The organism is Lactococcus muris (genome assembly GCF_042849115.1).
In the GTDB taxonomy this organism is placed as follows: Bacteria; Bacillota; Bacilli; order Lactobacillales; family Streptococcaceae; genus Lactococcus; species Lactococcus muris.
In genome coordinates, this window is the sequence record NZ_BAAFQO010000017.1 from 1 (window position 1) to 41940 (window position 41940).

The 41940-nt window shown below is 40.1% G+C and carries 35 protein-coding genes; 15 read left to right on the forward strand and 20 right to left on the reverse strand.

The window, feature by feature from the left end:
• The 8 genes from ACGHCK_RS09590 to parE form a co-directional block, all read right to left on the reverse strand.
• A partial coding sequence (locus ACGHCK_RS09590) for an IS30 family transposase (RefSeq protein ID WP_394304441.1) occupies positions 1–598 on the reverse strand: 598 nt, incomplete at its 3' end.
• Between the two features lie 367 nt (positions 599–965).
• Complete coding sequence (locus ACGHCK_RS09595) at positions 966–1697, reverse strand: class A sortase (RefSeq protein WP_251422295.1); 732 nt, start codon at positions 1695–1697, stop codon at positions 966–968.
• Positions 1698–1709: 12 nt separating this feature from the next.
• The gene (locus ACGHCK_RS09600) at positions 1710–2780 is read right to left on the reverse strand and encodes an FAD:protein FMN transferase (RefSeq protein WP_271328331.1); all 1071 of its coding nucleotides are present in this window, start codon (positions 2778–2780) and stop codon (positions 1710–1712) included.
• 1 nt (position 2781) lies between these two features.
• Entirely contained in the window at positions 2782–5253 is a 2472-nt protein-coding gene (gene gyrA / locus ACGHCK_RS09605) for a DNA gyrase subunit A (protein ID WP_271328332.1), read from the reverse strand.
• 311 nt (positions 5254–5564) lie between these two features.
• Complete coding sequence (gene parC / locus ACGHCK_RS09610; protein WP_251422284.1) at positions 5565–8048, reverse strand: DNA topoisomerase IV subunit A; 2484 nt, start codon at positions 8046–8048, stop codon at positions 5565–5567.
• Between the two features lie 48 nt (positions 8049–8096).
• Positions 8097–8558, reverse strand: a complete 462-nt coding sequence (locus ACGHCK_RS09615; RefSeq protein ID WP_251422281.1) for a GNAT family N-acetyltransferase — start codon at positions 8556–8558, stop codon at positions 8097–8099.
• Positions 8559–8562: 4 nt separating this feature from the next.
• Positions 8563–9387, reverse strand: coding sequence for a 3'-5' exonuclease (locus ACGHCK_RS09620; RefSeq protein ID WP_251422278.1), 825 nt, complete (start codon positions 9385–9387; stop codon positions 8563–8565).
• 42 nt (positions 9388–9429) lie between these two features.
• Positions 9430–11367 (reverse strand): DNA topoisomerase IV subunit B, encoded by a 1938-nt coding sequence (gene parE, locus ACGHCK_RS09625; protein WP_251422275.1) that lies wholly within the window; start codon positions 11365–11367, stop codon positions 9430–9432.
• 220 nt (positions 11368–11587) lie between these two features.
• On the opposite strand from parE, the gene plsY reads away from it, so the two are divergent.
• From plsY to nrdF, 5 genes are all read left to right on the forward strand, one after another.
• On the forward strand, positions 11588–12226 hold the full coding sequence (gene plsY / locus ACGHCK_RS09630; protein WP_202231343.1) for a glycerol-3-phosphate 1-O-acyltransferase PlsY: 639 nt from the start codon (positions 11588–11590) through the stop codon (positions 12224–12226).
• 120 nt (positions 12227–12346) lie between these two features.
• Positions 12347–12565, forward strand: a complete 219-nt coding sequence (gene nrdH / locus ACGHCK_RS09635; RefSeq protein WP_202231342.1) for a glutaredoxin-like protein NrdH — start codon at positions 12347–12349, stop codon at positions 12563–12565.
• Positions 12562–12978, forward strand: coding sequence for a class Ib ribonucleoside-diphosphate reductase assembly flavoprotein NrdI (gene nrdI / locus ACGHCK_RS09640; protein WP_251422268.1), 417 nt, complete (start codon positions 12562–12564; stop codon positions 12976–12978). Before nrdH ends, nrdI begins: the two co-directional genes overlap by 4 nt.
• Before the next feature lie 56 nt (positions 12979–13034).
• Positions 13035–15203 (forward strand): class 1b ribonucleoside-diphosphate reductase subunit alpha, encoded by a 2169-nt coding sequence (gene nrdE / locus ACGHCK_RS09645; protein WP_251422265.1) that lies wholly within the window; start codon positions 13035–13037, stop codon positions 15201–15203.
• 14 nt (positions 15204–15217) lie between these two features.
• The gene (nrdF, locus tag ACGHCK_RS09650; protein ID WP_271328333.1) at positions 15218–16204 is read left to right on the forward strand and encodes a class 1b ribonucleoside-diphosphate reductase subunit beta; all 987 of its coding nucleotides are present in this window, start codon (positions 15218–15220) and stop codon (positions 16202–16204) included.
• A 129-nt stretch (positions 16205–16333) separates the two neighbouring features.
• Here the strand turns inward: nrdF and ACGHCK_RS09655 are convergent, their stop codons facing one another.
• From ACGHCK_RS09655 to queG, 5 genes are all read right to left on the reverse strand, one after another.
• A complete protein-coding gene (locus tag ACGHCK_RS09655) occupies positions 16334–18013 on the reverse strand; it encodes a hypothetical protein (protein ID WP_394304543.1) in 1680 nt (559 codons plus the stop codon).
• 256 nt (positions 18014–18269) lie between these two features.
• Positions 18270–19205, reverse strand: a complete 936-nt coding sequence (gene ftsX / locus ACGHCK_RS09660) for a permease-like cell division protein FtsX (protein ID WP_251422260.1) — start codon at positions 19203–19205, stop codon at positions 18270–18272.
• Entirely contained in the window at positions 19198–19890 is a 693-nt protein-coding gene (gene ftsE, locus ACGHCK_RS09665) for a cell division ATP-binding protein FtsE (RefSeq protein ID WP_251422258.1), read from the reverse strand. Before ftsE ends, ftsX begins: the two co-directional genes overlap by 8 nt.
• A 205-nt stretch (positions 19891–20095) precedes the next feature.
• Positions 20096–21193: a peptide chain release factor 2 gene (gene prfB / locus ACGHCK_RS09670; RefSeq protein ID WP_202230988.1), complete on the reverse strand. Its 1098-nt coding sequence runs from the start codon at positions 21191–21193 to the stop codon at positions 20096–20098.
• A gap of 208 nt (positions 21194–21401) precedes the next feature.
• On the reverse strand, positions 21402–22460 hold the full coding sequence (queG, locus tag ACGHCK_RS09675; protein ID WP_251422255.1) for a tRNA epoxyqueuosine(34) reductase QueG: 1059 nt from the start codon (positions 22458–22460) through the stop codon (positions 21402–21404).
• Positions 22461–22563: 103 nt separating this feature from the next.
• On the opposite strand from queG, the gene ACGHCK_RS09680 reads away from it, so the two are divergent.
• The 4 genes from ACGHCK_RS09680 (at position 22564) to ACGHCK_RS09695 (ending at position 28005) form a co-directional block, all read left to right on the forward strand.
• Positions 22564–24189, forward strand: a complete 1626-nt coding sequence (locus ACGHCK_RS09680) for an Rqc2 family fibronectin-binding protein (RefSeq protein WP_251422252.1) — start codon at positions 22564–22566, stop codon at positions 24187–24189.
• Between the two features lie 279 nt (positions 24190–24468).
• Entirely contained in the window at positions 24469–25998 is a 1530-nt protein-coding gene (locus ACGHCK_RS09685) for an ABC transporter ATP-binding protein (protein WP_271328273.1), read from the forward strand.
• Positions 25982–27052 carry an ABC transporter permease gene (locus ACGHCK_RS09690; RefSeq protein ID WP_202230984.1) on the forward strand — a complete coding sequence of 357 codons (1071 nt, stop codon included), beginning with the start codon at positions 25982–25984 and terminating at the stop codon, positions 27050–27052. Before ACGHCK_RS09685 ends, ACGHCK_RS09690 begins: the two co-directional genes overlap by 17 nt.
• On the forward strand, positions 27052–28005 hold the full coding sequence (locus ACGHCK_RS09695) for an ABC transporter permease (protein WP_202230983.1): 954 nt from the start codon (positions 27052–27054) through the stop codon (positions 28003–28005). The genes ACGHCK_RS09690 and ACGHCK_RS09695 overlap by 1 nt, the downstream gene beginning before the upstream one ends.
• Positions 28006–28516: 511 nt before the next feature.
• Here the strand turns inward: ACGHCK_RS09695 and ACGHCK_RS09700 are convergent.
• The 7 genes from ACGHCK_RS09700 to ACGHCK_RS09730 all read right to left on the reverse strand — a co-directional run bounded on the left by ACGHCK_RS09700 (position 28517) and on the right by ACGHCK_RS09730 (position 36808).
• Positions 28517–29545 (reverse strand): Rgg family transcriptional regulator, encoded by a 1029-nt coding sequence (locus ACGHCK_RS09700; RefSeq protein ID WP_271328272.1) that lies wholly within the window; start codon positions 29543–29545, stop codon positions 28517–28519.
• A gap of 116 nt (positions 29546–29661) precedes the next feature.
• A complete protein-coding gene (locus tag ACGHCK_RS09705; RefSeq protein WP_202230991.1) occupies positions 29662–30645 on the reverse strand; it encodes an L-lactate dehydrogenase in 984 nt (327 codons plus the stop codon).
• Between the two features lie 256 nt (positions 30646–30901).
• Positions 30902–32410, reverse strand: a complete 1509-nt coding sequence (gene pyk / locus ACGHCK_RS09710; RefSeq protein ID WP_202230981.1) for a pyruvate kinase — start codon at positions 32408–32410, stop codon at positions 30902–30904.
• Positions 32411–32517: 107 nt separating this feature from the next.
• The gene (gene pfkA / locus ACGHCK_RS09715; RefSeq protein WP_202230980.1) at positions 32518–33546 is read right to left on the reverse strand and encodes a 6-phosphofructokinase; all 1029 of its coding nucleotides are present in this window, start codon (positions 33544–33546) and stop codon (positions 32518–32520) included.
• Positions 33547–33800: 254 nt separating this feature from the next.
• Positions 33801–34952, reverse strand: a complete 1152-nt coding sequence (gene nagA, locus ACGHCK_RS09720; protein ID WP_251422243.1) for an N-acetylglucosamine-6-phosphate deacetylase — start codon at positions 34950–34952, stop codon at positions 33801–33803.
• A gap of 101 nt (positions 34953–35053) precedes the next feature.
• Positions 35054–36220: a toxic anion resistance protein gene (locus ACGHCK_RS09725; RefSeq protein ID WP_202230978.1), complete on the reverse strand. Its 1167-nt coding sequence runs from the start codon at positions 36218–36220 to the stop codon at positions 35054–35056.
• A gap of 9 nt (positions 36221–36229) precedes the next feature.
• Positions 36230–36808, reverse strand: a complete 579-nt coding sequence (locus ACGHCK_RS09730) for a 5-bromo-4-chloroindolyl phosphate hydrolysis family protein (RefSeq protein ID WP_338147170.1) — start codon at positions 36806–36808, stop codon at positions 36230–36232.
• A gap of 313 nt (positions 36809–37121) precedes the next feature.
• Here ACGHCK_RS09730 and ACGHCK_RS09735 point away from each other — a divergent pair, with 313 nt between their 5' ends.
• From ACGHCK_RS09735 to rsmG, 6 genes are all read left to right on the forward strand, one after another.
• The gene (locus ACGHCK_RS09735; RefSeq protein ID WP_202230976.1) at positions 37122–38141 is read left to right on the forward strand and encodes an NAD(P)H-dependent glycerol-3-phosphate dehydrogenase; all 1020 of its coding nucleotides are present in this window, start codon (positions 37122–37124) and stop codon (positions 38139–38141) included.
• A gap of 25 nt (positions 38142–38166) precedes the next feature.
• On the forward strand, positions 38167–39093 hold the full coding sequence (gene galU / locus ACGHCK_RS09740) for a UTP--glucose-1-phosphate uridylyltransferase GalU (RefSeq protein WP_271328271.1): 927 nt from the start codon (positions 38167–38169) through the stop codon (positions 39091–39093).
• A 97-nt stretch (positions 39094–39190) separates the two neighbouring features.
• Positions 39191–39586 (forward strand): NusG domain II-containing protein, encoded by a 396-nt coding sequence (locus tag ACGHCK_RS09745; RefSeq protein ID WP_251422234.1) that lies wholly within the window; start codon positions 39191–39193, stop codon positions 39584–39586.
• Complete coding sequence (locus ACGHCK_RS09750; RefSeq protein ID WP_251422232.1) at positions 39583–40113, forward strand: Gx transporter family protein; 531 nt, start codon at positions 39583–39585, stop codon at positions 40111–40113. The genes ACGHCK_RS09745 and ACGHCK_RS09750 overlap by 4 nt, the downstream gene beginning before the upstream one ends.
• Positions 40104–41063 (forward strand): polyprenyl synthetase family protein, encoded by a 960-nt coding sequence (locus ACGHCK_RS09755; RefSeq protein WP_251422229.1) that lies wholly within the window; start codon positions 40104–40106, stop codon positions 41061–41063. The genes ACGHCK_RS09750 and ACGHCK_RS09755 overlap by 10 nt, the downstream gene beginning before the upstream one ends.
• Positions 41063–41776, forward strand: a complete 714-nt coding sequence (rsmG, locus tag ACGHCK_RS09760) for a 16S rRNA (guanine(527)-N(7))-methyltransferase RsmG (protein WP_251422226.1) — start codon at positions 41063–41065, stop codon at positions 41774–41776. Before ACGHCK_RS09755 ends, rsmG begins: the two co-directional genes overlap by 1 nt.
• Positions 41777–41940 lie beyond the last annotated feature (164 nt).

Sequence of the window (41940 nt, forward strand, 5' to 3'; positions counted from 1 at the left end):
TGAGCGTAACCAAGCATGAACCACCAGTCTTTCCAGCTACAGTATCGGCTTCCCAATGTCCAATCTCCAGACGTTGATTGGCACTTTCTGGACGTTCATGAATGGTATGGGAGATAGGGATTTTCCCCCTCTTTTCTTGATGTCCTTTCGTGTGCCTAGTTTTCCCTTTATGACGCAGTGAACGAATTAACCCACGATTACCATGACTTAATTTTTCAAGCTCAAATAGGCCATTATAGATTGCCCTATAGAGGGTTGTATAACTGACCTGTACTTCCGAATCTTCATGCTTTAATCGTGCAGAGATTTGTTCAGGAGACCATTGTAAATCAACGAATAAGTGTCTCACTTTCTCCCAATATTGACGATTGGTGAAGATTGCTTTTCTTCCACAATGACTTTTTCTGCTCTGGTATTTGCTTTGGGCAACCGTTGGAGAGTAGTCCTGATTAACACTATTTCTTTTAAGCTCCCTTGAAATTGTGGAGACACTCCGATTTAAGCGTCTAGCGATTTCACGCACAGAAACCTTTTGTGATGACCACAAAAATATACTTTCTCGTTCAAATATTGTAAGATGAGTATAGGGACTATTCATATTTCCTCCAGCTTAATAATGTTCTCGACAAACTTATTATACTGGATTTATGAATAGTCTTTTTTCTGTTGCACTTAAATTATAAATTCAAGATCAAAAAATGAGAACCAAGTAGGACTTTAACCGAGTTCAGCTAAAACACAAGGTTGAAAAATGCTGAGCCTCGTGTATAAGAAATGATAAAAATTCCGCCAAGCGGAATATTCTTAACGACTCTTTTGAACAAATTATAGTAAAAATGACTGACACAATTGTGTTCAGTCATTTTTTATCTTTATCAAACGGAGAAAACTTTCTGCCTCAGAAAAAATTCTTATACAGTGACTAAGCATTTTTTCATTTTTGAGACTCCTGTCTCCTCTTTTTATTATAAGATTTGGTTGTAGCTCCGTTCAAAAGCAGAACTCATATCGGCTGTTGCATCGTCAAAGGCTACTTTTTTCTCAAAAGTACCATGTACAATAATTCGATTTATAGCTCCGGGGTCTGCGCAGGTCACCAAAGTAATCTCCGTTTTTCCCGGTCTATCATCAATGACTTCTGAATGTTCAGGTGAGACAACGAATACCTCAGTAATCCGGTATTGGTAGATATTATTCTTATCTGTAACATAGATTACCATACCTTTCTTGGCCCGCTCTAAAGGGGTAAAAAGAAGATTGGTATTGCTCGTAAAACCTGTAACATTATGACTCGCCAGAGCATAATTGCCCTGTCCCATCACTTGGTCTTCTTTCATTGTTCCTGCTCCAAAAGCCAAATTTGCATTGGCTAAGCCTTTGAAAATAGGAAGGTTAATCCCAACCTCAGGAATAGCAATTCCTCCAATCACCGGCATCGCTTGACGATTCATCTGGTCGCGCAAAACCTGCTCAAAACTAATAGATTCTACGCTGTCAAAGTCAAAGGTTGCCTCTGCTTCTTTATTTTCTTTAATCGTTTCTCGTGTCACGTTATTAATCTGATAGTGGCTCGAATTTAAACCGATGAGCCAATTTCGAATAGGTTTATTAAAAACAAGAACTAAACCTACAAGAAAAAGGATCACAATAAGAAAATTGATAAATATCTTTTTCCCACTTTTCTTCTTTTTCGTCATTTACTCTTCCTTCTATTTTAAGTCATCTATCTTGCCCATTTTATAGTTATCATTGGTTAATTCAAATTGATCTTTGAGGCCCTCTGTGATATAAACTTTACTGTCCTTGTCCACAAATACAGCTTGTACATTCTCCAAAGTTTGAACATATTCATAACCTTTTTTGGTGCCAAGAGCATAAATCATCGTAGACAGTCCATCGCCATTACTGGCATCCTCTCCTGAAATCAAAAGGGTGATGCTGGCAATGTCATTATCAAATGGAAAGCCCGTTTTGGGATTTAGAATATGTGAATAACGATGACCTCCGACTTCTAAATAGCGCTCATAAATTCCCGAAGTGTTCACATGTTGATCCCTTGCTTTTAAAATACCCAGCTGTGATTTTTCAGAATCGTTCGGATCTTTGATAGCTATTGTCCAAGGATCACCACCATTGCGCGGGGATTGCCCAATCACATAGATAGAGCTTGATCCTAAGTCGACAATACCTGTCGTTACTCCGTTATTTTTGAGGTACTCAACCATCTTCATCGCAGTATAGCCTTTGGCAATGGAACCTAAATCAAGCTTCGCGCCTTTCTGACTTAAATAAACAGTACTCTTTTGCTCATCAAATTCAAGAAATTGATGGTTAATCAGTGGTAAAACGGCATTTATCTCTGCTTGTTCAGGCTTACGTGCATCAGGAAAGCCAATATTCCAAAGTTTGCTTAGGGGACCAATCGTAATGTCATAACCCATGTTTTTAGCAGAATAGTTATAACCCAGTTTGATCAGCTCATAAATATCCGAATTTACTTTTACTGGTTGGAGACCTGCCTTATCATTAATCTCAGCAATGACTGACCCTGCCTTATCTACAGAAATCCAATCGTCGTATTTTTCAGCAATCTTTAGAGCTTCTTCAACCGATTTTTCCTTACCCTTATCATAGACAGTAACTTGGATATAAGTTCCCATCGTTGTGGCATCCTTTTTTATCGGCTGCTCTAAAAGATTACGCGCATCCGTATTTGAACTACAAGCTGCCAGTAAAAAGATACTGACAGCTGTCGTCAAGAATATAAATAGTTTTTTCATTTTATTCTTCAGTATTTGGAACTGTATCTGCTTCACTTACTTCTTCGTCTTCTTGTTCAGGTTCAACAAGGGCAAAGGTCATAATTTGTGCTTCATCATCTAAACGCATGATTTTCACTCCTTGAGCTGCACGACCTGTTTGTGAAATATTGTCCACACTTGTACGAATCACTACACCTGTGTCGGTGATAACCATGATATCTTCTTTACCATCAATAGCAGTCAAGCCAGCAAGCTTTCCTGTACGTTCGGTAATATTCATGACTTTAATCCCTTTACCGCCACGTCCTTTCGTTGGGTATTCACTCGCAATTGTCCGTTTACCTAAACCTTTTTCAGAAATAACCAAAACTTCCTGTTCATCATGAACAGTCGCTGTACCAACGACAAAGTCGCCTTCACGCAGGCTGACACCTTTCACACCGGTAGCAGAACGTCCCATATCACGGACAACTGTCTCCTCAAAGCGGACTGAGAACCCATTGTGTGTTCCGATGATAATATTTTCCTCACCCGATGTGAGAAGGACATTAATCAATTCATCGCCTTCACGAAGATTAAGTGCTTTCAGCCCATTCGTACGAATATTCGCAAATTGCTTTGTATTGGTACGTTTAACTAAGCCGTTACGTGTCGTAAAGAACAGATATCTTTCCTCATCTGACTTCACCACATTGATAACAGTCTGAATCTTTTCTCCTTCGTCAAGTTTCAAAAGATTGACAATAGGTAAGCCTTTCGCTGTACGGCCATATTCAGGAATTTCATAGCCCTTCATACGATAAACACGCCCTAAGTTTGTAAAGAAGAGCAAGTTATCATGTGTACTTGTGGAGACCAGATGTTGTACAAAGTCATCATCAGTCATATTCATCCCCTGTACACCACGTCCACCACGTTTTTGCGCCCGGAACTCGTCATTGCTGAGACGTTTGATGTATCCCTTGTTGGAAAGAGTAATCAAGACATCTTCTTCTTCGATAAGGTCTTCATCTTCCAGATTCAACACTTCGCCGACTAAGAGCTCTGTACGGCGCTCATCAGCAAACTTACGCTTAATTTCACCCAGCTCTTCACGAATAATAGCTTTTACACGTTCTGGTTTTGCTAGGATATCTGCCAAATCAGCAATCAAGGCAATAAGCTCTTGATACTCACTTTCAATCTTGTCACGTTCCAAACCTGTCAAACGGCGCAAACGCATATCCAAGATAGCTTGCGATTGCTTATCTGACAATTGGAATTCGTCCATCATCGCTTTTTGAGCAATCGCATCCGTTGCAGATTCGCGGATAATTGTAATCATACGATCAATATTATCCAAGGCAATACGCAAACCTTCTAAGATATGCGCACGGGCCTCTGCACGGGCTTTATCAAAGCGCGTACGACGTTCCACAACTTCGATTTGGTGCTCAATGTAGTCGGTCAAGATTTGTTTCAATGACAGAATCTTTGGCGTCCCTTTTTCGATGGCCAACATATTAAAGCCAAAGGATGTTTGTAACTGTGTAAGTTTGAACAAGTTGTTCAAAATCACGTGAGCAGATGCATCACGACGGACTTCAACAACTAGGCGCACACCTTCACGGCTTGACTCGTCACGGCAGGCTGTAATACCTTCTATGCGTTTTTCTTGTGCCAAACGCACAATATGCTCATGCACTTTTGACTTATTGACCATATAAGGGAACTCAGTGACTACGATACGTTCCTTACCACCAGGTAATTCTTCGATTTCTGTTTTCGCACGAAGTGTAATTGAGCCTTTACCTGTCTCATAAGCACGGCGAATGCCGGATTTGCCCATAACCAGCGCTCCTGTAGGAAAGTCTGGTCCAGGTAACACTTCCATCAAATCACGGGTTGTCGCCTCTGGATTTTCCATCAGTAAGTCAACCGCATCAATTGTTTCGCCTAAGTTATGAGGGGGGATATTTGTCGCCATACCGACGGCAATCCCCGTTGTTCCGTTAACCAAGAGGTTAGGGAAGCGCGCAGGAAGAACTTCTGGCTCACGTTCCGTTCCGTCATAGTTATCAATAAAGTCAACAGTATTTTTGTTGATGTCTCGGAGCATTTCCAAGGCAATTTTGGACATCCGTGCTTCGGTATAACGTTGTGCGGCAGCACCGTCTCCATCCATGGAGCCAAAGTTCCCATGTCCGTCAACCAGCATATGGCGGTAACTCCACCACTGAGCCATACGCACCATTGCCTCATAAATCGAGCTGTCTCCATGTGGGTGATATTTACCCATGACATCCCCGGTAATACGGGCAGATTTTTTATGTGGCTTATCAGGCGTTGTACCAAGCTCGTTCATTCCGTAAAGAATGCGGCGATGAACCGGCTTCAAACCATCGCGTACATCAGGTAGGGCACGAGCCACAATAACTGACATTGCATAGTCACGAAAACTGGTTTTCATCTCCTCAGCAAGATTGACATTTATGATATTTTTATCTTCCATGTTCTCCTCTTTCAATGTATAAACACTGTCTCTATTATACCATAAATTCTCACTGTTCACCCTTGTTTTTAAATCCCTTGTTCACCTCAACAAGAGGAAATTCCTCTTGTATAAGTCCCACACTTTAGCGACTTATTCCTTGTAAAAAAGCATTTCTTATCATCAAAGGAGGCTGAAAAACTTTAGATAATTTTTCTTAAATACAATGGCTTATGTCAGAAAAACAAAATTACGTCTACATGTTGTATAAAAAAGCCGAGAAAAATGAATTTCCCGGCTTTTTTAGCATCCCCTATCATCAAGGACTGCTTTTATTTTATTTTCGCTTCAATAACGCGCGTGATATCTTCAGATAGTGGATGACCATTACTTGCACGTTCTGATAGACTTAAGTCTGTTAATTCTATATCATAAACTTTACCTATATCTGAGGTAACCTCCAAGACTTGGAGCTCATCACTATCTAAAGTTTCGGTTTCTGTGATACTAAAGAGGTCGACTGTTTCTGGAAGTGGCGCTTTATTCGTATTCACAACACTTCCAGCTGCAAATACAGTGTGTTGATTTGCCTTAAGCGGACGTAAAACTTGAAGTCCTCTGTTTGCACGGCTGGTTTCTGGGATCTCGTCCGACTTCACACGTTTAATAAATCCACGCTGTGTCAAAAGATACCAGCTGTCTGTCTGAACAAAAAAGGCCGCTTTTATCATATCCCCCGCTTTGAGGTTCATAGCTTTAACTCCCGCAGCTTTTGCACCAACTACTGGAACTTCGGAAATATTGAAGCGCAGTGCATAGCCATTTTCCGAAATCAACATCACATCCACATCACCCTGTGTAATAGGTTCAACCGTAACAATTCTATCTTTTTCACCTTTCAGTTTGCCATAAACTATTGACTTCGAACGATAAGTCCGCCAAGGTCTAAATGAAGCCAGCTCAATTTGTTTTATTTGTCCAGCAGCTGTCACTACCATATAGTTCAATTTTTCATCAAAATTATCTAAAACCTGCGCAAAGAGAATCTCTTCATTGGTTGCAAAGTTATTCAGTGTTTGCGACAGATGTTCGCCAATATCCTTCCAGCGTACATCTACTAGTTCATGCACTGGACGATAAATCAGATTCCCCAAACTTGTGAAGAGAAGCAAATGCTGCGTTGTACGTGCCCCTTCCTTGACGAAAATCAGCGCATCATCCTCACGTTTTCCTACTTCTTCAACATTTGACGATGCAAAACTACGCGGTGAGGTACGTTTAACATAACCGCCACGTGTTACAGAAACAACGGTTTCTTCTTCGGCAATCAACTGCTGTGCCTCAATCTCAATCGTTTCTACTGTATCTTGCAGTTCAGAGCGTCTTTCCTTTCCGAACTTCTTTTTCACCTCACGCAACTCACGCTTCATCAAGTTGAATAACGTACGCTCATCGTTGATAATGGCACGCAGTTCTAAAATTTTACTTTCTAGCTCTGACTGTTCATTTTCCAAAGTCACAATATCTGTATTGGTCAAACGATAAAGTTGCAAAGTTACTATCGCTTCTGCCTGTTCTTCACTGAAATCATAGCTCACTTTCAGGTTTTCCTTAGCATCTGATTTATTTTCAGAAGCACGGATTAAAGCAACGACTTCATCCAAGATAGAAACCATGCGGATCAAACCTTCTACCAGATGCAAACGTTTTTCAGCCTTACTCAAGTCAAATTTTGAACGTTTAACGATAACATCCTGACGATGGGCAATGTAAGAGCGCAAAACAGGGAGAACACCGACTTGACGTGGCGTCATGTTATCAATTGCAACCATATTAAAATTATAATTGATTTGCAAGTCTGTGTTTTTATAGAGGTAGTTAAGCACCAGCTGACTGTTGGCTTCTTTTTTAAGCTCGATTGCAATACGTAAACCTTCACGGTCGGACTCGTCACGCACTTCGGAAATACCAGGTACTTTGGCATTTACTCGCACATCATCAATACGTTTGACTAATGTCGCCTTGTTAATCTCATAAGGAATTTCAGTAACAACAAGTTGTTCACGTCCGCCTTTAAGTTTCTCCACGTCCACCTTTGAACGTACAACGATGCGTCCCTTACCTGTTTCATAAGCTTTCTTGATTTCACTACGGCCTTGGATGATAGCCCCTGTAGGAAAGTCTGGTCCGGGCATAAGAGTCATGATTTTCTCAACATCAGCTTTAGGATGATCAATCATGTAGATTGTCGCATCAATAACTTCTGCAAGATTATGTGGCGGAATATCTGTCGCATACCCCGCGGAAATACCTGTTGAGCCATTCACCAATAAGTTAGGAAAACTTGCGGGCAGTACAGTTGGCTCTTTTTCCGTGTCGTCAAAGTTCCACGCATGAGCAACGGTATCTTTCTCAATATCTTTTAACAAATACGAAGAAATTTCTGATAAACGTGCTTCTGTATAACGCATAGCAGCCGGTGGATCACCGTCCATCGACCCATTATTCCCGTGCATTTCAATCAAGGGCTCCAGCATTTTCCAATCTTGTGACAAGCGAATCATCGCATCATAAATTGAGCTGTCACCATGTGGGTGAAAGTTACCCATGACATTACCGACAGACTTGGCAGACTTACGATAAGCTTTATCAAAAGTATTGCCATCCTTATTCATCGAATACAGGATACGACGTTGAACAGGTTTTAAACCGTCGCGAATATCAGGCAGGGCACGTTCCTGAATAATGTATTTTGAATAGCGCCCAAAGCGCTCGCCCATAATATCCTCTAAAGGTAGAGTTTGTATATTAGACATAAATCCTCCGACATTTATCTCATCTATCTAAATTTTCGAAATGCTTTTTTAAGAGGGGAAATCTTTTAAATCCAAGATCATCTCAACATGTTTAATGCCGTCTTCTAAAAATGGTTCAGAGTCTTCAATAAACCCGAAGGAAGCATAAAATTTCCGGAGATAGTACTGTGCTTCAATACGCACTGCTGGTTCTCGCCAAGCATGAGCAAGAAAATCAAGTGCCTGTTCCAGCATTTTCCGAGCAGTTCCCTTGCCACGCTGACTTTCCCTAACCAGAACACGACCGATGGAAGCTTCAGAATAAGAAAGACCAGCTGGTAAAATTCGACAATAAGCCTGAATTTCTCCTGATATATCTTCTAACCACAGGTGTAAAGCTTTTTGATCTTTCCCATCAATATCTTGATAAGCACATTCTTGCTCAAGAACAAAAACCTCCGAACGTGCTTCTAAAATTTTATAAAGTTCTGATCTTGTGAGTTCCTCAAAATTTTTAATTTTCCAGCCCATACGTTTATTCCTCTTTGCTTATTTCATTTATAAAGTTTGCCTTCTGCATCTCTTTTAAAAAATCAGAATGGATGGTTACTTTCTCGTTGTTGTAGAGTGTAACGGTTAGACTATACCCCGTAGAATAAGCCGCTGTAACTGCCAAACCGGTCACTTCAAACTTTTGCCAGTTTCGCGCCTTATCTCTACGGTAATACACCAGCTCTTTAGTGATGGGCAAGCTTAACTTTCGCCGCACTTCTTCCGTTACTGCTGTGTCAGCCCCACCAAACAAATCCATTTGTAAACTTTCAGTCGATATAGCTTGCGGTTGAGGCGGACGTGACAAGTTCTGCAAGTATTGGTACAGCTTTGCCGTTATAAGACAGTCATTAAGTGCATCGTGGCTACGTAAATCGATGCCCAAAACATCCTTAAAGGTTTCTAGCTTGTAGTTGGGCATCTGTACCAATTTTTTTGCTTCTGAAAGCGTATCATAAACTTGAAAATGTGGTGCATTTTCTATCTCACAATCTACAATAGCTTGATAAAGGAAGCTGACATCGAAAGGCGCATTGTGGGCAACCATAAGACTATCCCTAGAAAAAGCAAGAAAATCTGGCAAAACCTCTGAAAGAACCGGTTGTTCTACCAAGGCTGCTGGCCAAATTCCGGTCAATTTTGAAATTTTAGTTGGAAGATAAGAACGTGTGGGCTTAATCAACTGATTAAATCGACCGACTTCTTGGTGCATATCATCGTACTTCACAGCACCAATCTGGATAATTTCATTTTTTTGAGGGCTGAAACCTGTCGTTTCAAAATCAAACACAACATAATGCTGTCCCATTTCATTTCCTCCCTAACTTAGACTTAGAGCCGTTTGCTTAGCTTAAAAGACCGTGTTTTCTTCGAGTGTAAACTTCACATTGTTTTCAATCCACTTACGACGTGGTTCAACCTTATCTCCCATTAAGACAGAAACACGTTTTTCTGCCTGAGCCGCATCATCTATGGTTACTTGAATCAATGTACGCGTTTCTGGGTTCATGGTTGTTTCCCAAAGCTGCTCTGCATTCATCTCACCCAGACCTTTATAGCGTTGAAGAGTAGCTCCCTTGCCAAAATCTTGACGAAGTTTTTCTAACTCTGCATCCGTCCAAGCATAGGCAATCTTTTCTTTTTTGCCCTTTCCTTGACTCATTTTATAAAGAGGTGGTAAGGCAATATAAACGTGACCATTTTCGAGAAGGGGCTTCATATAACGATAGAAAAAGGTAAGAAGTAAAGTCTGAATATGAGCACCGTCTGTATCTGCATCGGTCATAATAATCACTTTATCATAGTTCCGATCTTCAAGGGTAAAGTCTGCACCAACACCAGCACCGATGGTATAAATCATTGTGTTGATTTCCTCATTTTTGAGGATGTCCTGCATTTTAGCTTTTTCCGTATTGATGACTTTCCCACGCAAAGGAAGAATCGCTTGGAATTTACGGTCTCGTCCTTGTTTTGCTGAGCCTCCAGCAGAGTCTCCTTCGACAAGGTACAATTCATTTTTATTAGGATTTTTCGTTTGTGCTGGCGTTAGTTTTCCTGAAAGAAGGCCTTTATCTTTTTTACTTTTCTTTCCTGTTCTTGACTCTTCCCGTGCTTTACGCGCAGCTTCACGCGCCTCGCGTGCTTTAATTGCTTTTCGAATTAATTTCTGTGCCAGCTCACCATTTTCCAAAAGGTAAAAGGTCAGTTTTTCAGAAACGAGCGCATCAACTGCTGGACGGGCTAAAGGAGAACCTAGTTTGTCCTTGGTTTGTCCTTCAAACTGCAGATATTCTTCTGGAACAAGGATAGATAAGACCCCTGTCAAGCCTTCACGATAGTCAGAACCTTCCAAGTTCTTATCCTTATCTTTAAGCAGTCCTGTCTTTCTTGCATACTCATTCATGACCTTAGTTAAGGCTGTCTTTAGTCCTGCCTCATGTGTCCCTCCATCTTTTGTACGCACGTTATTTACAAAAGAAAGAATGTTTTCAGAGTAGCCGTCGTTATATTGTAAAGCTACTTCCACTTGAAATGCATCCTGATCCCCTGAAAAATAAAGGACAGGTGTTAAAGTATCCTTGTCTTCATTGAGATAACTTACGAAGTCCTGAACACCATTTTCGTAGTGAAATTCATCCTTAACCTCTTCATTTCCACGATTGTCTGTAAGTGAAAGCGTAACGTCTTTAAGTAGAAATGCGGATTCATTCAAACGTTCGAATATTGTTTGATATTTAAATTCAATTGTTGAAAAAATTGTTGCATCAGGCATGAAAGTAACTTTTGTACCTGTTTTGGACTTAGGGGCCTTTCCAACTTTTTCCAAGGTCGTTACAGGATGTCCGCCATTTTCAAAACGCTGACGATAAACGCTACCATCGCGGGTAATTTCTACTTCAAGCCAGCTTGACAAGGCGTTTACAACTGATGACCCTACACCATGTAGGCCTCCAGATGTTTTATAACCGCCTTGCCCAAACTTTCCACCAGCATGAAGTACTGTGAAAATAACTTCGACAGTTGGCTTTCCCGTAACGTGTGTCCCCACTGGCATACCCCGCCCTTCATCTTCTACTGTTACGGAACCGTCTTTATTTAAAGTTACAGCAATTTTTGTCCCAAAACCAGAAAGTGCTTCATCGACTGCATTATCAACAATTTCCCAAATCAAGTGATGCAATCCAGTCGAGTCCGTTGAGCCAATATACATCCCAGGACGCTTTCTTACAGCATCAAGACCCTCTAAAACCTGAATCGCACTGTCATCATAATTATTTATATCTATCATTCATTATTCTCCATTTAAGCCAACTTTAACTGGCAGAAATATTCATCTTTCCTATTCTACATTCTTAAGGAGCCTTTGTCAAAGGTCTTTATCATTTGAAGGATCGTTTTTCATTCCTCCACTTCTACAAAAAGAAAAGGTTTTTCTTCATAAAATATCAAAATTCATCAACTTTTATGTTATAATTGTGGAGCTATTATAAACATAAAAGAAAGATGATATGACTACAATAATTTTATGCCTCCTCGCTTATCTTATAGGAGCAATTCCTACCGGGCTTTGGATTGGGAAAGTTTTCTATAAAAAAGACCTGCACGAACACGGGTCTGGAAATACGGGTACAACAAACACTTTCCGCATACTGGGGAAAAAAGCAGGTATCATCGTTTTTATCTTTGACTTGCTTAAAGGAACTTTAGCAACACTTTTACCTCTTATATTTCATGTCCATGGTGTTTCTCCCCTCATTTTTGGATTACTTGCCGTTGTAGGGCACACCGTTTCCATCTTTGACAAGTTTAAAGGCGGGAAAGCTGTTGCCACTTCTGCTGGTGTTGTTTTGGGCTTTAACCCTTTTTTCCTCCTATATTTAGCTGTGATTTTCTTCTTGGTTCTCTATCTCTTTAGCATGATTAGCTTGTCTTCCATTGCAGGAGCCATAGCTGCTCTGCTTGGCGTCCTTATTTTCCCCCACTTTCACTTTATCCTCCCAAACTATGATCCCCTCTTCTCACTGATTATTATGGTTTTAGCTTTAATTATCATCATCCGTCATAAAAGCAATATCCAAAGAATAAAAAACAAGGAAGAATCTCTGGTTCCGTTTGGCCTTAACCTCAGCAAACAACACAATATATAGTATTTTACATAATTCGCACACACAATATCTAGTATCGATAACTTGACTAGGTATTTTTTTTATACTAAAATAAACACATAAACAAAGAAATTTTTTTAGAAAAAATTGGAGAAATAAATTATGGTTACTGTCTACTCAAAAAACAATTGTATGCAATGCAAAATGGTAAAAAAATGGCTCACTGAGCACACTGTTAATTTTGAAGAAATCAACATTGATGAAAAACCAGAATTTGTTCAAACGGTTCTCGATATGGGCTACCGTGCAGCTCCTGTTATCGTCAAGGGAGAGGTTTCTTTCTCTGGCTTTAATCCTAGTGAATTGGCAAAATTGGCATGAAATTAGTATATTTTAGCATAACCGGTCAAACGCGCCGCTTTGCAAACAAAACCCGTCTAGAACATGAGGAGATTTTACCTCAAAATCCGGAATTTGAAGTAAATGAAGACTTCCTATTAGTCGTACCTAGCTATGCAGACGAAACACCTGGTGCTGAAAGAAGTATGGACATCATGGATCCTGTCTTTGAATTCATGGCCTACGCCGATAATGCCCAGCACTGCAAGGGAATTGTTGGTACCGGAAACCGTAACTTTGCTTTCCTCTACATCTTTACTGCAAAACAGTTGTCTGCCCAATTCAAAATTCCTATCGTCTACGATTTTGAGTTTAATGGCACACCGGCAGATGTTGCTGCTGTTGAAGAAATCGCTGCCCGGCTCGATTCTGGCGCAGCTATCAGTCTTAAATAGTTAGACTGTACAAAAAATAAATTATTAATATGCGGTCTTAAGACCCGGAGAAATATATGTCACTTAAAAATCTTGAAGATGTTACGTACTTTACGCTTAACAATCAAATCAATATACCTGTTAATGGCTCTATTCCTTTAGCAAAAGACAAGGAAGCTATCTCTGCTTTCTTCAAGGAAAACGTCAAACCAAACAGTTTCAAAAAAGATACTTACGCTGAAAAAATTGCGGCGCTTCTAGAAGAAGACTATCTGGAAGAAGACTTTATTAACAAGTATGAGATGAGCTTCATCGAACAACTTCACCAAGAATTGGTAGATTTTGGTTTTCGTTTTGATAGTTTTATGGCTGCCTATAAGTTCTACAATCAATATGCCATGAAGAACAATGAAGGCACGCTTTATCTCGAAGACTTTGAAGATCGTGTCCTGATGAACGCCCTCTATATGGCAGACGGAGATAAAAAGTTAGCACGTAATCTGGCATTTGCCATGCTTAACCGTCGCTATCAACCAGCTACGCCAACCTTCCTCAATGCAGGGCGTAAGCGCCGTGGTGAATTCGTCAGCTGTTTCCTTTTACAACTGACTGATGATATGAACTCGATTGGTCGTACCATCAACTCTGCCCTCCAACTTTCAAAAAATGGGGGTGGTGTTGGTCTTAATCTGAGCAACCTGCGTGGTGCTGGAGCTCCTATCAAGGGGTATGACGGTGTTGCAGCTGGTGTAGTTCCAGTTATGAAGCTTTTTGAAGATAGCTTCTCTTATGCTAACCAGCTTGGGCAACGTCAAGGCGCTGGTGTTGTTTATCTTTCGGTCTTCCACCCAGATATTATGGAATTTCTCTCTACAAAGAAAGAAAATGCGGATGAAAAGATCCGTGTGAAAACTTTGTCTCTCGGTGTAACCGTTCCAGATAAGTTCTACGAATTAGCCGCTAAAGGCGAAGACATGTATCTTTTTGAACCTTACTTCGTAGAAAAAGAATACGGTATGCCTTTTGCACATGTTGATATCACGGCTGAATACGACAACATGCTTGCTAATGATAATATTCGTAAAGTCAAAATCAGTGCACGCGAGCTAGAACAAGAGCTTTCTAAACTGCAACAAGAGTCAGGCTACCCTTACATCGTCAACATTGACACAGTAAACAAAGCAAACCCTGTAGACGGCGTTATCTCGATGAGTAATCTTTGTTCTGAAATTCTTCAAGTTCAAACTCCTTCTGTCTTGAATGATGACCAGACTTACGCAAAACTTGGTACTGACGTTGCTTGTAACTTAGGGTCAACAAATGTCATGAACATGATGACTTCTGGTGCAGACTTTGGCAGCTCGATCGAGTCAATGGTCCGCGCCCTAACTTTTATCTCGGAAACATCAAATCTTAACGCTGTACCTACAGTCCGTAAAGGTAATGATGAGATGCGTGCTATCGGTCTTGGCGCTATGGGGCTTCACTCCTTCCTTGCGAAAAATCATATTCACTATGACAGCAAGGCAGCTGTGGAGTTCACAAGTGTCTATTTCATGCTGCTGAACTACTATACCTTAGTCGCTTCAAACGTTCTTGCAATGGAACGTCAAGAAAGCTTCAAAGATTTTGAAAAATCTGCCTATGCAGACGGCTCTTACTTTGATAAATACCTTGAACACGATTACTTTGCAGCCGTATCGGAGGACATCCAAGCGCTCTTTGCTGATATCCCCGTACCTGGTCCTGCTGAATGGGCAGCCTTGAAAGAAAAGGTTATGCAAAATGGCCTTTATAATTCTTACCGAATGGCTGTTGCACCAAATGGTTCTATCTCTTACATCAATGATTGCTCTTCTTCTATTCACCCTATCGTCAATCGCATTGAAGAACGTCAAGAAAAGAAAGTCGGTAAGATTTACTACCCTGCGGCTGGCCTTTCAACAGATACCATTCCTTACTACAAATCAGCCTATGATACAGACATGCGTGCCGTGATTGATGTTTACGCTGCTGCAACTGAACATGTTGACCAAGGACTGTCTATGACCCTCTTCATGCGTTCAACCTTGCCGGAAGGTCTTTACGAGTGGAAAATTACGAACAACAAAATGACAACACGTGATTTGAGTATCTTGCGTAACTATGCCTACAACAAAGGAATCAAAACAATCTATTACGTCCGTACATTTACTGACGATGAAGCCGAAGTTGGCGCAAATCAATGTGAAAGCTGTGTTGTTTAAAAAAAGGAAGTACTATGTCTGAACAAAATAACCAAAAAGTCCCTACTTACTATGCAGCCATCAACTGGAATGCAATCGAGGACTCTATTGATAAATATACTTGGGAAAAACTGACCAGCCAGTTTTGGTTGGACACACGTGTCCCTGTTTCTAACGACCTTGATGATTGGCGCAAGCTACCGCAGGTTGAACGTGATACCTTTGCCAAAGCCTTCGCTGGATTGACTCTCTTGGATACTTTACAGTCTGTTGATGGAGCTGAGGTGCTTAAGCATGATGCACGCACCCCTCAAGAAATCGCGTGTTTCAACAATATTCAGTTTATGGAGTCCGTACATGCCAAGTCATACTCCACAATCTTCAGTACTTTAAATACAAAGTCAGAGATTGAAGAACTCTTTGACTGGGTCGATACGAATGTCTATATGCAAAAGAAAGCCAAAATTATCAATGACATCTACCAAAACGGCAGTGCGCTTCAAAAAAAGGTGGCCAGCGTTTTCCTTGAAACCTGCCTCTTCTACTCTGGTTTCTTTACGCCCCTTTGGTATCTGGGCAATAACAAGATGATTAACTCTGCAGAAATCATCAAACTCATCATTCGTGATGAAAGTGTCCACGGGACATACATTGGCTACAAGTTTCAACTGGGCTTCAACGAGCTGCCAGAAGAAGAACAAAGCGAACTTCGCGACTGGATGTATAACTTGCTTTACGAACTTTATGAAAACGAAGAAGCTTATACATACCTGCTCTATGATGAGATTGGTTGGACAGACGAAGTCTTGAAGTTCCTCCGTTACAATGCCAATAAAGCACTGATGAACTTAGGCCAAGACCCCCTCTTCCCAGATACAGCAGCTGATGTCAACTCTGTTGTGATGAACGGTATCTCTACATCTTCATCAAACCATGACTTCTTCAGTCAAGTCGGAAACTCTTACTTATTAGGCGAAGTTGAGCCTATGTCGGATGAGGACTACACCATTGGTATGAAGTAAAGGAAAAAAGTCAGAGACAAAGATAGAACATGTACTCACTCTGGTCTAAATACAAAAATAAAAACGCTCAACCTTGCTATTCACACGCAAGTTAAGCGTTTTTTTCGTTTATGGAACTTTTTTGCTTCCCTAGTTGGATTGATTGACGATAAGGGCAGGGCGGACACCTCTAGCTACTGTTGAGTAGTTCATGCTACCACTGCCATGTAAGCCGCCACCATACGGATTAGATTCACTTTCAGCAAACACACGCCAAGCACCGTTACCGCCAGCAGCTCCAGGAGTCCGAGTCCACCAACCATTATTTTCGCCAGCATTTCCTGCTACCCGTTCCGCACGACTCGGGAAAGCGCGTCCTGGTCCGGATAAACGAACCACATCTGCTAGAGAAAGTGCAAAGGCACGCGGGCTACCGCCTGAATTAACTTCCGTAATATCTGCTGCTGCATCAGGGAACTCCCCGAGATTGACAGGTAGCCATCGCCAATTTCCAGGAGCATAACCCCCGCCTGGTCTCCAATGTAATTCTCCCTCCGCAAGATTTCCTGTATTAAAAGCATCTGATACAGGCTGAACCATAGCTTGAACTGTTGGATTAAGAGCTCCATACCAGTCGTTAAGCGCATTATTTTGACCGTTAAAGGTTGTATTTGGAATCATCTCATTCCGAATAATCATATGGTTATTCCCCATATTTTCAAGGTAGAGATACTGCTCATTAGCCATGGTGAAGATAGTCCCCGGTGCCATGATACTAAAGTTGATTTGGTCGGGTTGGACATTATCATCTGGTCCCGGGTTCCCCCAGTTGTTATCGATAGAACCGTTCTGTACGGCTGTCAGGAAGTCTGACAAGTCACCATGATGTGTATAGTTTGGATCTGCAGTCAAGAAGTCATTGATACGGTCAGGACTGATCAATTGCCCGTCCACATGGATACCGTAGTAATATTCTCCCGGGATATTGTCTGCCGCTGCGGTCATCTGTGCTGCATCCAAGAGGTAAGAAGTGGTCTCTCCTGCTTGAAGTTGGTTCGCCCAGTAAGCCCAGCCTGTTTGGTGGTCAATCACCCAGAAGTTCCCGACTTTCAGGTTATTAGGCAAGGCTGCCCACTGGCTCATGGTCATCGGGGCACGGTCTTGTTGCAGGTTTTGGGCTGCATCATGGGTGACTTCTTCTCCCGGCCAAACTGGTCCGCTGTTGTCAAAGCTGTCGCCAGAGGACCAGTAGGCATCTGTACCGTCTCCGGGGTGTGTGGCGCCATCTGTGACACCGTCTGTGGCTGTACTTGTGATCCAGTCACGGGCATGTCCTGCGGCTGCTGTCATCAGGTCTTGGTTGTCTCGGTTGAAGGTAGGCATGAACCATGGGGCATCTTGACCTGAGCGGCTCCAACCAAAGGTCAGGTTGGCGTAGGTGTTGAAGGCGGCCGAGTCGCCTACACGGGTGTTGAGATTGGTCTCTGAGGGACGCATGACGGTCCAAGTGTTCACTTGGTCACGGATGGTACCGTTCACTATAGGGGTGAAGTCTGTATCTCCTACTGAGCGTTTCTCCATGAACTCGGAGAGGCGGATACGGGCCATGAGGGGCACATTGCCATAGTTCTCCACGAAGACGTCCTTGTTTTCCGTGTCACGGTTGTAGTAGTCGTGGACACGGCCTCCGGGGATATTTTCTCGGATGCGGTCATTGATGGCCCGCTGGTTGAAGGCTTGGAAGGCGAAGGTGCCGCCTACCAAGAGCAATAAGAGGGACAGGAGCGCGAGGTTGCGCAGCCGCCGCTGGTTTTTCTTTTCTGGTGTCATAAACTCCTCCTTTGACGTAACGTGTGGTTTAGATTTTCATTACAATAGAATTTCTAATGTTACGTTTACTTTCTGAGTCTATAGTATAAAAAAAAAAAGGTCAAATGAAATGAGTGTTTGATGAGAAAAAAAGGGGGGGCTTACCGACTCAAAAAAATCCGTCAGCTCTACTCCCTCTGACGGCAACAGGTAAAAAATGAAAAAAGCTTAAGCAGATTCTTACCACCACTGCTTAAGCTCTATTTTTTTATTATATTTAAACTTTTAAGAAACGACGCATCGAAGTGACTGCTCCAAGTGAGCCAATCAAGATTCCGATGAGGAAAAGCAAACCAATCATCATTGGGACAAAACTTTGTGCAGGCAAGAGGTATAAACTCTGTGACTTCAAGCTTGGCGTAAAGCTTGAAAACGCAAGATTATAAAGCCAAGCAATTAAAGCACTCGGAAGAATTGCTCCAAGCAGTCCAACCCAAGCTCCTTCAAGGAAGAAAGGCCAACGGATATAACCGTTGCGTGCCCCAACCAGTCGCATGATTTGGATTTCACGCTGGCGTGACATGATGGTGATACGAATTGTATTTGAAATGAGGAAAACGGCAACCAAAATGAGAAGTGCTGCAGCTGCCCCGCCCCAAATCTTAACATTATTTCCTAAAGCAAGGATACGTTCTGTATTGGCACCACCATAGTTAGCAGATTGGATACCTTCTATCTTTTCAATAGACTGAGCAACTTTTTCTACATCCTGTGGGTTATCCGCTTCGACAATATAGGCATCGTAGAGAGGATTAGCATCGCCCTGGAAAAGAGACCACGCATTCCCCAATGTTTCTGTCAATTGCTTAAGCTGCTCATCCTTACTTGAAAACTCAACTGAACGGATGGCTGGAATTTTTTCAATTTCTGAATAAATTTTTCGATAGTTGGGGTTATCGATTTTTTTATTAGCATTCTTGGGATCTTCTATTTGCTTGTCCATATCATGAACGTTCAATTCCATATATGCAACAACACGAACATTTTTTTCAATATCGCTTGATAACTTCGCTGTATTTAAAATAACGGATAAGAAAATTCCTACCAATGTCAAAGTAATCATGACAGAAGAAACTGCTGCCACAGTCATCCAGCCATTACGGCGAAGATTTTTCAGCGATTCTAACAAATGTTTAAAGAAATTTCTAATCATCGTAACCGTAATCTCCTTCCGCTTGGTCTCGAACGATACGACCATTTTCAATAGCAACAACACGGTGACGTAATGTATTTACAATTTGACTGTTGTGTGTTGCCATCAAAATAGTCGTCCCTTGCAGGTTAATCTTTTCCAACAAGTTCATGATTTCCCATGAGTTTTCCGGATCCAAGTTTCCTGTAGGCTCATCAGCAATTAAAAGCTTTGGTGCATTGGCAATAGAACGCGCAATGGCAACACGCTGTTGCTCACCACCTGAAAGCTCATCAGGGAATGAACGCAACTTGTGCTTAAGACCAACAAGATCTAAAACTTCATTGACACGCTTTTTGATTTCGCGTGGACGTTTACCAACAACTTCCATCGCATAAGCGATATTTTCATATACTGTTTTCTTAGGTAAAAGCTTGTAGTCTTGGAAGACAACGCCAACAGAACGACGCAATAAAGGAACATCACGACGTTTAAGTTTCATCAAGTCAAATTTAGCAACAATACCTGTTCCTTTGTCAATTTTTAGCTCATGATAAAGTAGCTTGATAAAGGTCGACTTACCAGCTCCAGACGGACCAACAATATAAACAAACTCTCCTGCTTCTATATCAAGAGAAATGTTACGTAATGCTGTCGTTCCGTTAGAGTACTTTTTTGATACATTATTTAATTTAATAATATTCATTATCTTTAGTCTCCATTGAATTGTTTTGCAACTTCTTTTCTATGTCATTCTAAACAGATAGAACTAAGAAAATCCTTTTATAAGGAGTTTACGACTCCAAAAAAGCAAAGGTCTTCTCATTATACCAGATAAAAAGATTTTTAGGTATAAATTACATTACTGATTTTCCGAAAAGTTACAAAAAACTTTCTAAAACATTACTCATCTACATTTTCCAACGCAGATAGGCGTGGATAAATCCATCCAAATCACCATCCATTACCTTGTCAATTTGTCCGGTTTCATGTTCTGTTCTGGTATCTTTAACTAACTGGTAGGGCATAAAAACATAGGAGCGAATCTGACTTCCCCATGAAATATCTGCTTGATCTCCACGGAGTTCATCAACTTCCGCTTGTTTCTTGTCCATTTCTAGCTGATAAAGTTTAGACTTCAGCATAGCCATAGCTTTATCACGGTTTCCATACTGTGTCCGATCCATAGTAGAGGCAACAACGATTCCTGTAGGAATGTGTGTTAGACGTACTCCTGTAGAAACTTTATTGACATTCTGGCCACCTGCACCGCCTGAGCGGAAGGTGTCCATCTTGATATCCGCATCACGCACATCTACTTCGACTGTATCATCAAGCTCTGGCATAACATCTACAGACGTGAACGAAGTATGACGACGATTTTGTGAATCGAAAGGAGATATACGCACTAGACGATGTACCCCTTTTTCACCACGTAAAAAGCCGTAAGCATTGCGGCCCTCAAATTTTAATGTAGCTGATTTTAAACCAGCTACATCACCGTCTTGATAATCCAAAATTTCAACTTTGAAGCCATGAGCAGCGCCCCAGCGTTCATACATACGCATAAGCATACTGCCCCAGTCTTGAGACTCTGTTCCCCCTGACCCTGGATGAATTTCCAAAATTGCATTCATATGGTCATAGGGTTGATTGAGCATGATTTCTAATTCATAAGTTTCAATCTTCTTGTCCAGTTTTTCGATATTTTCTTCAAGTTCAGCCTGCATATCTTCATCAGTTTCTTCTTGAAGCATCTCCAACAAGACCTCGCTGTCTTCATGCAGTCTTGCAATAGACATGAAGTTTTCGTACTTAGCCTTAAGTGCATTAGATTCATCAATAACTTTTTGAGCTGCATCATTATCATCCCAAAAGTCTGGCTCTGCCATATCATTATCAAGCAAAGCAATTTCTTCTTCTAGACGATCTAGGTCAAGCGAACTACGAAAGTCCTCGACTTTCTGCCCATAAGACTCTAGCTTGTTTCTCATTTCAGATAGTTCCATAAGCTCCATTTTATCATATTTGTCCCAAAAAAGACAGTAGACCAAATGCTGCTCACGGAATATTCACAGAACATGAGAGACTCGCCTAAGTTTCAACAATGTTCAAAAGAATAAAAGCGTTGAACAATATTATCGTTTGATTGTTTCGCTTAGCCTCCTTTTTGCCATACTGACAAAAATTTTATTGGCTGTGAAAATGACGTTAATGCTACTCTCTTTCCCTTCGTCTGATTCTGTGCTTATTTTCTAGTTTTTCAATAGCCCATTCTGCTGCATCAACCATATAATCTCGAACATCATTTTCCGCAATATCGTGTAATTTAGGCAAAGCTGTGCGATCATTAGCATTAGCCAGTGCATAAATGGCATTACGTTGAATTGGATTTTTTCCTCGCCAGCTTCCAGCCATATTTCCAAATTTATCTGTGAAGGCCTTGTTGGACAAGTCCAAGAGTGGGAGTAACTCAGGGTTTGTCAATTCGGGATCCGGTTCCATTTCTGGATGAAAATGACTATTTATCCCCTTATTATAGGGACATACAACTTGACATATATCGCAACCATAGATGACGGTTTTAATTTTTTCACGAAACTCCTCTGGCATTGCTCCACGCGTTTGAGTCTGATAAGACAAACAGCGCTGTGCATTAAGTCTCCCATCTCCTAATAGAGCACTTGTTGGGCAAAAATCCACACAGCGCGTGCAAGAACCGCACCCGTAGTCTACAGGCTGGTCCGCCTCAATCTCTAAGTTTGTCACTAACTCCCCTAAAAACAGCCAGGAACCATATTCCTTGCTCACGAGTAGGCCATTTTTTCCGATAAATCCAAGACCAGCACGCGCAGCTACTGCCACATCAATTAGAGCCCCTGTATCGACCATTGCTTTATAATTAAAAGAGCCCGCCAACTGCTCTATTCCTTCAGCTAAAGCTTTTAATTTTTTCTGTAAGACATGGTGATAATCTTCACCCCAGCTGCCTCGTGAAAAGGAGCCACGACGAAAGCCCGTCTTTTTCGGCTTACTCTCAGCTTTATTGGGATAGGCTATACCAATCGATATAATCGTTTTTGCATCTTCCAAAGACAACTTAGGTTGCAGACGTTCATCAAGATTTTTATGTTCAAATCCTGATGTATGGCCCGCTTCCTTTTGTTCAATCAAAGACGCACGAAGATACTCAAAATCATCCGCTTTGCTAAAGCCAATTTTCTGAATATTAAGTTCTGCCGCAAGTTTCTGGATTTCTTCTTTTAAACTTTTCATCGCTTCACCCTTTCTTTATACTCATCTTAACATAATTTCTAACAGCAGTTTCAATAATTATGTTAAAATAAGCCTTAGATTATTAAGAAACATGGAGTAAGATATGGCTTTCGACGGTATTTTTTTACATCATATGACAGCTGAAATTTCCGAAATCCTCAAAGGAGGACGGATCCAAAAAATCAATCAGCCATTTGAACAAGAACTTCTTTTAACTATACGTTCAGGACGAGTTTCACATAAACTATTACTTTCAGCACATCCAACCTTTGGACGCATTCAAATCACAAAGACCGAATTTCAAAATCCACAAAATCCCAATAATTTTGTCATGATTTTGCGTAAATATCTTTCTGGAGCCTTTATTGAAAATATAGAGCAAGTAGGCAATGATCGTCAACTGATTTTTCATATCTCAACCAAAGATGAGATTGGTGATTCTATGCAGATTGCACTGGTTGCCGAAATTATGGGGAAACACAGCAACATTATTCTCATGGATAAAAGCAGCAATAAAATCATCGAAACCATTAAACACGTGGGCTTTTCACAAAACCAGTACCGAACGCTCCTTCCCGGTTCAACTTACATTGCACCACCTGCAACAGACAAAATAGATCCTTTCCACGCATCAGATGAAAAGATTTTTGAAGCACTGCAAACACACAAGCTTCAAAGCACTTTCCAAGGTATCGGTCGTGATAGTCTTCAAGCCTTGGAAGGATTGACACTTCCTGAGTTTAAGGAAAAACTCTATACAGTTTTTCCGTCTATTTATCCCAATGATAAGTTTTCCGCTATCAAATTAAACGAAAACTATCAAACCTTTTCCAGTTTGTCTGAGATGCTTGATGTGTACTATGCGGATAAAGCTGGACGTGATCGTGTAAAGCAGGTTGCAAGCGAAGTCATAAAAAAAGTTCAAAATGAACTCAAAAAAAATCGTGACAAACTAAAGAAGCAAGAAGCTGAACTACGTGCAACTGAAAATGCCGAAATTTTTCGCCAAAAAGGCGAACTATTGACAACATTTCTGCATCAAGTCCCTAACGATAAACCTAAGGTAACACTTGATAATTACTATACAAATAAGCCCATTACAATTAGCCTCAATCTCGCACTCACTCCCTCACAAAATGCACAGCGCTACTTTCACCGCTATCAAAAACTAAAACAGGCCGTGAAATTCTTAGATGAGCAAATCAAAAACACCAAACAAACTATTGCTTATCTCGAATCTGTTGAAGCTAACCTCACCCATGCTGATGTGGTTGAAATTACAGATATTCGTGAGGAGTTAATCCAGACAGGATTCATTAAAGCCAGACATCGCAACAATAAAAAGCAAAAAATGCTTCCACCAGAAAAGTATCAGGCAGAGGACGGTACGATTATTTTGGTAGGAAAGAACAATCTCCAAAATGAACAAGTCAGTTTCAAGCTCAGCCGTAAAGGAGATCTTTGGTTCCACGTTAAAGATATTCCTGGCTCGCATGTGTTAATCACTGGCAATCCTAACCCTTCTGACGAAACCATTACTTTCGCCGGAGAACTCGCCGCATATTTCTCCAAAGCGCGTTATTCTAACCTCGTCCAGGTTGATATGATTGATGTTAAGAAACTCCATAAGCCAACAGGAACTCCTCCTGGTTTTGTGACTTACACAGGGCAAAAAACCATTCGTGTCACTCCAGATGAAGCGCGAGTCAAAAAGGCAAGAATAAAGTAAAAGTTCATAAATATTTTTGTGAATTTTTCTTTACCTTTCCAATATTTTTGTATGTTTGTAAAAATTGTCAAAATTCCTTTGAAATACGGAAATTTTTGACATCTTGCGAAGGCATTTTATACTTTGATACAGAAAGTTCTTTATAAAAGCCCTTTTATTTGTTATAATAAAATGTAATTATTTTGTCTGAAGTGTAGTTATATTGGGGCTTTCAGTAAGTTTCTCTTTTTAATTTTAACTTTAGTCATTATGCCATAAAATTTTTTAGAAGGAGCCGCCATGGCCAACGAAAATGTTATCCAAATGATTAACGTTACCAAAAAGTTTGGTGACTTTGTCGCAAATGACAAGATCAACTTGGAGCTGAAAAAAGGTAAAATTCATGCTTTGCTCGGCGAAAATGGTGCCGGTAAATCAACTTTGATGAACATGCTCTCTGGTCTTCTGGAACCTACAGAAGGTGAGATTCATGTTAACGGCAAACTTGAGCAAATAGACTCCCCGACAAAAGCTTCACAGCTTGGTATCGGTATGGTGCATCAACACTTTATGCTGATTGATGCCTTTACCGTTACTGAAAACATCATGCTGGGAAGTGAAGTAACAAAAGGTTTAAGCCTTGACCTAAAAACAGCTCGAAACAAGATTGTTGAATTGTCTAAACGTTATGGACTTGCTGTCGAACCAGATGCGCTTGTTCGCGATATATCTGTCGGACAACAGCAACGCGTAGAGATACTGAAAACACTTTATCGTGGCGCAGATATCTTAATTTTTGATGAGCCCACAGCCGTGTTGACCCCATCTGAAATCACTGAACTCATGTCTATCATGCGTAACTTGGTTAAGGAAGGTAAGTCTATTATCCTTATCACACACAAGCTTGATGAGATTCGTGCTGTAGCAGACCGTATTACCGTTATTCGTCGTGGTGTTTCTATTGAAACTGTTGAGCTTGGTGACAAGTCAAACAAAGAACTTGCTGAAATGATGGTAGGCCGTTCTGTTTCGTTCAAAACAGAGAAAGAAGCTGCAAATCCCCAGGATATCGTGCTTTCCATAGACAACATCTCCGTTAAAGAAAAACGTGGCTCTTTTGCTGTTAAGGGCCTTTCTCTAGATGTACGTGCTGGTGAAATCGTCGGACTTGCAGGTATTGACGGAAATGGTCAAACCGAATTAGTCAAAGCAATCACAGGTTTAATGAAAATTGACTCTGGTTCTGTTAAACTCAAAGGAAAAGATATCACAACGCATAAGCCACGTAAAATTATCGAAGATTCTGTTGGACATGTTCCCGAAGACCGTCATCGTGATGGTGCTATCCTTGAAATGACTGTTGCAGAAAACATTGCTCTTCAAACTTACTATAAAGCCCCATTAAGTAAATACGGTTTCCTCGACTACAACAAAATCAACGCCAAGGCCCGTGAACTCATGGAAGAATTTGACGTTCGTGGTGCTAGCGAGCTCATTCCTTTCAAATCACTCTCAGGAGGAAACCAGCAAAAAGCTGTTATTGCGCGTGAAATTGACCGTAATCCTGATTTACTCATTGTCGCTCAACCAACGCGTGGACTTGATGTTGGTGCCATCGAATACATCCACAAGCGCTTGATTCAAGCACGTGATGAAGGTAAAGCAGTTCTCGTTGTTTCTTTTGAACTCGATGAAATCCTTAACGTTTCTGACCGTATTGCTGTAATTCATGACGGACAAATCCAAGGGATTGTAAATCCTGAAACCACAAGCAAACAAGAGCTAGGAATTCTTATGGTCGGAGGTAATATTAATGAACAGCAAAACTAAAAAAATTCTTGTGCCTGTCATTGCCGTTCTTTCGGGTTTTGCGATTGGTGCAATCATCATGCTCCTCTTCGGATTTAATCCCATTTATGGTTACGAAGATTTAATTATCGGTGCCTTTGGTACGCCACGTGCTATTGGTGAAACACTTCAAACAATGGGACCTTTAATCCTTTGTGCCTTAGGTTTTTCAGTAGGTATGAAGGCTGGGCTCTTCAACATTGGTATGTCCGGCCAAGCTCTCGCTGGTTGGATTATGTCCATGTGGTTCGCTTTAAGCTTCCCTGATATCCCAAAACCGATAATGCTTCCTTTAGTAATCATTATCGGAATGTTCTTTGGTGCGCTCATGGGTGCTATTCCTGGTATCTTGCGCGCTTTTCTCGGGACGTCAGAAGTTATCACTACAATCATGCTTAACTATGTCATCCTCTTCATGTCAACATTCTTGATTCATGATGTCTTTAGTTCAAAGATTATGATGCCAAACTCAAGTGACCAAACACAATTAATCAGTTCAAATGCTTCCTTCCGTACAGCCTGGCTGTCTGATTTAACTAATAATTCTACCTTGAACATTGGGCTCTTCATTGCCCTAATCGTTCTGATTATTATGGCTATTGTCCTTTCAAAAACAACACTTGGTTTCGAAATCAAGGCAGTGGGATTAAACCCAGATGCTTCTGAATATGCAGGAATTTCAGCCAAACGTACCATCATCATGTCTATGATAGTAGCTGGTGCTCTCTCAGGTCTTGGTGGTGTCGTTTACGGTTTCGGATATATGCAAAACTTCGTGACTCAGTCAGTAACACTTGATATTGGTTTCAACGGTATGGCTGTTGCCCTCTTGGGCGAAACAAACCCAGTAGGAATCCTGTTTGCTGCTTTCTTATTCTCAATGCTTCAAACAGGTTCAGGTAACATGAGTAATATTGATAATATTCCACCACAAATTGTACAAATCGTGACAGCTACAATCATCTTCTTTATCGCCGTTAAATTTATTATCGAAAAGGTTCTCCCAAATGTTAAGAAGAAAGGAGAAAAAGCATAATGAATATTGTGGATACACTACAAATTATAGTTGCAAATATGCTCATTTACTCAACACCCTTAATTTTCACAAGTATTGGTGGCGTTTTCTCCGAACGTGGCGGTATTGTCAACGTCGGGTTAGAAGGAATTATGACAATGGGGGCATTCAGTTCTGTTGTCTTTAACCTCGCTCTCAGTGAAAGCTTCGGCGATCTCACACCTTGGTTGGGTATTCTCTTTGGAGCATTTGTTGGTGGTATTTTCTCTCTCATCCATGCTGTTGCGACGATTAACTTCCGTGCCGATCATATCGTGTCTGGTACTGTCCTTAACTTGATGGCACCTGCACTTGGCGTTTTCTTGATTCAAACCTTCTACCACGCAGGTCAAGTCAACATCAGCAACCAAATCGGTTACTGGAATTTCCCCCTCCTATCGAAAATTCCAGTGATTGGACAAATATTTTTCTCACAAACTTCACTACCAGGTTTCATTGCAATTCTTGTTGCCTTTCTTTCTTGGTATATTCTCTTTAAAACAAAATTCGGTCTCCGCCTTCGCTCTGTAGGTGAAAATCCCCAAGCAGCAGATACCTTAGGTATTAATGTCTACCTTATGCGTTACTCTGGCGTAATCATCTCTGGTATCCTCGGTGGTATCGGTGGGGCTATCTACGCACAGTCTATCTCAGGAAACTTCTCTGTAGCGACTATTGCTGGGCAAGGCTTTATCTCATTAGCAGCGATGATTTTTGGTAAGTGGAATCCTATTGGAGCAATGCTTGCCTCTCTTCTCTTCGGCCTCTCAACATCACTGGCTGTAGTAGGTGGACAAATCCCTGTTATTAAAGAAATACCTTCTGCTTTCCTTCAGATGGCGCCATACGTTGTAACTATCATCGTTCTTGCTGCCTTCCTTGGAAAAGCTGTTGCCCCTAAAGCTGATGGTGTCAACTATATCAAAACAAAATAAGACAAAAAAGCATTTCAAGTCTGAAATGCTTTTTTTGTATTCTTGTAAGACTACGGAGTTTTCTACAGCCTCTTCATTTATCTCATCATTCTGGATGGTTACTTATTTATTTTTGAAATAAGTTTTTTGAGGAAATAAACAAGTGTGATGATTAAAACAAGTGTTACTATAAAGATAATGCTGACTAGGATCAATTATTATAAACCACTATTCTATTCGAATTATCTAGCCTTACTCGGACCCATCCTGTCCAAGAAACTATATGAAGAGGTTCTATTGATACCCTTTCTGCATAGCCATTGACACTACAAAATGGTAAAAAGGCTGAACATAAGGCTAGTATACCACTTAACTCTATGATTATTTTTTTCATAAATACCTTTCTTTTTATGTTCTTCTATATTTTACAACTCAACCTCCTTTATAAATTAATATTTTCTGTAAAAAAATCCCTTACAAATGTATTATACCCTAAGATTTAGGCGAAAAATTAAATTATGCCAAATATGTCCTATTTTATCAATTTTTCATAATTTTCCTGATACCACTCTTTCATAAGTCCATTTTGCTTAAGGGACATGTCACAGACCTCCTGCATTATCAGTTTGTATTTTTCTTCTCCTGTTTCTCTATAGCTATATAAACTTTCTACAAAATGATAGGTCGTCTTAGTTAGCTCATCCGACTCCTGTAAAAACTCCTTGGAAAAATCTAAAAAATATCTTGCTGCTATAGATTTTTTTCTTTTTATTCGAGACAGTGCAATTTTCAGTCCAGCTAGTGCTAATCGTCGTTGACAAAAAAAGCGATCCTCAAAGAAATATTTTAAACTTAGAATATCTGTACATATCAGTTTTAGATTACTTGAACTCAAGAGATATGCGGTATGCTGAAAAACAAAGAGTTCGTAATTTGTCCATAAATCTACTGTCATGAAGAAACCCTCCAGTTCCCTAATCTCCTCACAAGAAATCTCCTCTAAAAGCACTTTGACACTCAGGGATAAAAGCAAAAATCTCCTACATTCTTTCGTTTCAAGATAAAATTTTTGGAGAACAGCCTTATCTCCCTTATAATATGCACAATCAATTTCTTGAAGCAAAGCGCCAAAAGGCTCTTCTGCTCCCTTATTGAGCAAAAAACTATAATCTTGTAGACTAATATCCATCTCTTGCAACATGGCATATATCATGTCAAACCCCAACATGATTATACTTGCCTCAAATAGTTTAATCTGATGGCTTGTCACTGGAATATCTGAAAAATCTTGGAGGGAAAAGCCTCTTTGCTCTCTTAATCTCTTGAATACTTTTCCATACCTTGGATATATTTTTTTATCAAGTGTTGCATGATAAAAATCATCTAAACTAAAATCTAACCTCTGCAATAATGCTTCCAACTTAGATATGGGAAAATCAGTTTCTCCTTTTTCATACCTTGTCAAAGTCCTCCGAGGTACAATATCTTCCATTTCCTTTAAGGATACCTTTCTCGCTTTTCTTATTCTCTGGAAAATTTCTCCATAATTCATAGCAGTCATTTATCTTATATTTCTATCTCTTTCCATACATTTTTACTTTCCTATACTTTAATACGCAAAAAATTGATAAAAATAACAAAAAAACACCCAAATACTGAGCATTTTTTCGATAAATACTAATTTTTAGCAGCTGATGCAAATTCTTCTTTAGAGAAAGCTTCGTCCAAAATTTCTTTAAGCTGTTTAGCTGAAGCTTGCATTTTTTGCAATTCAGCGTCGTTCAATGGGATGTTTACTGGGCGAACGATACCTTTATCACCAACGATAGCTGGTTGACCAATGTAAAGATCTTCAACGCCTTCATATTGCCCCTCTTGGAAAGTTGAGAGTGGCAATACAGCATTTTCATTGTCAAGGATAGCTTTAGTGATACGTGCTAAAGCTACAGCGATACCATAGAAAGTTGCACCTTTTTTCTCAATGATAGAGTAGGCAGCATCTCGAACTGATTCGAAAAGTTCAACCAGTTCTTCTTCTTTGACTCCTCGACTGTCTTTAAGGAATTCTTCAAGATTAACACCAGCAACGTTAGCATGTGACCATACAGCAAACTCTGAATCTCCGTGCTCACCCATGATATAAGCATGAACTGAACGAGCATCAATATCAAGTTTTTCTGCCAAGGCTTGGCGGAAACGCGCAGAGTCAAGTGATGTTCCTGAACCAATGACGCGTTCTTTAGGGAAACCAGAGAATTTCCATGTTGCATAAGTCAAAATATCAACAGGGTTAGCAGCAACAAGGAAGATACCATCAAAGCCAGAAGCCACAATCTCAGTAACCACTTGTTTAGTGATACGCAAGTTTTTCTCAACGAGATCTAAACGCGTTTCACCTGGTTTTTGTGGAGCACCAGAAGTCAACACAACCAAGTCAGCATCATGGGCATCTGAATAATCCGCAGAGTAGATTTTTTTAGGAGAAGTAAACGCAAGTGCGTGTGAAAGGTCTTCTGCATCACCTTGTGTTTTTTCTTTGAAAATATCTACGATACCCAATTCTTGCGCAATTCCTTGGTTTACAAGTGAAAAAGCATAGCTTGAACCTACGGCACCATCACCAACGAGGATAACTTTTTTATGTTGTTTAGTCATAATAATTTCATTCCTTTCCTGAATGCAATAATAATGTTTACTGTACTATTATAGCATTTTTTCACAATCCTGTCACATTAGAAAGTGATATATATCACATTGTAACGCTTACATTTTAATTATCGTAAATAGCTGAAGTTTTTGGCTGCAAAATAAAGTATATTTTTGTTTTTCTATGGGCAGCAGCATCTTTTTATTATCTTTTTATTATATGAAAAAACGCCTTTTACAGGCGATTAATCTTAGAATAAACTCTTAAAAATTATTTGATTGTACGGATACGCATGGTATTTGTACGGCCTGAACCAACCGGTACACCAGCAACAATAACGATATTATCACCTGACTCTACTAGACCAGAAGCCAGTGCAGCTCTCTCAGCTACTTCAAACATATCATCTGTTGAATCTGGTTTATCCATAAGCATTGGGATAACACCCCAGTTGATCATAAGTCCACGCTCGACTTTTTCGTCAAAGGTGATTGCCAAAATGTCGGCCTCTGGACGATATTTAGAAATCAAACGTGCAGTAGCACCTGACTCAGTCAAAGCAACAATAAGTTTCACTTCCATTGATTCTGCAGCATTTTTAACTGCTGAAGCAACAACCTCTGTTACTGAATCTTTATCACAGTTTTCTGGGTGAAGGCGTCCGTATTCTTTCAACAATGTTTGAGCATTTTTGTTAACTGTAGCCATTGTACGAACTGATTCACGTGGATATTTACCATTAGCAGATTCACCTGAAAGCATCGTTGCATCTGTACCGTCAATAACTGCGTTAAAGACGTCAGAGATTTCAGAACGTGTAGCACGTGGTTTTTCAGTCATAGATTCAAGCATGTTTGTCGCTGTAACAACGACTTTACCTGCTTGGTTCACTTTACGGATGATTTCTTTTTGGAACACAGGAACCATTTCGAATGGTACTTCAATACCCATATCACCACGAGCAATCATGATACCATCAGCTGCATCTATGATTTCATCAAGGTTATCAATACCTTGCTGATTTTCAATCTTAGCCAAAAGTTGAACGTGTGTATTTCCAGTTTCTTCAAGGATGGCACGTACTTCGTTAACGTCTTTAGCAGTACGCACAAAGGAAATAGCGATAAAGTTCAAACCGTTTGGTTGTGAAAGACCAAAACGAATATCGTCATTATCACGTTCTGCAAGTGCTGGGAACGGAATTGTAGTGTTAGGGATATTCACACCTTTTTGTTTACCAATCGCACCATCATTTTGTGCTACAACATCAAATTCACGTGCTTCAACGTCTTTAGCAGCTACTGTAAGTCCCAATTTTCCATCGTCGATAAGGATTGTTTGACCTACCTCAACATCGTCAAAGATGTCGAGTCCGCCAGCAACATTCAAAGCAATATTATCACGTGTTGATTTCAAACCTTGTTTTGTAGAAACACGGAATTTATCACCAGTAACATATTTGTATTCATCTGCACCATCTTCGAATACTTCAGTACGCATTTCAGGCCCTTTTGTATCAAGCAGGAATCCAACTTTACGACCAGCAATTTCTTCTGCACGAAGCACAGTTGCCATACGTGCTGCTTGTTCAGCGTGGTCACCGTGTGAGAAGTTGAAACGGAAAACATCCGCACCTTCATTGATTAAATCCGCAATTGTTTGTGCTGATGTTTCAACATCAAGCTCTTCTGCCCAGTATCCTTTTTCTCCGAATTTTTTACCGCCACGAGTTTCTACCGCAGGTCCAAGTGTTGAGACAATTTTTACACGTTTGTTCATTTTGAGTCATTCTCCTATTTTATAAATATACTCCTTACCTAGTAAAATGTGAGTACCTTATGGTTTAGATAACCCGAAAATATCTAGATAAGATGATAAATAATAACTTAATTAAATTTGATGTCAAGGTTGTTTAAATCAGCGTTTAAACGATAGAGCTCCAATCCAGCTTTATGTGGATTGTTAACAACGATTTTACCTTCTTCTGTCAGACTGAAAAGTGCACCTTCTTCTGCAGTACCAAGGATTGGACTTTCGACAAGTTTTTCATTACGAATGCCGACAGCAACCCCACCGATGCCGTCACGAAGTAGTTCAACCGCACGCGCACCCATACGTGATGCGAGGACGCGATCTCGCGGTGTGGGTGAACCACCACGTTGAATGTGACCAAGCACAGAGACACGAAGATCAGAGTCATCGCCAGCAGCTTTGAGTTTCATGGCAAATTCTTCACCCGACATAACGCCTTCGGCAACAACGATGATATGGTGATTTTTTCCTTTTGCATAACCTGACTTGATGTTACGAACAATGCTTTCAAATTTGAATTCTTTTTCAGGGATTGCAATATCATCAGCCCCTGCCGCTATACCAGACCAAAGGGCGATATCTCCAGCATTACGCCCCATAACTTCAACGACAAAAGTACGGTGATGAGATGATGACGTATCACGAATTTTGTCAATGGCATCGACAACTGTTGACACAGCCGTATCAAACCCAATAGTAAAGTCTGTACCCACGATGTCGTTATCAATAGTACCAGGAAGTCCTACTGCAGGAAAGCCATGTTCAGTTAAACGCATAGCACCATGATAAGAACCGTCACCACCAATAACAACGACACCTTCAATGCCATGTTTCTTGAGTTGTTCAATACCCGCAAGCTGCCCTTCAAGTTGAGCAAACTCTGGGAAACGCGCTGAATACAAGAAAGTACCACCACGTCCAACTTTATCACCAACACTTGCTGATGTCAGTGGGAAAATATCGCCTGCTACCATCCCTGCATAGCCGTGGTTGATACCGTAAACTTCGATATCTTCAGAAATCGCTTTACGAACAACAGCACGAATGGCTGCGTTCATACCTGGTGCATCACCACCAGAAGTCAAAACTGCAATGCGTTTCATTAAAGTTTTTTCCTCCATCATATCTGATACTTAATTTGCAAAAGCAAATTTAAAGTTCAATTTTTGTTTCATGTTTATTATATCACGATATGAAAAAAAAATCTCTTTAAAACGCTATGATAGCGTTTTTATTTACACTTTCCTAAATGTAATGGTTTTCAATTCACAAAAAACACCTACTGTTCAAAAGTCTATTTTCTAGACCATTGAGTAGAAAAAAGTTGCCCTTATGGACAACTTTTTCTTCTGTAATATTAAGCTTGATAACGTTTCACACCATCAAGGTAAGTTGCAACAAGTTCAAGATGTTCATCAAGAACGATAAAGTCTGCATCCAAGCCTTCTTTGATTTGACCACATAGGTTATCAATTTTTACAGACTTCGCAGCGTTTAAGGAAGCCATTTTAATCGCTTCAGCTGGTGTCGCAATTTGCCAGTCTGCAACATTTTTTACTGCATCTTTGAGAAGCAGGATGGAGCCTGCAAGATTACCGCCTTCTTTCAAACGTGCAGCCCCATCTTTAACAATAACTGGAAACTCACCAAGGTAGTATTCTCCATCACTCAGCCCTGCTGCACGCATTGAATCAGTAATCAGTACGACATGATCCGTGCCTTTTTCACGCATCAAAATTTGACAAGCTTCTGGACGCACATGGAAACCATCGCAAATAAGTTCTGCATAGGTATTGGATAAGTTGAATACCGCACCAACCATACCCGGCTCACGATGATTGAGCCCTCGCATACCATTAAAGGCATGAACCCACATCGTTGCACCAGCTTGGACTGCTGCCACTGCATCAGCGTAAGTTGCATTGGAGTGACCAAGTGCGACAGTGAAACCATGTCCCACTGCCTCTTTAACAAATGCAGTGGAGCCTTCACGTTCTGGTGCAATGCCAATCTTAATCGGAAGTCCTTTTGCTGCTGCATCATATTGTGCAAGTTCGTCATATGAAGGATCACGCATATATTTAGGATTTTGGGCGCCCTTAAATTCCTCGGTAAAGTATGGGCCTTCAAAGAAAAGACCACGAATTTTAGCACCTACTGCCTTGTCGGCATTTGACCCGATTTCCTCTGCAATTTCCAACAATTCTTCATGACTAGCAGTTACAGCAGTTGGGAAAAAGCTTGTAACACCTGCAGCAAGCAGGCCCTCGCTCATAGTTTTGATGATGCCCTCAATCTTACGATCATTAGTATCTGCTCCCCCAAAACCATGAATATGTGTATCCACCAGTCCTGGAGCAATGACTTGTCCTGAACAATCTAAAATTTCTGCCCCTGCTGGCGCCTCCGCTGTCCATTGTCCAAATTTACCATTATTGATTGATAAGAAACCGCCTGTCTTCACTTCATAAGGATAGAAAAATTTGTCTGCTTTAATATAATAGGTCATAACTTGCTCCTCCGCTGCCCTGTATTCACCAATATTCTAACATTCAACAATAAAAAAGTCAAGAATTGGTATATATCAATACTCGACTTTTTTATTGTTCTTTATTTAGATAATTCTAGCAGTTTTTGCTTAATCTCATCTTCCATCTTGATTAGCTCTTGCTCAGACTGCTGACGTTTTTGGCGTCCGTCAGACTGTATACGCATTGTTTCTTGAATCGTGTCAATGAGATTTTGCTGTGTTACTTTCAACGTTTCAACATCAATAAGACCACGTTCATTTTCTTCTGCTGCTTCGATAGTTGAAGACTTAAGCATTTCAGAGTTCTTGCGAAGAAGATCATTTGTTGTTTCAGAGACGATACGTTGACTAGCCAAAGCATCCTTTTGCTTCAGCAAAGTCAAGGCAATAGCAACCTGATTTTTCCAAAGTGGAATAGCAGTATTGATTGACGTTTGAATTTTCTCCGCAAGCTCTTGATTCGTATTTTGAATCAAGCGGATTTGCGGTGCTTGTTGAATCGTCAATTGGCGAGCTAAGCGTAAATCATGTGCACGCTTATCCAATCGATTTTTATAAGCTTCAAGATCACTGACCTTTTGAACGGCGAGAGCACCATCATCACCTGTTCCCTGCGCTTCTCGTCGTGCTGCTGGAAGAATCTCCTGTTCAAGCTCTTCAATTTTGAGTTCAGCACCAGCAATGTACACATTAAGTGCCTTAAAGTAATTTAGGTTTTCATCATAAAGCTTGTCAAGCATTTCATTGTCTTGCAACAAACCCTGTTGCTCATTATTTAGCTTTGCTGAAATTTTGTCAATGCCGGCACCGATTTTTTGATATTTTTGCGTTACTTCAAAAATTGACTTTTTAACCTTGCCAAACATTCTCTGGAAAACACTTTTATTTTCAGCGACAAGTTCATTTGGATTAGCTTGCTGTAAATTATACATTAAGTCAGTCAAAGAACCACCGACTTCCCCCAAATCTTGTGCTTGAACTTTGTCTAAAACACTTTGTGAAAAAGCCGAAATTTTATCTTGAGCATTTGCACCATAAGCAATTACTGACTGTGAGCTGTTCTCATCCAACTGCTTTGCTAGCTCTCTAGCCTTGGCTAGTTCCTCTGGGCTCAATGCATCTATTGCACGTAGAGAGGCTCTTTGGTGCATATCTACCAACTCTGTCTTTTGACTTTCCGACAGAGCCTCTGCTTCTTTTACAACCTTATCATCATTAATTAATTCATCTAAAATAGGGTTTTCCATTGTTACTCCTTAATCAAACTTTACTTCATGTTTAATGACATTCACATCATCCATCAAAATATCATGGTAATTTTTGGAAATATTGGCTGATAATGTCTTAATCAAAAGCAATGTTTCATCCATATCACGCTTTATTTCTTGAGATTTTACAGATTGTTTTTGCATCTCAATATACTTCTCGGTTAATTTTACCATATTTGGCAAGTCTTTATAGAGAAATTCATTCTGTTTCGTTAACTGTGTAGGATTCTGAACAATATATTTGAACAGGAGTTTACTTGCTTCAATACCACCTGTTACTGAATCAACGACTTCTAACTCATCACTTCTCTTAGTGTTTGCTTCCCATTTTTCAATATTCTCTTTGGCATCAGCTAAAGTATCGCGAAAGATTTCGATGTCACTTTCAGAAAGTCCTGCTTCTTGGTAGCGTTGGATATTTTCTTTACGTGCTGGCTTTTTCGGTGGCTTATCCTTTTTTATGCTTTTCCTTCTTAGCAAGCTTATAAGCCAAAGTGCTACTAGTAGAACTAGAATTGCCCATATAAACCCAGACATTCCATTCATCATAATCCCTGTCATATGCATTTTTAGCCTCCGTTCTTGTTTCCTGTTATAACAAGCTTTCTTTTCTTATTTCATCAGCCAAATGGCTATACTTTAATTTTATCATATTCTGAGAAAAACTTTTCAGACTTTCGTATGATTTCAAACAAAGGATAAGCTTAGTTTGAGAAATTTTAATCAAGTACATGCCCTTTTTTACCGGGCTAATATGTGATGAGTTCTAATTCTGCTTTTAAAAGGCTTTCATGTCTTCAGTGAATTTTAATACATATTGTGGTAAAATGAGAGTGTCTTGGGCTATGAGTAGCCACGATAAACTAGTAAAGGAAAAAGTATGAATCCACAAAAAATTGCCGTGCTTGGTCCTGGATCATGGGGAACTGCTCTTTCACAAGTTCTTAATGACAATGGGCATGAAGTTCGTATTTGGGGAAATAATGTTGACCAAATTACTGAAATTAATGAAAAGCATACCAACGAACGTTACTTCAAGGGAATCACTTTGAATCAGAATATTTCAGCCTACACAGACCTTGAGGCTGCCCTGTCCGATGTTGATGCTCTTCTCTTTGTTGTTCCAACAAAAGTAACCCGTTTGGTTGCTCAGCAAGTCGCCCAAGTCCTCAAACATAAAGTGACAGTCATGCATGCCTCTAAAGGGCTCGAACAAGGAACTCACAAACGTATTTCTTCAATACTTGAAGAAGAAATTCCAGAAGAATACCGAAGTGAGATTGTTGTGGTTTCTGGTCCGTCACATGCCGAAGAAACAATTCGACGTGACATTACTTTAATCTCCGCGGCTTCAAACAATTTAACAGCGGCTAAGTATGCGCAAGAGATTTTTTCTAATGATTATTTCCGACTTTACACCAACACTGATGTTATTGGTGTAGAAACTGCTGGTGCTCTGAAAAATATTATTGCTGTTGGTGCTGGTGCTTTGCATGGTCTTGGTTTTGGTGATAATGCTAAAGCAGCAATCATCACACGAGGTTTAGCCGAGATTACACGTCTAGGAGTCGCTATGGGAGCTCAACCACTCACTTACAGCGGTTTATCTGGTGTAGGCGACTTGATTGTGACTGGAACTTCAATTCATTCGCGAAACTGGCGTGCTGGTGATGCACTTGGGCGCGGTGAAAAGCTTCCGGACATTGAAAAAAATATGGGAATGGTGATTGAAGGGGTATCAACAACCAAGGCTGCCTACGAGCTTGCTCAGAGCATGAACATTGATATGCCAATCACAGAAACAATTTACAAAGTTCTTTATGAAAATTTGGACGCACGTGAAGGTATCTTAGATATTATGAGACGTGAAACACGGGCTGAAAACGAATTCAGCATTTAAACTAAAAAGGAGAAACTTTTTCAAAATGACTAAAACTGTTCAAAAACAAAAAGTAAGAAAAGCAATTATTCCTGCAGCAGGGCTTGGGACACGCTTTCTTCCAGCAACAAAGGCTCTTGCCAAAGAAATGTTGCCTATTGTTGATAAGCCAACAATTCAATTTATTGTTGAAGAGGCTCTAAAATCTGGTATTGAAGATATTCTTATCGTTACCGGAAAAGCAAAGCGCCCCATTGAAGACCATTTTGATTCGAATATCGAATTGGAGCAAAATCTTAAAGAAAAAGGTAAAACTGAACTTCTAAAACTCGTGGAAGAAACAACTGACATCAATCTCCATTTCATCCGTCAAAGTCATCCTATGGGACTGGGACATGCGGTTCTTCAAGCAAAAGCATTTGTTGGTGATGAACCTTTTGTGGTTATGCTTGGTGATGACCTTATGAATATCATGGGAGACGGGACACCTTTAACAAAAGAATTGATTGCAGATTATGAAAAAACTCATGCTTCTACAATTGCGGTCATGAAAGTTCCACACGAGGATGTAGATAAATATGGTGTAATCGCTCCTGAAGGTGAAGTTTCTAAAGGTCTCTATAATGTAGCAGAATTTGTTGAAAAACCAGCTATTGAAGATGCTCCCTCTGATCTTGCTATCATCGGTCGTTACCTTTTAACTCCGGAGATTTTCCAAATTTTAGAAAAGCAGAAACCTGGTGCAGGAAATGAAATCCAATTGACCGATGCCATTGAAACTTTAAACAAAACCCAGAGGGTCTTTGCGCATGAGTTTACAGGTAAACGTTATGATGTTGGAGACAAGTTTGGCTTTGTCGAAACTACCATAGAGTATGGGCTCAATCATCCACAAATCAAGAATGAATTGCAAGATTATATCATCGCAAAAGCTAAAGAACTTTCAAAAGCTGAAGCAAAAACTGAAAAATGATGTAAAGCTGTCCGAGAAATAGGACAGCTTTTTATAACCTTTTATCTGGCTGAACAAAACTATTCCAAACTTCTTATTTTGTCTAATTTATGCTATCATGGAGAGGATGAAATTTTTCAAAGAAACCAAGATTAAAACTCTGGATATTGTCATTATTCTTGCCTTACTGGCCGCTTCATTTTCTGTTTTCTTCCTTATACCCAGTAAGGCAACTGGAGCAGAAGCTCAGTTGCGCATTCAAGGAAAAGTAATTCGAACCTTTGATTTAAACAAGAACCAGACCTGGACCTATCACTCTGCTGATGGAGATTATAATGAAATCCAAGTAAAGGACGGAGCCATTGCTGTCATTAAGGCCTCTTGTCCTGACCAAATAGATGTACAACGTGGTTTTATTGCAAAAGTTGGTGAAACGATTGTTTGCTTGCCCCATCACTTGGTCATCGAAGTTGTCAGTGGACAGCAAGATTCGGGAGTAGACTATAACGGATGAATGTAAAAGAAAATATCTATGTGGCTCTACTCACCTCGGCCGCTGTTGTCATGGGAATTTTTGAGAGCTGGATCCCCTCTTTTTTCGCTTTTGCTCCTGGAGCAAAGGTTGGTTTGGCCAACCTAGTTATGATTATTGCAATATTTACCCTAAACTGGCGTAAAGTTTGGACAATGCAAATTTTGCGGTTACTGATTACAGCATTATTCACTGGTTTTTCTGTTTTTATCTACTCTACCGCTGGAGCAATTTTAAGTCTCTTAGCGATGTACCTTATGAAACAGTTAGGTCCTCGTCGAGTTTCTCTCATTGGCATTTCTGTTGTCGGTGGTTTCTTTCACAATCTAGGACAACTCGCCATTGCCTCACTTTTAGCAGGAACAAGTACCGTGCTCCTCTATCTCCCTTGGTTATCTTTTTTTGGGATTCTCGCAGGATTTGCTATTGGTGTCGGAGGGAATCAACTTATTCAGCGGGTAGAACCAATTCAGTTATTATTTATCAAAGAAAGTAAAAAATGGACGTAAAAAATACAATTTGGTCAGAATATCCAAAATTAAGAGCCTCATTAATTAAAGTTCAAAAGTTAATGAAGCAACAAGTTGGCATCAAAAATGAAGACATTAAGTCGGCTATTTTTGATCTCTTTGATGCGGGCGGGAAAATGCTGCGCCCTGCTTACTTATTGATGTTTGCTGATTTTACAACTATGGATAATAAACATAAAATTGCCTTGGCTGCCAGTGTCGAAATGCTACATACTGCCACACTTATCCATGATGATATTGTAGATCAAGCAGACACACGGCGTGGTGTAGAGACCTTATCTAAAAAGTACAATCCGTCTATTGCTGTTTATGCTGGTGACTATCTATTTGTTGCTGTTTTCAAACTTTTGGCAAAACATTCCTTTAATCTGCCCAATTTGACAAAAAATATCGGTTCCATTGAAAGATTGCTGGGTGGTGAACTGGGACAATTGAATAAACATTTTGATTTTGAGCAAACAATGGATGATTATATTCAAAATATTTCTGGAAAAACTGGCGAACTTTTTGCCATGTCATCATCAATCGCTCCTCTCATTATGAAACAGGTCCACTTATCCGAACTCGCGTATAATATCGGCATGGATATTGGTATTGCCTTTCAAATTATGGATGATTATCTCGATTATGCTAGTAATAGCGAGACTCTAGGCAAACCTGTACACGAAGACATTAAACAGGGAATCTTTTCTGCCCCTGTTCTCTTTGCCTTAGAAATAGACCACGAATATGTTAAGGCTTTAGTTCAGAATGAACAATTTGATGAAGTTTACACCTTTATTCAAGAATCTGGAGCACTTACTAAAACCAAGGATTTGGCTAAAGACTATACAAACAAAGCACTCAGACTAATCAATAAACTGCCTGAGGGGGAAACCCGCAATAATCTCAGTAGTATCACAAGAAAACTTTTGGAACGGAACTTATAATGAACCCTGAAGAATTTTACGCACAACTTGAAACTTTTGATATTTTCTTAAGTGAAAAGCAAAAAGGACAGTTTGAACGCTATTTTGAGCTTCTCGTTGAATGGAATGAGAAAATTAACCTCACAGCAATTACGGAGAAAAAAGAAGTTTTCCTCAAGCATTTTTATGATTCTGTAGCTCCAATTCTCTACAAGCTCATTCAGAATGAACCGCAAAAAATCCTTGATATTGGAGCTGGAGCTGGTTTCCCAAGTTTGCCAATGAAGATTATTTTTCCCGAATTACAAGTTACAATTATTGATTCCCTAAACAAGAGAATTAACTTCTTGTTACTTCTGACTAATGAGCTGGGTTTAGAACATATTACACTACTTCACGGTCGCGCTGAGGACTTTGGACAAAATCTCAACTACCGTGGACAGTTTGATATCGTGACAGCACGCGCAGTTGCTCGACTTAACGTGCTTTCTGAGCTTACTCTTCCCTTCCTTACGAAAAACGGACGCTTATTGTCGCTTAAAGCTGCTAAGTTTGACGAAGAACTTAACGATGCTAAAAACGCTATTGCTGTTTTAGGCAGTAAATTCATTGAGCAAATAGATTACCAACTTCCCAACGGTGATGAGCGCCATATTGCTATCATTGAAAAGAAAAAAGAAACACCCAAAAAGTACCCACGTAGAGCAGGTACTCCAAATAAAAAACCACTTTAATAAACTGTATTGATATAAATACTGAAAGAATAAAAACGGTTCTGTATAATCTGTGGTGGTAGATTAAAATCTACTGCCCTTTTTTTATACAAGAAAAGCCATAGTAATTCGCTAAAATGTAGTTACCACACAAACACTTTAGTTAAGGATTCCTATGACTCATT

Coding starts and splice junctions, on each gene's coding strand:
- ACGHCK_RS09595 (WP_251422295.1), bottom strand. CDS start 1,697: ATGACGAAAAAGAAGAAAAGTGGGAAAAAGATATTTATCAATTTTCTT.
- ACGHCK_RS09600 (WP_271328331.1), bottom strand. CDS start 2,780: ATGAAAAAACTATTTATATTCTTGACGACAGCTGTCAGTATCTTTTTA.
- gyrA (WP_271328332.1), bottom strand. CDS start 5,253: ATGGAAGATAAAAATATCATAAATGTCAATCTTGCTGAGGAGATGAAA.
- parC (WP_251422284.1), bottom strand. CDS start 8,048: ATGTCTAATATACAAACTCTACCTTTAGAGGATATTATGGGCGAGCGC.
- ACGHCK_RS09615 (WP_251422281.1), bottom strand. CDS start 8,558: ATGGGCTGGAAAATTAAAAATTTTGAGGAACTCACAAGATCAGAACTT.
- ACGHCK_RS09620 (WP_251422278.1), bottom strand. CDS start 9,387: ATGGGACAGCATTATGTTGTGTTTGATTTTGAAACGACAGGTTTCAGC.
- parE (WP_251422275.1), bottom strand. CDS start 11,367: ATGATAGATATAAATAATTATGATGACAGTGCGATTCAGGTTTTAGAG.
- plsY (WP_202231343.1), top strand. CDS start 11,588: ATGACTACAATAATTTTATGCCTCCTCGCTTATCTTATAGGAGCAATT.
- nrdH (WP_202231342.1), top strand. CDS start 12,347: ATGGTTACTGTCTACTCAAAAAACAATTGTATGCAATGCAAAATGGTA.
- nrdI (WP_251422268.1), top strand. CDS start 12,562: ATGAAATTAGTATATTTTAGCATAACCGGTCAAACGCGCCGCTTTGCA.
- nrdE (WP_251422265.1), top strand. CDS start 13,035: ATGTCACTTAAAAATCTTGAAGATGTTACGTACTTTACGCTTAACAAT.
- nrdF (WP_271328333.1), top strand. CDS start 15,218: ATGTCTGAACAAAATAACCAAAAAGTCCCTACTTACTATGCAGCCATC.
- ACGHCK_RS09655 (WP_394304543.1), bottom strand. CDS start 18,013: ATGACACCAGAAAAGAAAAACCAGCGGCGGCTGCGCAACCTCGCGCTC.
- ftsX (WP_251422260.1), bottom strand. CDS start 19,205: ATGATTAGAAATTTCTTTAAACATTTGTTAGAATCGCTGAAAAATCTT.
- ftsE (WP_251422258.1), bottom strand. CDS start 19,890: ATGAATATTATTAAATTAAATAATGTATCAAAAAAGTACTCTAACGGA.
- prfB (WP_202230988.1), bottom strand. CDS start 21,193: ATGGAACTATCTGAAATGAGAAACAAGCTAGAGTCTTATGGGCAGAAA.
- queG (WP_251422255.1), bottom strand. CDS start 22,460: ATGAAAAGTTTAAAAGAAGAAATCCAGAAACTTGCGGCAGAACTTAAT.
- ACGHCK_RS09680 (WP_251422252.1), top strand. CDS start 22,564: ATGGCTTTCGACGGTATTTTTTTACATCATATGACAGCTGAAATTTCC.
- ACGHCK_RS09685 (WP_271328273.1), top strand. CDS start 24,469: ATGGCCAACGAAAATGTTATCCAAATGATTAACGTTACCAAAAAGTTT.
- ACGHCK_RS09690 (WP_202230984.1), top strand. CDS start 25,982: ATGAACAGCAAAACTAAAAAAATTCTTGTGCCTGTCATTGCCGTTCTT.
- ACGHCK_RS09695 (WP_202230983.1), top strand. CDS start 27,052: ATGAATATTGTGGATACACTACAAATTATAGTTGCAAATATGCTCATT.
- ACGHCK_RS09700 (WP_271328272.1), bottom strand. CDS start 29,545: ATGACTGCTATGAATTATGGAGAAATTTTCCAGAGAATAAGAAAAGCG.
- pyk (WP_202230981.1), bottom strand. CDS start 32,410: ATGAACAAACGTGTAAAAATTGTCTCAACACTTGGACCTGCGGTAGAA.
- pfkA (WP_202230980.1), bottom strand. CDS start 33,546: ATGAAACGCATTGCAGTTTTGACTTCTGGTGGTGATGCACCAGGTATG.
- nagA (WP_251422243.1), bottom strand. CDS start 34,952: ATGACCTATTATATTAAAGCAGACAAATTTTTCTATCCTTATGAAGTG.
- ACGHCK_RS09725 (WP_202230978.1), bottom strand. CDS start 36,220: ATGGAAAACCCTATTTTAGATGAATTAATTAATGATGATAAGGTTGTA.
- ACGHCK_RS09730 (WP_338147170.1), bottom strand. CDS start 36,808: ATGCATATGACAGGGATTATGATGAATGGAATGTCTGGGTTTATATGG.
- ACGHCK_RS09735 (WP_202230976.1), top strand. CDS start 37,122: ATGAATCCACAAAAAATTGCCGTGCTTGGTCCTGGATCATGGGGAACT.
- galU (WP_271328271.1), top strand. CDS start 38,167: ATGACTAAAACTGTTCAAAAACAAAAAGTAAGAAAAGCAATTATTCCT.
- ACGHCK_RS09745 (WP_251422234.1), top strand. CDS start 39,191: ATGGAGAGGATGAAATTTTTCAAAGAAACCAAGATTAAAACTCTGGAT.
- ACGHCK_RS09750 (WP_251422232.1), top strand. CDS start 39,583: ATGAATGTAAAAGAAAATATCTATGTGGCTCTACTCACCTCGGCCGCT.
- ACGHCK_RS09755 (WP_251422229.1), top strand. CDS start 40,104: ATGGACGTAAAAAATACAATTTGGTCAGAATATCCAAAATTAAGAGCC.
- rsmG (WP_251422226.1), top strand. CDS start 41,063: ATGAACCCTGAAGAATTTTACGCACAACTTGAAACTTTTGATATTTTC.